This window comes from Peribacillus sp. R9-11 (genome assembly GCF_031345095.1).
GTDB classification, from domain to species: domain Bacteria; phylum Bacillota; class Bacilli; order Bacillales; family DSM-1321; genus Peribacillus; species Peribacillus butanolivorans.
In genome coordinates this window covers 4,472,438-4,530,108 of record NZ_CP133763.1, presented here as the reverse complement: position 1 = coordinate 4,530,108, position 57,671 = coordinate 4,472,438, and the positions used below count along the sequence as shown (strand labels likewise).

The window sequence follows — 57,671 nt, the reverse complement described above, 5'->3', positions numbered from 1 at the left end:
ATAAAGGCAGAGTGAAGAATAGGATTATAACTAATGCGAACTGAATTCCAGCAATAGTAAGATATCCTTGTCTCCAAGAATTTTGCTCTGAAATAAACTGAGACATAATGATGGGACCAAGTGTAGCCCCAACTCCCCAGAAACAATGTAGCCAACTCATGTGGTGTGCTTTGTAATGTGTAGCAACATAATTGTTTAATCCTGCATCAACAGAACCTGCACCTAATCCAAGTGGTATGGCACAAATAATTAACCAAACAAGCGATGGAGCAAAAGTGAAACCTAGCAAAGCCCCAGCAGTCATTAAGCAACTGACAAATGTAACATTCCCAGTTCCGAACCGTTTAAGTACAGTTCCGCTTGCTAAACTTGAAATAATTGTACCACCTGCTATCGTCATAAAAAGCAAGCCAGCAGTCTCAAGCCGTGCTCCATATTCCAATTGCATCACAGGCCATGCAACCCCCAACAATGAATCAGGTAAACCTAAGCTGATGAAAGCCAAATAGATGATTACTAAAAAGAATGTAGCCATATATATAACCCGCCTTTAATTTTTTTGCGGTGCTCCATTGTACTTCTGATTCGTTTTACCTGCTTGTTCCAGTGATCATGAGATCAAGTCCAAGATTTTGTAATCCATATAGATAGTCTTGTTTCCAATCACTCATTGTTATCTCTGGAAGATGTTCTACTGGGATATATTTTGAGCTCCTTATTACAATTTGGTCTATTATTAATTTGTTCACATCATCATTGCAAAAAATGATCGTATGAGGGTTAATGATTGCTACAAACGTAGCTACTAAACGGCTAATTGCATCAATCTCATATTCCTCACGGATAGTTACTTTCTTAGGTCCACTTCCATTTTCTAAAGCTTGCAGAAAATTTCGGTCATCATACTGCGGGACGAATGAAACCTCACCCGAGAAAAAAGTACTTCCTCGCACCACGTCTCCATTTATCATAATTCCTGCACCTGGACCATTTTGACCGGAATACAAATATATAAGAGATTGATTGTCATTATTCCCCTTATTATTGTGATATCCAAGAACTGCAGCATTCATATCGTTCTCTACTACCACAGGTATAGAAAAACGATCCTCATAGTATCCTTTTAAATCAAAATTTTGAAAATGCTCGTAGCCTGGTATATAAAAAATCCGACCATTATCAACCGAACCAGGGACACCAATTGCCATTGAACTAATCTTTGAGTATTTAGCTATAATGTCTTCAATATACTTGGTTAATAATTTTAGATTATCATCTATTAATACACTTGACGTTTTTCCCTGTTCCTTCACTTCACCCAAACAATTAAAAATTGCATAATTTGTCTCTGTTCTCTCTAAAAATAGTGCTAAACCTAACATATGTTCAGGATTGTATGCATATCGTTTTGCTCTTCTTCCACCTCTAGAATCATCGAGGCCGACTAAAATAAGTTCCCCATCCTTCTCCATCTGCGATAGGAATTTACTTATTGTCGGGAAACTAATTCCTAATTTATCGCTGAGTTCAACTTTTGTTGCACTTCCAAGTTCTAAAAGAGTTGTACGAATACCATTAAGGATAACCTTCTTCATAGATTTTGGAGTAACGAATAACTCATTCATAATGTTCACCACCTAATATAAAAAACTTATTAAAGATCTTTAATAAGTTACGATGATACTATATCACATACAAGTTTGGGAAACAATGGAAATCAAAATCGGATATTTATTATTTATACAACTTACAAATACTAGCATTGGTCTTTCTAAGTCTGGCCCAAAACACGAGTAACAATGCCGTTATATTGCCCAATTGTGGAGGAGGATTGTACATTTGTTACCTATAAATCATCCTGTTTGGCTACTCTATTTTTCATCCCAGGTAACCTCAGTGGCTTATTGATTATGCTTTCACTATCAACTATTTTTTTATTTTCATTTATAATGAAACGAAATGTCCATTCAAACGTATAAAAAAAGAATATATTTAGAGAATGGTATATTGAAAGTAAAATGGTTGCCGGAAAAATTAAATGAGGATAATCATAACGGAGGTTATTTAATTGGATAAAGAAGGTAAGGAAGTAACGAAATCGAAGTTTTACAAAATAGGAATGGGTTTTCTAATAGTGTCTCTTCTCACTTGGATTATTCCTGTAATAGCTCCTTTTACGCCATTTCCAACTGCGGTAAAAGCGGGGGTCATAACAGGTGCAATTGTCTTTGCAGAAGTAATGTTCTGGGTAGGTGCACTTTTAGTCGGAAAAGAAGTAGCTGCTAAATTTAAAAGTTACTTAAACCCGAAAAATTGGAAAAAAGAAAAAGCAGGAAAATGAAAAATAAAAGTTTAGAAGGTAGTGTAAAAAAGAGTGAGGGCATGGAACCACATTAAATCTTGGCTCTTTTTCACCACCTATATCTAACCTGCATCCCATATTGTCCTCTATGTCGCAGTTTCTTTTTAATGTTTGGAGACGAAAAGTAAAAAATAAAACGTAGGGAGAAGCGAAATATGGAAAATGAGATGTTGAAAGTATTTAATGCGGATCGTAAACAAATCGGCGTGGCTACGCGTGAAGAAGTACATAGAATGGGACATTGGCATGAGGTTTTCCATTGTTGGTTCGTTAGTAGAGAAGCGGGGGTGGATTATCTTTATCTTCAACATCGTTGTGAGATGAAAAAAGATTATCCGAACCTATTGGACATTACGGCTGCCGGACATTTGCTGGCTCATCAAACGATATACGACGGTGTAAGGGAGATTAAAGAAGAAATAGGCATCGAGGTTTCTTTTGATAAGTTGGTCTCATTAGGTGTTATCGAATATCATGTAACAAAAGAAAATTTCATCGACAAAGAATTAGCTAACGTATTTCTATATGAAAGTACTCAGTGTTTCGATGACTTCACCTTACAAAAAGAAGAAGTTTCTGGGATGGTAAAAGTTGAATTGGATGATTTTGAAGACCTGTGGGACGGAACAAAAGAAGAAGTGAATATCCAAGGCTTTGAAATCAATCAAGATGGCCATAGAATGATGATAGATCAATATGTTGGCAGAGATAAATTTGTGCCGCATGAAGTTTCCTATTATAAAAGTATTATTAGGTTGATCAGAGAAAACTTATCATAGCATTCAGGTTCTGACCAAAGCTAACTAAAACTTAAGCCCCAACAAAACAATTCGAGTTTTGTTGGGGCTTAAGTTGTGTTCAAAAAGCTGAAAATCTCATTGTTATCGTGTTGTACCGTTACTTTGCATCATGAAAAATGATTCCCATCCCGTAGCGTATTCCAGATTGAAGAGTGCTTACGCCATGACGCATCGTATTCTTGTAATATCCTTTTTTACCTTCTACTGGCCGGTGGTTCGTAGGGAAGAGGAGTGCTTCTCCTTGTTCTAGCGTGATGACATGCCCTCGGCTTTGGGCTCGGGGACGCTGTTCCACAAGAATGGATTCGCCTCCGGTATAATCAACCCCCCGCTGATTTAGTGTAAATACAACTTGGAATGGGAAATAAACATCTCCATATAGATCCTGATGCATACAATTATAGCCGCCTGCTTCATATTTAAGAATAAGAGGGGTTGAACGGGTTTGTTCTTTTTCATGGCACTCTTCTAAAAAAACATCTAACGAATCAGGATAAATGGCTTCTTTCCCTAACTGGTGCAACCATCGATTAGCAGCTATTGCGAGTTCAGGGTAAAATGCCGTACGTAGCTCCTGCAGTAGAGCTGGCAATGGATAATCGAAATATTTATACTCGCCTTCACCGAAGCAATAACGTCCCATGTTGATTGTGTTTCGATATAGTTCTTCTTGGTCATACAAATTGATAAAGTTTTGACATTGTTCAGGAGTAAGCAGGACAGGCAATTTTGCAAAGCCTTGGTCGTCCAATGTTTGATGAATTTGGCCCCAGTCAAGTGTGTAGATTGGTGAATTCTTCAAATCCCTATTCATTTATCTCCCTCCATTTTGTGCTTCTAATTGAAGCAGATATTGTTTCATCTCCGTTCCTCCGCGGTACCCAGTTATGGCTCCATTTTTTCCAATTACCCGATGACAGGGCACAGTAATCAGAACTGGATTAGCACCGATAGCCGTTCCGACCGCGCGAACAGCTTTAGGTCTTTGAATGTGCTCGGCAATATCGGAATAGGAATAGGTTTTTCCATAGGGTATTTGATTCAATGCTGCCCAAATTTCTTGTTGAAATGGCGTTCCTTTAACATCTACGGGTAATGAGAAAGTTTGCCGATTTCCCTCGAAATATTCATACAGTTCTTTTAGATAGGGCTTTAAGGCTTCTTCATTTTCAACAAGGTTCGCCAAGGGGAAGCGTTTTTGTATCCAAGTTTTCAGCTCATCATACGATTGACCAGGTGAACCTACATAACAAAGTCCCTTTTCAGACTTGGCTACATATAATTGCCACTTATCGTATTTTAAAATGGCCCAATCTATTGTTTGTTCTTTAACATTCATCATGTTGTTCACGCTCCTTTTTCAAGTTTTGATGGTAAGCTTTTCGATATCCTGATGGTGTATATCCCGTTTTCTTTTTGAATAACGTTATAAAATAGGGGGTGCTTGAAAATCCTACAGCCAATCCTATTTCGGTTACCGGCTGTTCGGAGCTTTCAAGCATTCTAATTGCTTTTTCAAGGCGGAGTTGTTGAATATATTCAGTAGGCGATAGACCTTTCACACGCTTAAACAATCTTTGTAAGTGGTAGGGACTGCCATGAGAAATATCCGCCAATGTGTTCAATGTGAGGGGCTCGCTGTAATGTTGATCAATCCATTCAGTTATTTGCTCAATCCACTCATCTGTTGGCAGATTCAAGCCTTCGGGTTTACAGCGTTTACAAGGCCTGAAATTTTCTTCTAAAGCCATATTGGCATTTTTGAAAATCTGCACGTTTTCTTTGTTGGGCACCCTGGATTTACAGGAGGGCCGACAAAAGATGCCTGTTGTTTTTACGCCATATAAAAAATGATCATCATACGCTGCATCACACTCTACAATAGCTTTCCAGTAATCATTAGGAATGTCTGTTTTTTTCAAATTCATCACATTCACCTCTCCATTTAGTATACAAGAAAGTATTGATATACAAACATTTCGATAATATAAAAGCAAGATAACGTAATTTCTTTCAAATAGGAATAGGAAAAGGCAGCCGAAGATGGCTGCCCGGACAAATAAGAAAAAAAGCCTTTCACTATATTAGTGATCGGCTTTTTTCTTGTGTGACTATAAATAGTTTGAATCTGTTAAGGAAGGTAGATAAAGCTCCAGGAGTATTTGCGACAAATAGAATTAATTTATGGCAGAGTGAGAACTTGGCTGTTTCGCAAACATAGTTTGGTTGTGAATCACAAAAGGGTCTATTTGTTGATGAAAGAGTTAGTTCACTTTTTTTAAATGAAATAACAAAGCAGTTCTAAATGATCTACGATTTAGACTGCTTTGTTATTAAAAGATATCCCTTAATTTAAATTAATGTGCGGTATAGCCCCCATCAACAAGAAGGGTTGTACCATTAACAAAACTAGCATCATCACTTGCTAAAAATAAGACAGCCTTTGCTATTTCTTCTGGTTTTCCAAGTCTGCCTTGTGGATGAAGAGAAACTAAATATTCTTTCGTTTGAGGATCAACACTAGCAAGTAAAGGAGTGTCAATATAACCAGGGCAGACCGCATTAATACGAATACCATCTTTTGCATAAGCAGTACATAAGTTTTGAGTTAGTAGCTTCACGCCACCTTTTGCAGAGGAATAGGCTGTTGGATTTGGTAATGAAACAAAACTATGAATAGAACCAGCGTTAACAATGACACCGCCTGTACCTTGTTTAAGAAACTGTTCAATCGAATATTTATCAGAAAGGAATACTCCTGACAAATTAATATCGATGGTTCGTTTCCATTTTTCATAGGACAATTCATGTGCTGGTGCATCATCAGCAACTCCAGCATTTGCATACATAATATCTAGCTTGCCGTATTTATTCACGGTTTCATTGATCATCTGTTTAATATCTTCTTCATTTGTTACATCTGTTTTAACAAATAATGTATTATATCCATTCGTATTCAATTCTACTGATATGTCTTTACCACGTTCTGAAAAGTCAGCAATGACCACTTTTGCTCCTTCTTCAGCAAAAAGGCGAACAGTCGCTTCACCAATTCCACTTGCGCCACCTGTTACGATTGCTACTTTGTCTTTTAATTTCATATCAATCTCTCCATTCTGCAATTAATTCAAGTCGATATCCTATTGTTAACATTGCTAAATCTTTTTATCTTGCTGTTGCTCCACCGTCAATCACAAATTCTGCACCTGTCGTGTAAGCTGATTCATCAGAAGCAAGAAATAGCACTGTATTTGCAACATCTTTTACAGATCCTAGATGTCCTAAAGGAAATAAATTTGCACCTAATTGTTCTTTTGAATTTCCAGTTACCTCAGAAGCATAGTCTGCCATTCCAGTATCGATGTATCCAGGATGGATAGAGTTCACTCTAACCCCCGCAGAAGCATATTCCATCGCCGCATCTTTTGTCATAATACGTACTGCTCCTTTACTAGCACCATATAGAACATGTCCTGGAGATCCCATCAAACCTGCTATGGAGGAAGCATTAATCACTGAACCTTTATTTTGTTTGGCCATCAAAGGCATGATATGTTTCATTCCAAGGAATACGCCAGTCACATTAATAGACATTAGACGATTCCATTCCTCCAGTTCAATCTCTGCAACAGGTTTTATAATATAAATTCCTGCATTGTTGAAAAGAACATCAACTTTGCCAAAAGTCTTGATGGTTTCCTCTGCAACCATTTTCCAGTCTTCTTCTTTGCTAACATCGTGTTGGACGAAAAGTGCTTCTCCACCATTTGTTTGAATGTCTTTTACTGCTTGGCTTCCAGATTCTTGATTTATGTCAGTGATAACAACTTTTGCTCCTTCTTTAGCAAATAATAAGGCTGTTTCTTTACCGATTCCTGTACCTCCACCGGTTATGATGGCTACTTTATTTTCAAGTCTCATTACAAGTACGCATCCTTTCAATATTTATTAAAATCATGGATAAAATTGTGTACAAAGAACCTTTTTACTATTCGAAATCGGATTCAAAAAGATTTACTAACTTGCTACACATTCATCTTACTACGTTCATTTTGAAATACTATCCTATAAGATGATGTATAATAATAGAGTGAATATCCTCCATTTATAGGGTTATTTTGTTTGAAGGAGAAGAATTTCTTATGACTCAGCCATTTCATCCATATGAAGAAATTACGTTTCAACAATTCGTATTGTTCATCAAAACTCATAGCAAACAGATTGAAGAAAATATAAATATCTACCTCAGTCTAGAACCTTCCATTTCCGAGTCAAATCGAAAAATAACTGATACGTTGCTGCATTCATTTTTTCAACTATTAACCCAATCGAACATTGAAGGTACCGATGAAGATTTAGCTAGCCACTTTGACAATTGGCTTCAATCTCAGTTATCGATTTTAAATATGAAAAGTTTTAACCTGTTTCAATTGATTTTCCAAAAATCTTTGATTACACTCATGATCCAAATAAAACATAACCGAATCATTCCTATATTAATGTTTTCATTATCTATTTTTACTTACCTTGTCCATAGTTATAACAATTGGGTAGATGCAGATACTACAGATCTTACCAAGAAAAATCCCCATGAAAATAGGGAACTTAAAAGGCTACAATTATTAGACAAATTAAACAAACTCCTGATTCGCTCTTCAGGAGTTCATGATTTAGCCTATATATTAAAAAAATGTGAAGAGTATTTTCACTATAAACGATGTGTTTTTTACGCTTATATCCCATGGTCGAATCAATTCTATGGTGTAATTGGTGCAGAGCTTCCAAAGGTACAGAGCATGAAAGGACAGCTTACTGAGCAGACTTCAGTTCTTACTTCCAAAAAACCGATATATTTAAAAAATCCAAGAAATTATGTAAAAGAGGAACATATTAAATTATTTAATCTGTCTTCCATTATTTTTATACCGATCACCCATCAAGATCAATTGTTTGGATGGCTTACTTTTGATCAGTTAGGGGAAGACTTTGATTGTTCGAAAGATGAGTTAGATTTACTTGAACAAGTGGGGAAACGTCTTGGATTATTTTTATCAAGGAAAGGTGAAAAAGTAGCAAAAACTTCCGATCTTCACTTAACAGAAAGAGAAACCACGATTCTTGATTTGCTTTCGGAAGGGTACGACAATAAAAAAATAGGTGAATTATTGTTCTTAAGCGAGCATACGGTGAGAGATTATGTAAGCAGTTTAATGACTAAACTAAAAGCAAAAAATAGGACGCAAGTCGTTGCCCTTGCTTTTCGATTAGGTTTATTACATTAATTCCCCCCCTTTTGCAAATCCGTCAACAATGAGAGGGTCTTAGGAAAACCTAAAATATGGACGATGTACACTAAGAAGGACCAAAAATAATGGTCTTTTTTCTTTTGGTTTACTTATGATTTCTTCATACACCGTCCAAATTTAGAAGGAAAGTGCAAGATAACGTAATTAATTTTTTGGAAATAGGATTAGAATAAAGAGAGCGTGAAGAAGGAGGGGCAAAATGAAAGAGCCATATAAAATGAACAAAGAATTACTTGATAAAGAGAAGGATGAATTGATCATCCACGCCCCCAGAGAGTTTAGCTTTTCGGAAAACTTGAGATACCTGTCACGATCCTCCAATGAATGTCTATTTGAAATTGTTGATCAAAAAATTTATCGTGCCTTATTCGTAGAAAACGAGACAATATTAGTGGAAATCCGAGCTGAGAACGACACGATGATTTTTGTTCGATTTTTAAGAAGTACTACTTCAGTAGAAAAACATGTTCAAGAAGCCGTTTCCCAATACGTTCGACAATGGTTTGATCTGGACACGAATTTGCTTCCTTTTTATGAGTTAGCAAAAAATGATCCTTTATTGCAAAGGCCAGTAAGTCAATTTTATGGTCTGCGAAATATCGGTATCCCGGATTTATTTGAAGCTATTGCCTGGGGAATTCTTGGGCAGCAAATCAACTTGACGTATGCTTATACATTGAAACGCAGACTTGTTGAGAGATTCGGTAAATCTGTTGAATATGAAGGAGAGAAATATTGGCTGTTCCCAACGCCTGAAGTGATCGCGAATTTAACCGTAGAAGATTTTGTAGAAATGAAGATGACCGTGAAGAAATGCGAATATTTAATTGGCGTGGCCCAACTGATGGTTCGAGGAGATCTCACAAAAGAAGAGTTGTTAAATGCTAAGGATGTTAAAGCGGCTGAAAAAATGCTGACCAAAATTCGTGGAATCGGTCCGTGGACAGCGAACTATGTATTGATGCGCTGTTTACGTTTTCCAGCAGCTTTTCCAATTGATGATGTCGGGTTGCATAATTCAATGAAATTGGTTATGGAAACTGAAGCAAAACCTACGAAAGAAGAAATTCTCAAATTATCAGGAGCGTGGGCCAATTGGGAGTCTTATGCGACGTTCTATTTATGGAGATTGCTATATTAAAAAGCCATGGTAAAGCCCTCTTGAATTGGTTTCAAGCGGGCTTTTGAATGTTCATTTTTCAATGTGGGAGGCTAGTGTGCTCACAAGGTAATATACCAAAATTCACGGTCCGCTAAAACTAGATTATAAGGTGTTTTAATGTCAGTCCAACTAACGCTTCGATTAATTCCTATGGGCAAGTCTTCGTGGCCACTCAAACTAGTGAAATACTCGATAACTCCGCTAGCGTGCAGTTCTTCCTCTATATACGAATACAATATATCTAAACACTTTTCTTGTATCGCATTGCTTTTGGATAGGTATTTTAGCGGTAAAAGGTTATGGTTAATGGCAACCTGATGTTTGAATGAAAAGTGGGAACTATATGAAAATCTTGTTTTTGATGCCCTATCGTAATTATCTTCAAAATGTAAATGTGTGAAATCCAATTCATCTTTGAAAACATTTGGTTGTTCAGGTGAGACTGGCTTATGTCCAAGCGAACCTTCAGGAAGTTTCATTGGAGAAGCCATATAGATATATTGAGTCAAAAATGTATTCCCCTTTCTCTTACAATAATGTTTTACAGAGCGTACTAAGTGAGAATCCCCCTAATAATTACAAAGTAGCCCAACCATCTCAAGCCTATTCACCATATCTTATTACATTCAATCATGTAGAGGTGAATGACTATGTATATGTACCCAATGTATCATTATGAAAATCAAGATTATCTTATACGACAGTTTCCAGGTCTACCCAGCTTTCCAAGTATACCTGGTTTACCAGGGCTTCCTAGTCAACCGGGATTTCCAGGTGCACCAGGATTTCCGGGCCAACCAGGATTTCCAGGTGCACCAGGATCTCCGGGCCAACCAGGATCACCACCAAGTTCACAAGCGCCAACGGCCCCTCCGCCATCGTTTATCCCTCTCCAACAATCGGCTTCAACATTTGCTGTAGACCCAGGAGCCATTTCATTTTGCTTATTCCGGAATACTTTTATATGGCTAAATAATGGTGCAAGTTTCTGGTATTATCCCATTTTTGTCGGTCCGCGATCTGTTGCAGGCTTCAGATGGAATGGCAGGTTCTGGACGGTTTTTGGCATTGATACAAGACAAATTAATTCATTTACATGTTTTTGAAAATAAAGTATTCAAAGGGGATGTTAGTCATAATATCCCCCTTGAACATTGGAGAAATTTGATAACCTAAGCTTTAAACTGCTTTGCTTTCTTCTAATAAGAAAGGGCTTCAAAGCAAGATAGAATCAGGACAAGCCAAAGAAAACCATTATTCAACAAAATGCCTACTGTTGATTGTCCTCCTCTCTGGTTAAATTATCCCGTAGAAAAGGCTGATTTTAGTAAAACTCAACAAGTAGTTCCACAAGCTTTATAAGAAATAAATCAAGTAAAAGGAACATTGAATAATAAAAATACCGTTTATTATTGAACAGGTTTTGGGCTTGGTTTGGTTAATCTTTTTCAAAACAAGCTCTCTCTTTTTTATCAGGGTTCATGTTCATTATTTATTAGAAATGGTAAAATCACTATATTCCTATAAAATTTAAAAAGTGGAAATGAAAATAGAGGATGCTGTTGAATATGAAGAAAGTATCGCTAGAAACCAAGATTCTTGGGTTAGTCTTATCATTGAGCTTATTTTTGATTCTCCTATTAACGACCTCCTTTTCCTATATGGAAGGAAGACAAATAGCGAAGGATAAAGGTCAGTTAGCATTGGAGTTATCAAGAACCATTAGTTTTATGCCTACCGTCACGGAGGCATTTGAATCCGAAAATCCTGCTAGAACGATCCAGCCGATTGCCGAAAAGATTCGCAAGGAAACGGGGGCTGAATTCATCGTTGTAGGAAATAAAGAGGGAATTCGTTATTCTCATCCGTTAGCCTCTGAAATAGGGAAGCGAATGAAAGGCGGGGATAACAACCGAGCTATAAAAAATGGTGAATATTACGTTTCTGAAGCGGCTGGTTCGCTTGGTCTTTCTATTCGAGGAAAGTCACCGATATTTGATAAGGATGGAAAAATAATTGGAATCGTTTCGGTCGGTTTTTTAGTGAACGATGTTCGTGCCCAAATTTTTAAGGATTTATCTAAAGAGATGATTGTGTCTTTAGTAGCCATTATGATATCAATCGTCGGGAGCTATATGCTGGCAAGAAGCATACGTAAAGATACATTAGGGTTAGAGCCATTTGAAATTGCTAATTTATATAAAGAGAAAAATGCTGTACTTCACTCGGTGAAAGAAGGTATTTTAGCCATTGATCAAAATGGTTTGATTACATCCATGAATCAGCCGGCAAAAAAGTTGCTGGATATAAAGGAACCTGTTCGCCATTTGAATGTAGATGGGTTGTTTCCTTCAACATATTTATATGAAGTGTTGAAATCAGGGGAACCGCAAGTGGATAAAGAAATTTCATGGAAAGATAAATCTGTTATTGTGAATTGCACGCCGATCTTCGATAGTGAAGGTGTAAGCGGTGTTGTCGCTTCGTTCCGTGATCGAACAGAAATAGAGGAAATGGTTAACACACTATCGGAAGTGAAGATGCATTCAGAGGATTTAAGAGCACAGACCCATGAATTTACTAATAAATTATATGTTCTATCCGGATTGATACAGTTAGGGGAATATGATGAAGCAATAGATATGATTCAAAGCGAAACATCCGAATTGTACTCTCTGAACCGTGTTGTTTTCGAACAGATTAAAGATACAAAGGTACAAGCTCTGTTACTTGGGAAGATAGGAAAAGCATCAGAAAAGAAGATTCCCTTTGAAATAGACTCACAAAGTTACTTAGAGAAACTCCCGGACCATATAAAATTGTCCCAACTTACCTTGATTCTTGGCAATATAATCGATAATGCGCTGGAAGCGGTTTCTGGCATGGATGAGCCACTAGTGAAATTTTTCGCTACCGATATCGGAAATGATATGGTATTTGAAGTAAGTGACAATGGAAAGGGAATACCCGAGAATGATATCGCGTTTATTTTCGACCGGGGTTTCACTTCGAAAACAAGTGGAAATCCAAGTGGATATGGACTATCAAATGCTGATCATGTTGTAAAAGAGTTGGGTGGCATCATCGAAGTTCAAAGCGAGGAAGAAAACACCGTATTCACCGTGTATCTTCCTAAAGAGCAGACAGGAGGGAAAGAATGCTAAAAATAAGAGCGGTCATTGCAGAAGATGATTTTCGTGTAGCGGATATCCATGAGAAATTTTTAAAAAACTTTGAAGAAATAGAAGTGGTCGGGAAAGCAGTAAATGCAAAAAAAACTCTTCGGATCTTGGAACAAAAAAGCCCTGATCTGCTTCTGCTTGATGTCTATATGCCGGATCAGCTTGGTACAGACTTACTTCCAAGCATTCGTCAGAAATTCCCGAATGTGGATATTATCATGATTACGGCAGCCACAGAAAAAGAACAACTTGAAAAGGCCCTTCACTATGGTGTAGAGAATTATTTAATTAAACCGGTAGAAATGAAGCGCTTCAACCAAGTCATAGTGGAGTATCTTAAGAAAGCCCACCTTATGCAATCTAAACAAGATATAGACCAGGATTTTGTTGATCTTATTTTAAAAAAGGGATCGTCTACGCCGGAAATCAATGATGGACCTGCATTACCAAAGGGAGTCGACGAAATCACATTAACGAAAGTAATGGAAGTTCTTGAAATAAGCGACATTGGTTTGTCAGCTGAGCAAGTGAGCTCTCAAATCGGCGCTTCTAGAACAACAGCAAGGCGTTATCTGGAATACCTGATATCCGTAAAGAAATGTAAGGCAGAAGTAATATATGGAGTAGTAGGGAGACCAGAACGTAGATATTATAAGATTTGATTCAGAGAAAGATAACCTAGGAAATATAAAAACACCTTCGTAAATGGAGGTGTTTTTTGTATGGGAAAATCGGTGGGGAGAAAAGTGCTTTAGAGATTACCAATATTGTTAAAATCATTTAAAAACCGACCATTCAAACCCCGGGCATGGCATCCGGTATAGTCTGAAAATTGAAGATGAAAAGTACCTCCGTGAACACAATGAACACAATTAACAAAATAGTTTTAAAACACAATAAATTGAAAACGCTTACAGATTAAGCGTTTTCATATACAATTTACTTTATTAGAAGATAGGAGTGATAGATATGCTCGCTTTATTAGGATATTTGATGATTTTAGTGTTTATGATTTTAATTATGACAGGGCGACTTTCAGCCATGATAGCTTTGATCGTAGTACCTAGTGCCTTCGCACTTATTGGTGGTTTCGGTAGTCAAATGGGTGAAATGGCGCTAGAAGGAATCAAAAGTGTGGCGCCAACAGGAATCATGATTTTATTTGCAATCCTTTTCTTTGGTATTTTGATTGATGCTGGAGTTTTTGATCCAATCATTAATACGATCCTTAGACTTGTAAAAGGAGATCCTGTAAAAATTGCCATCGGTACGGCAGTTTTGGCTTTACTTATTTCGTTAGATGGAGATGGTACAACCACATATATGATCACGATTTCTGCCATGCTTCCGCTATATAAACGGATTGGAATGAAACCGCTTATATTAGCTGGTATCGCTGTTTCGTCATCTGGAGTCATGAATCTTCTTCCTTGGGGAGGCCCGACAGCAAGGGTGATGACTGCTTTGAAATTAGAAATGTCCGATGTATTCACGCCTGTTATTCCTGCTATGATTGGCGGCGTGCTATTCGTTCTATTCATGGCATATTGTATGGGTAAAAAAGAAAGAAAAAGAATCGGGATAATAGAAGTAGATTATCATGCTGTAGCTCAACATGCGGCTGCAACTGAAGATGCTTACATTAAGCGTCCTAAATTAATTGTCTTTAATTATGCGTTAACACTTACCCTGCTAGTCGCGCTGATTATGGAACTTATGCCTTCAGCGGTCCTATTTATGATAGGTTTTGCCATTGCTATTACGATTAATTATCCGAAAGTAAGTGATCAAAAAGATCGTGTAGCCAATTATGCTGACAATGCTTTATCAGTTGTTTCGATGATATTTGCAGCAGGTGTCTTTACCGGAATTCTTTCCGGAACGGAAATGGTAGATGCTATGGCAAACTCTATGATTCAGCACATTCCTGACCAAATGGGTGCACACTTTGCCGTTATCACAGCTATCATTAGCGCACCTTTTACTTTCTTCATGTCTAATGACGCCTTCTATTATGGCGTACTTCCATTACTTGCTAAGGCAGGTGCTGCTTATGGAATTGATCCTGCCATGATAGGAAGAGCTTCTCTTTTAGGGTTACCAGTTCATCTATTAAGTCCGCTTGTTCCATCAACCTATCTATTGATTGGGATGGTAGGAGAAGATTTTGGAGCCCTGCAGCGTACTTTCTTGAAGTGGGCTTGCGGATCGACACTTGTCATGATTCTGGTATCTCTTGTATTAGGAATAATCCCACTATAAGAGATATAGCAAGTAGTTCCTCGATCTTTTAAAGTACCCTTTTATTGTAAAGAGCCCCATTCGTACTAGTACTAGTACGAATGGGGCTCTTTAATTTCGATTGAAAGGTGGCTCTCTATCCTACTGCTCGCTTTCCTCACTAACACTCTATCTATCAAAGCTCATAATGATATTTATTACTGGCTGATTGAACTACCCACCACTTATCGACCTTACTGTCTGATTGAAGTGGGGGATTCCTAAGAACATTAGCCTATCGGCCAATTTTTAATTAGGCTACTCCCGTAGTTCCTACGGTTAGAAGCCTTAAGGCTTCATTCATTAGATTGAGTCCTGCGTTAATATCTCGATCGTGGTGACTTGTTTTGCTTTTTATAATATCGACTATAGGAATCTGCTAAATTTTCCACCGATTTCTGTAAGGCAATACTGTCTACTTCTTTCAGGAAAGAATACTCTTTCTTTAAAGCTGGAAGTTCTTTGATTGTTGCGTATTTATTCAGAAAAGAACCTTTCCATTCATTAGAGGGTAATTGGCCGTTCTGCTTCATTTCTTCACAGATATACCAGTAGGCATCTTTCTCCTTTTGTTTGCCTAAAAAGAAGTTATAGACAAAACGGGAGCAGCCGATCGTTTTATTGATTAGAACTAGTTGTTCTTTAGTTGGATAGATTCGAAATTTATAAGCTTTGTTTACGACCATTGGTTTCACCCCCTTATAGTTATTATTAAACACCGAACGTATGTTTGTCAAAAGATTACTTTGGCTTATGCCAACCGCCATTCATCTCCCCTTACCGTTGGGCTCTCGCCCTTCACACGTTTGAAGAGGGAATATTCTGGCGGGAAATGATAAAACTAGAATTAAGAGAAACATTATGTTTGTCTTCTCTCTCGCGACAAAGTTAGCTTTTTCTTTTATTGAATGTGGATGTACCGTAACTTAACATTAGGTGAAACTATATTAAGAAGGGAAGAGAGCAAAATGGCTCACTTTAATATAAAGGTTGCTGTTCAAAAGTTCGGTAACTTTCTAAGTTCAATGGTCATGCCGAATATATCAGCTTTCATAGCTTGGGGGTTAATCACTGCACTATTCATTCCTTCTGGTTTCCTCCCAAATGAAAGCCTTGCCAAAATGGTTGGCCCAATGGTTACTTTCTTGCTTCCGCTTTTAATTGGGTATACAGGTGGTAAGTTAGTTCATGATCACCGAGGGGGCGTAGTTGGTGCTATTGCGACTATGGGTGTTATTGTTGGATCTGATATTCCAATGTTCCTTGGTGCAATGATCATGGGGCCGTTTGGCGGATATGTTATCAAGAAATTCGATCAATTTATTGAAGGAAAAATAAAAGCCGGTTTTGAAATGCTTGTTAACAATTTCTCAGCTGGGATTCTTGGCGGCTTGCTGTCCATTCTATCTTTCTTAGCGATAGGTCCTGCTGTTGACGTGTTTACAGGATGGCTTGTAGCAGGTGTTGATTGGCTTGTAGGTACAGGTTTACTGCCATTAACAAGTATTCTAATCGAACCTGCCAAAGTATTGTTCTTAAACAATGCAATTAATCATGGCGTCCTTTCACCAATCGGTGTAGAGCAAGTTAAACAAACTGGATCTTCCATTCTGTTTCTGCTTGAAGCAAATCCTGGACCCGGTATTGGTATTCTGCTTGCTTATTGCTTCTTCGGAAAAGGTACTGCGAAGAGATCGGCGCCTGGAGCTGCCATCATTCATTTCTTCGGTGGTATCCATGAAATATATTTCCCTTATATTCTAATGAAACCGATGTTATTTTTAGCGGTCATTCTTGGAGGCATGAGCGGAGTTTTCACTTTAGTTCTTTTAGGCGGCGGATTGTTCGCTCCCGCTTCGCCAGGCAGTATTCTTGCCATTACAGCGGTAACTCCGCATAATATGGGCGCATATATTGCTAACTTTGCAGGTGTGATCGTAGCTGCAATTGTATCATTCATCGTAGCTGCATTCGTCTTGAAAACAGGCAAACAGACGGAGGAAAATATCGAAGATGCTGCGAAAAAAATGCAAGAAATGAAAGGGAAGAAAAGTTCTGTTGCTGATGTATTTGCTTCAGATCCGGGCACTATGCCAACAAACGTCAGTAAAATTATTTTTGCTTGCGATGCTGGTATGGGTTCAAGTGCAATGGGTGCTTCCCTCCTGCGCAAAAAGGTAAAGGAAGCTGGTTTGAATATTGATGTTACAAATACAGCAATCAGCAACATTCCTTCTGACGCACAAATTGTTATTACACAGGAAGAGTTAACTCCAAGAGCACAAAATAAAGTGCCGAATGCTTTTCATGTATCTGTCGATAACTTCTTATCAAGTCCTGAATACGATTCATTGCTAGCGCGGCTTCAGGATGATGGTACTGACGAGCTTCATGAGATTGTCGAAGATGCTGAAGAGGAAGTTCCAGGTGTTCGTGAACATTCAATTGAACCTGGCATCGATGCAGGTGAAGAAGATGCACCGGATGATAATGATCTGCTTCGCGAAGAAAATGTCTTCCTTAATCAGCATTTTGACAATAAGGAAGAAGCGATCCGCTTTGCGGGAAGAGCTTTGGTAAATGCAGGATACGTTAAGGAAAGCTACATTGAAGCGATGATTGCACGTGATGAAATGACTTCAACCTATATGGGAAATGATGTAGCCATTCCACACGGAACTGAGGAAGCTAAGAAAGATGTCCTTAAATCTGGATTTACCGTTTTACAGATACCAAACGGTGTCGATTTTGACGGTCAAAAGGCTCGGTTAATATTCGGAATAGCCGGCAAGGATGGCACGCATCTTGAAATTCTATCTGGCATTGCGGTTACTTGCTCGGAGATGGAGAATATTGAAAAGATGGTTAAAGCCACATCAGCCAGGGAATTGATGGATATTATAAACGTTAAAAATAATTAAATACTCTTAACCAAGAATAGAAAAGCGTTTTACGCTTTTCTATTCAGTATTTTCTCGTGTTACTCCACCTGAAATGAGTTGGTAGCATGTATATTACTTCAAGGGAAAAATCAATCATAGAATTGATCATAAAAACTTCAGGAAAACATACGGCCATATCCATTGCAACACAACTGAATGTAAGTGTCCGGACGGTTCAACGTGATCTGAAGGCCATAGAAAAAATCCTGCAATCTTTTGAGTTGCATTTAACACGCAATACACATGAAGGGCTGTCCATCGATGGGAAGAATGAACAAGTCTTTAGGCTTGTACAGCATCTGATGGGTAATCATCCGATTGATCAAACGCCACAAGAAAGAAAGTTGCATCTTCTTTTAGCTTTACTGCAGGAAGAATCATATAAAACTCAAGCTCTAGCGGGGGATCTCGGTATAAGCATAACCACTCTTTCAACCTATTTAGACGAACTGACTGAGTGGATAAGAAATTTTAATATCGTGATTACCAGAAAAAGGGGAGTCGGAATAGAGCTTACCGGCACTGAAGAAAATAAACGGAAAGCTCAGGCTGCCTATTTCTTGCACTTCTTTAATGAAGAGCTGATTGAAAGTTTATTTTTGTTGCAAGAAGGAAAATTCCCAGAAGGGAAAATCCTCGACTATTTCGATCCCGATTATCTTCTGGCTATTGATGGGGTGCTGAACTCGACCTTTAACAGTGTCCATTCGCGTTTGGCTGATAGCGGGTATATAGGGTTAATTGTGCATATTTATGTAACCCTGCAAAGGAATGAAAGCCAATTTTTTTTGGAGAAGGACTTCAAGAAAATAAGAGAACTTTCGGATGAGAATAATCTTATGAATAAAATAGGCAAGGAACTCAGCACCATGCTGGAAGTCTCTTTTACTATCGATGATATAAGCTACCTGGCCGCCATCCTTAAAGGTTCCAAGCTTCATGCGGCGGATGCAGTTCCATATGACAGTGTGGTGCTAGGCCAGCTGATAAGGAATTTGATAAAAGATGTTTCTGCTCAATTGCAAATCGATTTGACCAAGGATTTCCCATTGTATCAAGGGCTCCTTGCTCACATGGAACCATCGCTTTTCCGGATCAAACAGGAAATGGGATTATATAATCCCTTAACGGAAGATATTAAACGAAAGTATCCGGTTCTCTTTTTAGCAGTAAAGACCAGTCTGGAAAAGGGGTTCAAAGAAATTAAAGATTTTCCTGAAGATGAAATAGCCTTCATTGTCCTTCATTTCGGATCTGCATTAGTGATGCGGGAGGAAGAAATATCAATAAGGGCACTCATTGTTTGTCCGACAGGTATAGGTACGTCGAAGATGCTTGCAAGCCGGATCAAAAAAGAAATCATAGAAATCCAGACTGTAGAAATCAAGACGATCAAAGATATCCAGCAGCAGGGCAGCCTGAAAAACTATGATGTAATCATTTCTACGGTTCGGCTTCCGTATATCGATATGGATTATATCGTCGTATCCCCTCTTTTGAGTGAAGAGAATATATTGAACATCAGGAATTATTTAAGGAAGAATATTGAAAACTTCACTAAGAATAAGCGTTATAGCAGTCATTCAGCCCAAAAGGATTCCCTGCCAAAAAAAGAGAATGGCGAATTGAAAGAAGTATTGCAGGAACTGAAAGACGTCCAACAAGCAATAGACGCTGTTATCAATAATTTCCGGTTTTATCGGCTGCCGCATCTGAAAGGACATCCGCGAATCATCGAAGAAATGGTTCGGATGGCTGAAAAGGAAGATCTGCTAAAGGATGCGGATGATGTGATTGGATCTCTTAACGAACGGGAAAAAAAAGGTGGTTTAGGTATTCCAGGCACTGGAATGGGCCTTTTTCATACCAGACATAAGAATGTGAAAGAGCTGATTTTCCAGGTGGCCCACTTAGATGAACTCTGTATGGTAAGAGGAATGGACGGAAAAGACGTGTATATGAAAAACCTGTTGCTGATGCTTGCACCTGAAGAATTAAGTGCGAAGCAGCAGGAAATCGTCAGCTTAATCAGTTCAAGTTTAATTGAAAGCAATGAATCTATAATGATTTTTTCATCATCAGAGGAAGAAGTAATTCGCAGTAGAATGGAAGCCATATTTTTGGATTATTTATATACTAACTTGATAAAGGGATGATAGAAATGAAACAAGTAGTACATTTCGGTGCAGGGAATATTGGAAGAGGATTTATTGGGGCACTCTTTTCACAATCTGGATATCATGTAACATTTGTAGATATAGCTGATCAAATCATCGACCAGTTAAATGATAAAAAGCAATACCAAGTCAAATTGGCGACTGATCAGCAAGAATCGGTCACAGTAGAGAATGTATCAGGTTTAAACAGCTTAAAGCAGGAAGAGGAAATCATCAAGGCAATTAAAGAAGCAACATACCTTACGACTGCAATCGGTCCGAATATTTTGCCTCACATCGCACCTTTAATTGCAAAAGGGTTAACTTCAAGAGTGAAGGAAACCGATGATAAACTGTATGTGATTGCTTGCGAAAACCAAATATCAGCAACAGATCTTTTAGAAGGATACATTCTAGAAAACTTAGATCAAGATACAAAGGCAAACTTAGCTGATAAAGTATCCTTCTTTAATTCAGCTGTTGATCGAATTGTTCCGATTCAAAATAACGAGGGTTCCCTCGATGTTTTAGTAGAACCTTATTATGAATGGGTCGTTGAAACGAATGAAAACATTCCTGCCGTTGAGGGGATGACCATTGTAAAAGAACTCGCTCCATTCATTGAAAGAAAACTTTTTACCGTTAATACAGGACATGCTGTCATTGCTTACTTGGGTTATCTTAAGGATAACAAATTGACGATTGACCAGTCATTGGAAGACGAAGGCATTGTAAAGCAAGTCAAGAAAACATTAGATGAAACTGGAGCCTATTTAATAAAGGAATACCAGTTGAACCCAGACGAGCATCAGCAATATATTAACAAGATTATTAACCGATTTAAAAATTCTTACTTAAATGACTCAGTAAATAGAGTAGGCCGTTCACCTCTGCGTAAGCTTGGACCAAACGACCGTCTTGTACGCCCTGCAGTAGAAGCGAAGAAAGCTGGACTTTCCTATACACATCTAGCGAAGGCAATAGCAGCAGCTTTACTCTTTAACTATAACGAGGATGAAGAAGCACTAAGGCTGCAAGCGATGGTGAAAGAAAACGGTGTACCTTCTGTTCTTAAAGAAGTTAGTGGTTTAGACGAAAATAGCGAAATTACCAAAGAAGTTGTCAGTCATTACAATGAGTTAAAGAAATAAATAGTTTATACCAGAGCTCCTGAAATGAATTTTCAGGAGCTCTTTAACTTAGGAATATTGCTGAAGGGATGCAAAGTACTTACGTGATCAATTGCTTTACGCTATACAATGCTCAAAAGGATAAAATAAATTTCTCTCAATACCGACTAAACCACTAAAGATAATTGACTACAGAACAGTAATTTTATATGATAATACTGACTGACTAATCAATCGGGAGGTGAGAAAGAATTTCTACAGAAAAGGTGGATAGAAGAGAGCAAATATTAGAGATTTCGCAACAACTTTTTGCTTCACTTGGTTATCATAAAACGAAGATCTCTGACATCGTTCGAGAAGCGGGTATTGCGCAGGGAACTTTTTATTGGCATTTTAAAAGTAAAGAAGCTATTGCTTTAGAAATTATTCAAGAAGGGCGGAACGGACTTCTGGAAGTTGTAGCGCACGGACATCGAAAATTTCCTGGAACTGTTAAGGATGTTGTGAGTTCCTCTGAAAAGTTATTTGAAGAGTTGTTTGATTTTTCCGCATCTAATCGATATATGATGGAAATGATATTCAAAGGAATTGACGGTGAAGAGTCACTTAAACAGGTGATTATTGAAACTCGATTGAAGGTGGAAGAAGCTTTTCAAAATAATATTAAAAGAGCGATGGAGCTAAACATTCTACCGGAAAGGGATCCTGGTTTACAAGCTGCATTATTAATGAGTTTATTTGAAGGAATCCTATCTAGGTGGTTATTCGGACCGGTCTCAGAGGGTTCGCATATACGAAACAAAACAACGGCGGAACTGGCTAAAGAAATGGTCAGATTCGAATTTTTTGGATTATTAGGAACATAAAAAGGAGACAGATTATTATGAAGAAAAAATATTCATACCTTACATTGGTATTATTATTAGCATTTACTTTGATTTTAAGTGCTTGTGGTTCGAAAGATGATAAGGCAAGCGAAAATAAAGAAAGCAGTGCAGATTTATTACAACAAATCAAAGATCGCGGAACACTTAAAGTAGGGCTTATGGGTACATATCAGCCATACAATTTCTTGAATGATAAGAAAGAGATGGATGGATTTGATGCTGATATCGCGAAAGAAATGGCCAAGCGTCTTGGAGTGGATGTTGAATTTGTTTCTCAAGAATTTTCAGGTATGGTGGCAGGATTACAAACAAAAAAATTTGATGCAGTTATTAGTCAAATGACCATTACTGATGAACGTAAAAAACAAATGGACTTTACGGAACCGTATATCACTAACCATGTGAAGGTAATCGTTCAAGAAGATAATAACTCGATTAAGTCTGTAAAAGATTTCAAAGGCAAGAACATTGGAGTGGGGCTAGGTACTAATGACGAAACATATCTTCGTACAGAGCTGCTTCCAGAGGTGGGGGATTTTACAATTAAAACATATGATGATGTTATTACATCATTAAAGGATTTGGACTCTGGAAGAATCGATGCAACCATTAATAATATGTATGCGTTGAAACCAGTTGTAGAGAGTAATGGATTTAAGATCAAAGCAGTTGGTGAACCGGTTAAATCTGATAAAGCAGGAATCGCGATTCGTAAAGGCAATGAATCATTATTGAAAGAATTGAATAAACATCTAGCTGATATGAAAGAAGACGGCACATATAATGAGATTTTTGTGAAATGGTTTGGGGAAGAGCCAAAAGAATAAACCTTTAGTAGTAGAAAGGATACAAGCAAAGTTATGGATGTTATTTGGGTTAACCTACCATTTTTATTGAAGGGAGCGTATTATACGCTCCTTATCACCATTATTTCAATGTTTTTTGGATCGATTATTGCTGTGGTTGTGGCGGTAGCAAGACTAAAAGGTAATAAGTTTATTAGGTGGATGGCTCGTGCATATGTTTCCATCATAAGAGGTACTCCCACTTTGGTCCAAATTATTATTGTGTATTATGGACTGGCTGATTACGGATTAAATCTTCAACCACTAACAGCGGCTTATATTGCGTTAAGTATTAGTATCGGGGCTTACCTGTCTGAAACATTACGCGGGGCGATTCAATCTATCCCTAAAGGGCAATATGAAGCGGCATATGCTTCTGGAATGACGCCATATCAAACGATGCGCAGGATTATTTTCCCGCAAGCGATTCGGGTGGCCATCCCGCCAGCAGGCAATACATTTATTGGGATGTTAAAAGAGACATCACTTGTCTCCGTTATAACGGTTACCGAATTATTGCGTTCAGCTCAATTATTAATCGCTCAATACTATGTGTACATGCCATTTTATTTAGCAATTGCGCTAATGTATTGGATTATGAGTACAGGATTTTCCTTTGTCTTGGAAAGAATTGAAAAACGGTTATCAATATATGACTAAGTATGGTGAAGTAGAATGATAAACATCAACAACCTATCGAAGAGTTTTTCAACATTAGAAGTGTTGAAGGATATTAATTTACAAGTGAACAGCGGCGAAGTTGTTGTGATTCTTGGACCGAGTGGTTCAGGTAAAAGTACATTGCTTCGATGTATAAATGGTCTCGAAGAATTAACGAGTGGAACTATTGAAGTGAGCAACATTGTCGTTGATGCGAAAAAAAGTCATAAAGAGCGCAATAAACAAATTAAAAAAGTCCGTCTTCATACGGGAATGGTTTTTCAACAATTTAATTTATATCCGCATAAAACGGTATTGGAAAATGTTATCGAAGCACTGTTAATTGTGAAAAAATGGTCGAAAAATGATGCAGAGATAAAAGGGGAAACGCTGTTAAAAAGAGTAGGTTTGATTGATAAAAAAGATGTGTATCCTTCCCGATTATCTGGAGGTCAGCAACAAAGGGTTGCGATTGCAAGAGCACTTGCCATGGAACCGGATATCTTATTGTTCGATGAACCAACGTCTGCATTAGATCCAGAGTTGGTAGATGAGGTGTTGGCTGTAATTAAAGAACTTGCTCAAGATGGAATGACCATGGCTATCGTTACACATGAGATGACTTTTGCTCAGGAAGTTGCTGATCGAATCGTCTTCATGTCAGATGGTGTCATTGTTGAAGAAGGTCCCCCAGAGGAATTCTTTTCACAACCACAAACCGATCGAGCCAAGAAATTTTTGAAGAAAATGTAGTTAATATAAGGAGAGCTGGAGGAATTATTATGAAAGTAGTAACTAAATGGAATGGCCAGCGTGCTTTCACAGCTGTTGGAGATTCAGGTTATGAAGTAAGTATGGACGCAACTCCTGCATATGGAGGCGAAGGTAAAGGATGTACACCAACTGAAATGCTGCTGGCTTCTCTAGCTGGTTGCATTGGAATTGATGTCACGATGATACTGAAACCTTATTTGTCATCTGTGGACAAGCTTGAAATTGAAACAGATGGCACGAGAAAAGAAGAATTGCCAAAAGGATTCACATCCATTGTTGTGACTTTCATCATTGATGGGCAAGTGGACAGTAAACGAATCTGGAGGGCAATTAATCTGGGCAAAGAAAAATACTGTGCGGTATCAGATTCTTTGAAAGCCGATATCTCATTCCGGCTAATTTTAAATGGGGAAGAACAAGCAAAAATAGTTACTGATCAGAACCAAGGAGAATAAATACTTTTAACTTTTCAAAGGCACTGTGGAGAAATCTCTACGGTGCTTTTGTTGTTTTTAAGGAAAAAGAAAAAGGATATTTCTTAGGAATATAAATTTAACGCTTGTAAATAGTAATCATTACGTTTTATAATAAGAGACAGTCAAGACATCTATAGTGATAATTCTTGAACAAAAAGGATTTTTTTATAATATAAATCGTAATTATTTTGATTTGTGTGATGAAGGGGTCTTTTTATGTTGAGAATATAGCTCGTACTTGAATTTGGTACTTTTACTCGTGAATTTGGTGCAGTTACTCGTGAATTTGGTGCAGTTACTCGTGAGTTTGGCGCATTTACTCGTGAGTTTGGCGCATTTACTCGTGAGTTTGGCGCATTTACTCGTGAGTTTAGCGCAGTTACTCGTGAATTTAGCGCAGTTACTCGTGAGTTTGGCACTTTTACTCGTGAATTTGGCACTTTTACTCGTGAATTTAGCGCAGTTACTCGTGAGTTTAGCGCAGTTACTCGTGAATTTGGTACTTTTACTCGTGAATTGAGTGCATTTACTCATGGGTTCGTTCTTTAACTCGAGTTTAGTCCTCTTACGAGTAAGTTTGGAGAAGGGAGAAGCAGAAGGAAGGTAGAAGATTATCCAATCCATACATAGTAAGAAACCTATAAACAAGGGACAATTTGAATGATTTCTGATTGGAGAAATCTCTCACCAGTAATATCAGGCAATTATTGCCTGGCAAATCATGATAGTAAAACTGTGATTTAAATCGTAATCAATACGATTTTCGACAACTGATATAAAACTAAAAAAATTTATGGAGGATTATCTTATGTTCAGGAAATACAAATCATTATTTATTCTATTTCTAACAGTCTTTCTTTTGGTAGCATGTTCTTCCGAGACTACAAAAGAACAAGAGAAAAAGAAAAAAGAAGTGAATTTACTTTTTAATTTTGCCACTAGCTCGCTTGATCCAAATGTTGATACAAGTTATGTGTCACTGCGTGCAGGAATTACTGAAACTTTGGTACACCTCAATGATAAGGACTTGACTATTGAGCCTTGGCTTGCCAAGAGCTGGGATAGTGAAGATGGACAATTATGGGAGTTCAAGCTAAGGGAGGGAGTGACGTTTCAGAATGGAAAACCTATGGATGGCGAGGCGGTAAAGGCATCTTTAGAGAGGGCGATGAAAGATAGTCTAGCGATTAAAAATGCCTTGCGCATTGATTCGATAGAAGCAAAAGGAAATACCTTAATGATTAAAACAGAAGGTCCCTTTCCGGAGTTCCCATCTGAATTAGTTCATCCAAACACATCGATTATTGACGTAAAGGAAAGTGACTATATAAACAAACCAGTTGGGACAGGCCCATTTGCCGTGTCGAAATTCACACCAGGAACTGCAGTGGATCTTAAGCGGTACGATTCTTACTGGGGTGGAGCCGCGAAACTGGAGAAAGCCAGATTTTCGTTTAATGAAGATGCCAACGCGCGCTCTCTTGCACTTGAATCAGGAGATGCTGATATTGTCTTCCGTCCAGAAGTTGAAAGCCTAGCAAATTTAGAAGCTATAGATGGGGTAACTGTGGAGTCCACATCTACTTTCCGTGTACATCAAATGACGATGAACTTAGAACGGAAAGCGCTGCAAGATATACACGTTCGTAAGGCTATAGATGCTTTGATAGATCGTTCATCCATTGCGAATACGATTTTACAAGGTCATGCAGAAGTTGCCACAGGACCTTTTCCATCTACGTTCTCATTTGCTCCAGACTATCCAAAAAAAGAGAACGGAATGGAAGCGGCTAGAGAATATCTTGAAAAAGCAGGATATAAGAAAGTACATGATGTTATGCAAAAAGACGGCAAACCGCTTTCGTTTACGCTTCTTACTTACAGTTCACGTGCCGATTTACCGTTAATCGCTCAAGTATTTCAATCGGATGCTGCGCAGTTAGGAATTGATGTGAAAATCAAACAGATTGAAATCCCGGAAGAGTATATGGCTGCCAATCGGGATTGGGATTTAACAACGTACAGTAATTTAACGGCACCGCGCGGAGATGCCGGTTACTATTTAAATGCAACGTATCATCCAAATGGCGCCTTAAACTTCAGTGGTGCGGATGACGATCACTTGACGGCACTTATTGACAAGTTAAACGTAACGGTTGGGCAGAAAAAACGTTCAGATTTAGCTGAAGAAATTGCGATGTATGTGGATGAACAAGTATATAACTCATTTATTTTACATCCCAACACACTTGTTGCATATAACTCCAATAAAGTTGAAAACTGGATCACTTCGCGAAGTGAATACTACATGCTGACGAATAAACTGGATGTGAAGTAAATGATCCGCATTCTAGGCCGGCGATTTATCGAGGTTGTGATTTTTATCCTTGTTATTACATTTATCAGCTTTCTTTTTGTGCGGCTCGCTCCAGGTGATCCGGTACTATCAATTCTTCAAGTGGATGATGTATCGATCACAAACGAGCAAGTCTATGAGCTTCGTGAAGAATTGGGATTCAACGATCCGTTGCTTGTACAGTATGGTCATTGGTTTGCGGACTTTGTTCAATTAGATTTCGGAAATTCCTATATTACGAATCAGCCTGTGATGAAAATGATTATAAGCGGTCTGCCAGCGACACTTGAACTGTCAATGGGTGCTTTACTTGTCATGCTTAGTATAGCTATTCCTTTAGGATCGCTTGCTGCTTTATATAGAGGCAGTTGGATTGACCAGATAAGTCGTGGAGTCTCATTATTAGGCGCAGCTATCCCTAGCTTTTGGCTGGGACTACTTTTGATTGATTTATTCGCGGTGAGATGGGGGGTATTTCCAACAATGGGGAGGGACGGATTCATTTCAATGGTCTTGCCGTCGGTTACTTTGGGCCTTGCCATTACAAGTGTATACGTCCGCTTGCTGCGTTCGAGTTTGATTGACTCGCTTAGTCATGAATTTATCAGAGCCGCCCGGTCAAGGGGGATTTCAGAAATACGTATCTTCTTTGCCCACGCATTTCGCTATAGTTTACCGCCGGTCATTACCGTATTCGGTGTTAGCCTTGGCAGCTTGATCGGCGGGGTCGTCGTGGTTGAAGTGATTTTTGCTTATCCTGGTATTGGGAAGATGGTCGTTGACTCTATTCGATCTCGTGATTATCCAGTCATCCAAGGATACATTTTAATTATGGCTATTATTGTATTTATGGTAAATAGCGCAGTGGATTTAACTTACCGATATTTGAATCCTGAGCTAAGACTAAAGGAAAGGAATAATAGTTGATGGAATTAGTGTTCAGAAAACAAATCAAAAGACGATGGAAAGCTGCCGCTATTTATACAACGATGGCTTTTGTGTTTGCTGTTGCAGCGTACACCTTTCTTGGCCTGAAGCATGATCCGCTACTAGTCAATCTGGCTGAAAGATTATTGCCAGCAAGCTTAGAACATCCGCTCGGCACGGACCACTTAGGGCGTGACGTATTAACGCGTCTGCTGCTTGGTACAAAGCTGACGGTTGGCTATGGGCTCTTATCCTTGTTAGTTGCTGTTATAATCGGCGTCCCGTTTGGGGTAATTTCTGGATTCAAAGGAGGTCTGATCGATCGAATTTTCATGCGTATTGCAGATGCTTTTTTATCATTTCCAGATACGATCGTAGCTATTGTGTTGAGTGGTCTATTAGGTCCGGGAATTGAGAACCTGCTGTTGGCCATTGTTGTAGTGAAATGGGTGAACTATGCTCGGCTTGTGCGCAGTACGGTGATTACTGAGCGTCAGAAAGATTATGTGACGGTAGCTAAAATTAATGGAGTTAGTTCCTTCCGAATTATGCGAAAACATCTATTTCCGCACCTTATTGGGAATGTACTCGTACTGGCAAGTCTCGATTTAGGGAAAATCATCTTACTCATATCTTCCCTGTCTTATATTGGACTCGGTGCGCAGCCTCCAGCACCAGAATGGGGAGCGATGCTCAATGACGCCCGTCCTTACTTTCAATCCAATCTGTTTCTGATGATTTATCCCGGACTTGCTATTGGATTTGTCGTTTTTTTATCAAACTTACTCGGTGATTATTTGCGTGATAAATTTGATGTGAAAAAGGAGGTGGAATCGTGAGTATTTTAACCGTTAATCATCTATCTGTTATAGGAAAACAAAATAGGATTGTCAAAGATATTTCGTTAGACATCCATAAAGGAGAGTGGTTCGCACTTGTTGGTCAAAGTGGTAGCGGCAAAAGCATGACAGCCATGGCAATCGGACAGTTGCTAGCGCCAAATCTCCAAGCAAAGGGAGAAATATGGTATCAAGAAAAGAATTTATTAACGCTGTCTTCCTCTGAAATGCGGAAAATTCGCGGAAAGCACCTAGCTTATATTTTTCAAGATTACCAAGGGTCATTTACTCCGTTTCTTACTATTGGACAACACTTCGAGGAGTATCAGCGGACGCACCTTAAACTGTCTAAAAAAGCAAGACGGCAGCAAGCTGTGGAAGCGCTTATTTCCGTTGGCCTTTATGAAGATATCTATAGAAGATATCCGTTTCAATTAAGCGGGGGGCAGCTTCAACGTGTGTCCATTTCGATAGCCCTGCTGCTTAAACCAGATATATTGATAGCAGATGAACCGACTACTGCTTTGGACAGTGTATCTTCTTTTAAGGTTTTGCAATTGTTATCCCGGCTGCAAGTAGAGACCGGCTGTGCAATTTTGTTCATTACCCATGATTTGCGTCATGTGAAGAAATATGCGAACCGAATTGCTGTTATGAAAGAAGGAGTAATCATAGAAACCGGTGATAAAAATCAGGTGCTGAATCATCCGCAGCACGCTTATACAGATAAACTGATTCAATCATCGCCATCACTTAGAAGCAGAAGTCCATTAACACTTGAAGGAGTGTCAGGATGAGTTTATTAGAAGTGAAAAATGTCCATAAAACGTACGATAACGGTGTGGAAGTTCTTAAGAACGTGAATTTTAGCATGGAGAGGAAAGAGTGCCTAGGTTTAGTAGGAGAGAGTGGGTGCGGGAAGAGCACGCTTGCTCGCTGCATTTTACAGATTGAATCTATTAATAAAGGTATGATCATGTTCGAGGGGACGCCTCTGCAAAACAAAAGCGAGCGCAATTTAAAGCCGTACCGAAAAAACATCCAAGCGGTTTTACAAAATCCTGCTTCAGCGTTGAATCCAAAACTAAGGATAAAAGATTCGCTAATAGATCCTTACCTGCAATACAGCAGTCAAGCTAAGATGAAACAATTTCAGTATACAAGTGAAGAAAACTTTGTCGCACAGCTATTAGAAGCTGTAGAACTTCCAACGGGGCTTGCTGAACGATTTCCGCATGAACTAAGTGGAGGACAGAAGCAGCGGGTGACCATTGCACGCGCTATTAGTATTGAACCAGCGCTTATAATTTTAGACGAACCGGCTTCAAGTCTTGATGTGCTATCACAAGCAGCCGTATTGCGTTTGTTAGATGAACTACGAGTTACGTTGGATATTTCATATCTTTTTATTTCTCATGACCTGTCGGCTGTGCATGAGATGAGTCAAAAAATCATGGTGATGAAAGAGGGTGTCATTGTTGATTCATTCGAGAAGGAAAACCTCTTTTCTATGGACCGTCATTCATACACACAAGAATTATTAACAATGTTTGAATGATGAAGAACATCAGGAGAACCGCTCTATCTGTTTAAAATATAAATCGTAATGATTTCGATTAATGGCAGATAAGGTTTTGAACCATAAGGGGGGAAATGCGGTGAATCACCGATCATATCTAGCCTTAGCCATTCCTCTGACCATTTCGACGATAACGACACCTCTAATAGGTGCGGTGGACACGGCAGTAGTGGGTCAGTTACCCAATCCGGCTTATTTGGGAGGTGTAGCTGTAGGTACGATTATTTTTAACACCATGTATTGGCTGTTCGGCTTTTTGCGAGTGAGTACATCTGGATTTGCTGCACAAGCACTTGGTGCAAAGAATGAACAGCAAGGAATGTTAGCCTTTATCAGGCCGTTATTAATAGCGATTGCTGTAGGAATAATTTTTATTTTGCTTCAAGGTCCGATAGAACATGTTTCATTAACCTTGATAAACCCGGACACTGACGTTCACTTATATGCCTCTGAATACTTCAGGATTCGAATCTGGGGAATTCCATTTACTTTAATGAATTACGTCATCTTAGGATGGCTAATGGGGATGTCCAAAATCAAGGTTTCGTTAGTGCTACAAGTGTTTATGAACCTCATGAACATTGTTCTTGATTTGTTGTTTGTCCATGTTTTCGCATGGGGTGTATCTGGAGTAGCTATAGCGACTCTTCTATCAGAGGTAACAGCCTTTTTCATTGGGCTATTTATTATTTGGAAAGCGACGCCCTATCGAATTAAAATGCCTCCCTTTAAAGAGATGATTGACCCTTTATCTTTTAAAAAAATGATGGCGGTGAATCGAGACTTATTTATCAGAACGCTCTGTTTGCTAACTGTTTTTAATATCTTTGCGGCAAAGGGCGCGTCATATGGAACGGAGATATTGGCAGCCAATGCCGTCCTTATTCAAATTCACTATATAATGGCTTATTTCTTTGATGGGTTCGCAAATGCCTCTAGCATTCTTGTTGGAAAAGCCATTGGTTCGAAGGATAAGCACTTGTATAAGAAGACCCTTATGTTGTCCTGGCAGTGGGGGGGCCTATCCTCTCTAATGATTGCTGCCAGTTACTTTCTATTTAGTGATTACATCATTTCACTATTTACACGCATACCTAGTGTCATTGATTTGGCAAATGATTATGGAATCTGGCTTATTTTGTTTCCTCTTTCGGCAAGTGTAGGCATCGTTTTCTATGGTGTTTTTACAGGGGCTACAGAAGCTGCGCCTATTCGGAACTCAATGATTTACTCCTTAATTGTTTTTTTAATAACCTTATATATCTTTGTGCCTTCGTTTCAAAACCATGCGTTATGGTTGGCCTTTACTGTATTTAGCTTAGGGCGTTCAGTATTTTTAGCACTGTATATACCACAGTTAAGTCATAAATTATTTCCTAAGAGGAGTGTTAGACATGAAGACAATCGAATTAGCTAGAAAACAAGAAAAAATCATTAATACATATACAGAAACATATAAAATCTTACTAGCAGAACAAGATTTAACACCAAATAATGAGATAATTAATCACGTTTTATCTGAACTAGTTGCCACTCTTTCTAAACCAATAGATCAATCCGTAGCAGAAGATATTCTTAACGATAAGGAGATTAAATCAATTAGGGGAACCATGCTTGAAAAGCTGACGATTGCAGAAACCTTAATGGAGGATTACTATGCCAAATTATTTATTGGCAAGGTGAATTCCTTAGATGACTTTCGTTCATTTATTTATTGGGATAACTACAAAGAACTGATCAAAACAGAAATACATGAACTGAAAAAAGTAAAAAATGATTTTCATTCGTTCGCATTTATAGGAGCGGGTCCTTTACCTTTAAGCCCTTTACTGCTTAAACAAGAATTGGGTTCAAAAATGACCTGTCTCGATATTGATAAGCAGGCTTATACATATGGCCAGGGTTTCATACAAGATTTAGATATTGATAGGAACTCAAGCTATATTTTAAAAGATGGTGCTCTACATGATTATAGTGGATATGATCTTATCTGGATTGCCAGCCTTGTTCCTAATAAAGAGGATATTTTAAAACAAATATTTGAGACGAATCCAAAGGCTATAGTGGCCATTCGATCGGTGGATGGCATACATCAATTATTATATGAACAAGTCGATGCAACAAAGTTTCACAAAGTGGCATGTGAAGAAGTCGGCAGAACTATTGCAGATTCTTTCATCATTAATTCAACAATATTATACACATACAAACAGTAAACCCATCAAACGAGTTGCTTCGGCAATTCGTTTTTTATATGAGTAAGTTATTAAACTAAAAGGTTCGGGAGGGAGCATTTACCCCCAGCAGGTGTGAACAGGCAATTAGAATAAGAATAAGGCACGCCTGCATGACTAGTTTATTTTGATTTGCGATATTTACAAGTAATACTTGAATTGAGAGTCTATTATATATCGATGTGAAAATCGCCTTTGCATTTCCATGAATTCATTATCATTGGCCTAATCTGTAGCAAGAAGAGGAAAGGAATTTTTTCTTAAGATTCATAGAAAAAAAAGGGAAGTGTCAAAAGGTTGTCTATGCGGCAGTCGTTTGGGGCTAAATATTGGAACTTTATTTATGGATATTTGCATATAATTACAAACGGTATGGTGGCGGAGAGATGTTCTTGCTCCTCAAGGGTGGTTGTAATTGGAAAAGTTTTCTATTAATATGGAATATGAATAATGTGATAGGAGGTTGTACATTGGCTTTACAAATCAAAGAAATCACAAAGAAATTTGGAGATTTCACAGCTGTTAATAATCTAAATTTCACTATCCCCGAGAAAGAAATGTTTGGTTTTTTAGGAGGGAATGGTGCAGGGAAAACAACCACGTTTCGTATGATACTTGGCTTGCTTGACCCAACCGAAGGAGAAATAGTTTGGGATGGTAAGAAAATCGATTATACGACCAGTTCATTAATTGGTTACCTTCCTGAGGAACGCGGACTATATCCAAAGCTGAAGGTACGTGATCAGATTGTATATTTAGCTAGATTAAGAGGCATGAGAAAAGGAGATGCATTGAAAGAGTTAGAATATTGGCTTGACCGTTTTATGGTGCCAGAGTACATCGATAAGCGTGTTGAAGAGCTTTCAAAGGGAAATCAGCAAAAAATTCAGTTGATCGCTTCCATGATTCATAAACCGGAATTGCTTATTCTTGACGAACCCTTTAGCGGACTAGATCCTGTTAATGTGGAAATGCTGAAGAAGGCGGTCATCGACTTGAGGGACAGCGGCACGACGATTGTTTTCTCAAGTCATCGTATGGAGCATGTTGAAGAGATGTGTGAGCATCTTTGCATTATGCATAAAGGATCCCCCGTAGTGGCTGGGAAATTGAAAGAAATTAAGCGTTCTTTTGGCAAAAAGAATGTGTCAATTAAAGCTGATTTTGATTTATCTTTCTTGGATACTTATCCTGGTGTAACAAAAGTTAAGAACACGATGGAAGGGAAAATTCTTCAAGTCACTGGTGAAGATGTAGCTGAGAGCATGATTCGTGATCTTGTTCCAAAAGGGTTCGTTCGAAAATTTGAATTGGAAGAACCATCGCTGACGGATATTTTCATTGAAAAAGTAGGTGCAGTCTATGAATAAATTTTGGATTGTTCTTTCCCATACATATCTATCAAAATTAAAAACGAAATCCTTTATCATTTCTACAGTCATTATGATGGCATTGATTCTTGTTCTTACAAATATTTCGAAGCTTATTGATACATTCGATAGTGAGGATCAGGAAAAGGTTGCCGTTATCGATCTGACTGAAGATAGCTTATTTGATTCTTATAAGACTGCGGTAGCAGGTGTGAACGATGAGCTCTCGATAATATCCGCCCAAGATGAAAAGGAAGCGGATGAAATGGTTAACGCAGAAGAAATCGTTGGGTATCTTTTGATCGAAAAGGATGACAGACTAGGTTTTAAGGGAACGTATAAAGCGAATCAAATTTCAGATTCAATGGTAAGTAATGATTTGCTTCTCGCACTTACCCAATTGAAAAGCCAAATCACAGCGAATGAATTGAAATTGACAGAGCAGCAAATCACTAAATTGAAGACGCCACCAGCCTTTGAAACGATTGCACTTCAGGAGAATGCAAAAACAGAAGAAGACCTCAATCAAGCCCGTGGTCTCGTGTATGTGCTTTTATTCGTCATTTACTTCGGTGTGTTGATGTATGCAACGATGATTGCAATGGAAGTAGCCACTGAAAAAACATCAAGGGTCATGGAAATCCTGATTTCAAGTGTCCCGCCAGTCACGCAGATGTTTGCCAAAATAATGGGGGTAGCTTTGCTTAGTCTTACACAAATGATTTTATTTTTTGGATTGGGTTATTTATCAATTAAGCAAAACTTGACAGGTATGAATGAAGGATTTTTCGCATTTTTTGGTTTCGGCAGCATCAATATCTCAACGATCATTTATGCGATCATCTTCGCATTGCTTGGTTATCTTCTGTACGCGACACTTGCGGCTTGTCTTGGGTCAGTTGTCAGCAAAATTGAAGATGTCCAGCAAATGATTTCACCGATGACCATGCTTGTTGTCATTGCCTTTATGATTGCGATGTTTGGACTAGGGAATCCTTCAGCTAGTTATATCACCATTACATCATTCATTCCATTTTTCACTCCAATGATTATGTTTTTGCGCGTAGGAATGCTTGATGTCCCTTTCTGGGAAATCGCAATAAGCATTGCTGTATTGATTTTAACAATTATTTTACTTGGTATTATCGGAGCGAAAATCTATCGTGGTGGAGTCCTGATGTATGGAAGCTCAAAATCACTAAAAAGCATCAAAAATGCATTACAATTATCAAAGAAAAATTAACCTTAAAACCTGAATCCCTCACTTTTTTTTGAGGTATTCAGGTTTTTTTATTTTTTTCATGATTTATGAGTTCAGCTCCTAAAAACCCTTATGACTTTTTCTAAGGAATAAGTTTATTTACTTCTACTATTCCTTCCTTCATATGTACTGACACTTATTATCTCCAATAAGATCCCAACTAATTCAGCTGTTCTAGACAAGATAGTCCTTCGAAATATTGAAAGATACATAGGGGGATTTGTTAAGTTTAATGTAAGTCTATAAAACTTACTTGACAATATAAGCTTATGAAAATATAATTACTTACATAAAGTAACCAACAAAAAAGGAGAATAAATAACATGAATAGAAATGAAGCTGGTCAAGTTTTTTTACGGATAATTTTAGGTCTTACTTTTTTCATTCACGGAGTTTCAAAGTTTCAAGGTGGAATAGGTAACACGGCAGGCTTCTTTGATAGCCTCGGAATTCCTGGGTTCATGGCTTATGTGGTAGCATTTATCGAATTAGTCGGAGGTCTTGCAGTAATAGTTGGCTTTGGAACACGAGTCGTTTCTATCTTGTTTGTCGTTATTATGCTGGGTGCCATTTTCACGGCTAAATTACCTGCTGGATTTCTTGGCAATGGACAAATGGCAGGATACGAGCTGGACTTAGCACTGCTTGCTATGTCCGTTTATCTTGCATGTGCAAATCGCTCGCTTTTTTCTTTAGATAATAAACTCTTAAATAAAGAAGGGAAGTAACAATATGATGGGGGAATTTCATCAAAAGCCCGTTACGTTTGTTAGGGAAGTTAGTATTAATGTCATGCATCTGGATAATGCCATCAGGTTTTATCAAGATATCATAGGTCTCCAATTATTGAAAAAAACGGATCGCAAAGCTGTTTTAACAACAGATGGTAAAACCCCGTTGCTTACGCTTGAGCAGCCCGCTGATGTAATTCCAAAAGAAGGAAGAACAACAGGCTTATATCACTTTGCTCTTTTGCTACCAACCCGTGCTGACTTGTCGATCTTTTTACGCCATTTACTTCAAACAGAATACCGGTTTGGAGCTTCGGATCATGATGTAAGTGAAGCGCTGTACATTACTGATCCGGATGGAAATGGCATTGAAGTCTACTGGGACCGTCCATCTTCTGACTGGAAATGGTCAAATGGAGAAGTTGCGATGGGAACGGACCCGTTAGATGGAAACAGCCTCCTGGCAGAAAGTGACGCCGAGTGGAACGGACTGCCTGCTGGTACGTTAATGGGACACATTCATTTACATGTAGCGGATCTACGAAAAACAGAAGAGTTTTACATGTTGGGTCTTGGGTTTACTATTGTGAATCGATTCGGAGGGGCTCTCTTTACTTCAACCGGCGGATATCATCATCATATCGGATTAAACACATGGAATGGCGTTGGCGCTCCTGCTCCAAAGAAAAACAGTGTAGGGCTCAACTGGTATTCACTTGTTTTTGCAGATGAAGAAGCGAGAAACAAAGTGATTGAAAAACTAAACAAAATTGGTGCTGAAGCTACAAAAGAAGACGGTTTTTATGTCATCACAGATCCGTCAGGAAATGAGATTCATTTAGTTATCTAAAGCCTTTAGGGTTGGAACTATAGTATATTCAGAAAGCATTGGTGAGAAAAAATGGGATTTTTCAGTAAGTTATTTGGAAATAAAGATACAAGTGCAGAGGAGAATAAAAAAATGACAAAAGTATTATTTATCAAAGCAAACGATCGTCCAGCAGACCAGGCAATAAGCTCAAAAATGTATGATACATTTGTAAAAACTTATAAAGAAGCGAATGGTACGGATGAAGTGATTGAGTTAGATTTATTTAAAGAAGAGCTACCGTACTATGGTAATACAGCGATAACTGGGATGTATAAACGAAACCAAGGTTTTGAACTGACACCTGAAGAAGAAAAAGCAGCTAGTTTAGTTGATCAATATTTAAATCAATTCCTTGCTGTGGATAAAGTAGTATTTGCTTTCCCTTTATGGAATTCAACGGTACCTGCTCCGCTAATCACGTACCTTTCTTATTTGGCTCAAGCTGGTAAAATGTTTAATTATACAGCGGAAGGTCCTGTTGGATATGCTGGTGATAAAAAAGTCATGCTTTTAAACGCTCGTGGCTCAGATTATTCCTTAGAAGGAATGGCTTCTGCTGAAATGGCTGTAAACTTAGTAAAAACCATCATTAGCCTATGGGGCATCAAAAATCCAGAAGAAGTGGTTATTGAAGGACATAATCAGTATCCTGATCGCACGCAAAAAATCATTGCGGATGGTTTGGAAAACGTTGCAAAAGCAGCTGAAACATTCTGATTGTGAAGTGAAAAGAATAGCAGGCAATGGAAGGCCCTCACTATCAATCGGGGCCTTCAGACTGTAGACAAATTCGTAGAAAGCGAGTTTGCCTGCAGTTTTTTTATTGAAAAACGTTTCAGTTGATTTCAGAAATCCGCACCCTTTCCGCCGACTGTCTGCCAAGCCTCCTCGCCGCAAGCGTCTGGGGGTCTCGGCTAGCCAGTTATTCGGCAGGAGTGCCGCAAATTTCTTCCATCCATTGAGGATTCCATAAAGCAGAATTAAACCATTTTTTAAAATCACGGTTCGGGATGTGACTATTCCAAACTCCCTTTTGTCGATAAACAAAAGGCCCTCCATATCTGAACTATACCCCGGATAACGGACACACATAAAAAAGTGTCCCTTATCCGGGGTTTTTTATGTTTCAATAGGTGTAATGAGTATGGACGGAGGGTTTCTATGAGTAAGAATATATATACTGAATTTCAGATTAAAGAACTTGAAAAGAATCCAAATATCATAAGTGCTTCAGAGCGTTCTATTTCCTATAATCCTGAATTTAAAACAAAAGCTGTTAAGGAATATAAAAAGGGGAAATCCCCCTCTCAAATTTTCATAGAACATGGATTTAATCTCGAAATAATTGGTAAGGAAAAACCTAAGCGTTGTCTACAGCGCTGGCGTGATACCTTTGAAAGGTTTGGTGAGGAAGGCTTCCTTACGGAACGCCGTGGAAAAGGAAGTACAGGACGCCCCACTTCCAAGCCACAGTCTGTAGAGGATCAACTTAGGAAGGCCGAGGCGAGAATCAAATTCCTTGAAGCAGAAAATGACTTCCTAAAAAAGCTGGAAGAGCTAGAAAGGCAGGCTCTGAAAAAGAAATGATTCTAACTGCTGTTGAGAAGTTCTATCTGATTGAAAGGACGATCAGAATACACCAATTAAAAAAGGCTGTTTCTTATCTATGCAAATTGGCTGGTGTAAGTCGAAGTGGCTACTATGATTGGTTAAAGGCAGCTCCTTACCGTGAGCTTCGTGAAGAACAGGATGAATTGGACATAGAATTAATCAGAAATATTTTCATCAGTAAAAAGGAAAAAGTAGGCGCCCTCCAAATCAAAATGATTATGGAGAATGACTACTCGGCCGTAATGAATCATAAGAAAATCAGACGGTTGATGACAAAATATAATCTCCTAGCGAAAATCAGAAGGGCCAACCCGTATCGGAAGATGGCCAAGGCAACCAAGGAGCACCTTACTTGTCCAAACCTCCTTAATCGTGAATTCAATCAGGAGGTGCCAGGGAAGGTCCTGCTTACTGACATTACCTATCTTTATTATGGGAAAGGCCAAAAAGCGTATTTATCCTGCGTAAAAGATGCCGCAACAAAAGAAATCGTTACGTACCATTTATCTACTTCATTAGAAATGGATATCGTTTACGAGACATTAAATAAGCTAAAGCAGGCTGTGTGTCACGAGTTCCATCCGAGTGCAATCCTTCATTCTGACCAGGGGTTCCATTTCACCCATCCGCTATTTCAACGCAAAGTGAAAGAACTTGGGATAACCCAATCCATGTCCCGCAAGGGAAACTGTTGGGATAATGCGCCAATGGAAAGTTTCTTTGGCCACTTTAAGGATTTGGCAGAATATAAAACATGTACTAATTTAACGGATGTGAAGGAAGAAATTGATCGAGTTATTGAAGAATATAATGAACATCGTTATCAATGGGGGCTAAAGAAAATGGCCCCGGTACAATACCGGGACCACTTATTAGCCGCTTAGGCACTTTTTTATACTGTCCCTAAAATGGGGCACAGTTCAATCAATGGGGGCCTTCTTTGTGCGGGAATGATGTTATTTAACCTGATGCTTTTTCAAGCGGTATTGAAGACTTTGGCGACTTATATTCAAGGCTTTAGCTGCTTGAGAGATATTCATGCCATGCTCTTTTAATATCTTCTCTAAATAAATCTTTTCTGTATTAGCAATATAATCATCAAGAGATAGGATTGTGTCTTGTAATTCTTCATTTTGAATAAGGTCATTTTTTATATCCAGCTGAGTTTCTTCCATATGAGCTTTCTTTTTAAATAAAGTTGGAAGATGCGGGATCTCAATTTTTGTATCCCCGGGTTCTAGTAAATTCATAGCCCCTTCAATAATATGCTCAAGTTCTCTTACATTTCCTGGCCATTCGTAATCATAAAAAAGAGAGTAGACCTCATCGCTGATTCCTTCAATATCCAATTCAAACAACGCATTGAACTTTTCAATAAAGGATTGAGCCAGCAATGGTATATCTTCTTTCCGCTCACGAAGTGGAGGGATAAATAAGGATACAACGCTTAATCGATAATATAAATCCTTTCGTAAATGATCATTTGAAATCGCATCTATTGGATCTTCATTTATCGTTGCAATGACTCGAACATCAATTTTTTTGTCTTTTGTATCTCCTACTCGGCGAATCGTTCTTTCTTGAAGGGCCCGTAATAATTTTGCTTGCAAATTCGGGTTTAAAGAATTGATTTCATCAAGAAGGATGGTTCCGCCTTGAGCTTGTTCAAATAACCCAGGCCTTTCAATGGATCCTGTGAAAGCCCCTTTCTTCGTTCCAAAGAGAATTCCCTCAATTAAACTATCTGGCAGTGCAGCACAGTTTTGACTAATAAAAGGATGTGTCGAACGGTTACTTCCATTATGGATACTTTGGGCAAAGAGTTCTTTTCCGGTACCTGTTTCCCCGACTATCAAGATGGAGGATGTGGTTCTTGTGGAGCGCTTGCTCTTTTCAATGACGTCTAAGAAATTCTCACTAGTTCCAATGATGCTGTCAAACGTATATTTGGTATCGCCCTTATTTAAAATATTGTCTTTAATAATTCTTTCAAGATTTGTTATATCCTTTGCTACTTCAATAGCACCGATAATATTTTGCTTCTGATCTAAAATTGGAAACGTATTATTGATTGTTGTAATTTCCTGTCCGAGATTATTAAAGTAGGTCTGTTTTGAGTTTTCAGTTGCTTTTCCGGAATGAAGAGCCCGTATTAGCGTACTCTCAGTTTCCTCTTGGAACTTAAAAATATCAGGGATCTTTTTCCCTAATACATCTTCTGAATCCATTCCTTCAATTTCAGCCATTTTCTTGTTATAAACAATGGTTAGACCTTCTGTATCTATTATATGTATCCCGATATCAATTACATCTACGAGTGAATACAGGATAGATTGAAAACCTTCTATTTTTATGATCTGATCTAAATTCATTAATGCCTCCTACTTTTATTCATTTCTTAGAGATTATTGTAGAGGATTTGCAGAAAAGGCGCAATAAAAATTTGCACAGCAAGATTATTTTGCATTAAAGTGCAAATTTTTTTTGCACAAAAGATAAAAATTCCTTGTTTTTCGTGAAAAAACAAGTTGGCACAAATCTTGCATTAATAAAAACTATAGTGTTCAAGGCACAAATATAAGAATTAAAGCAAAAAATAATGGCACACTATGCTATTTTTCACCAAAAGTGCTGAATTTCTTTGCATTTCCTTTAGAAAAATCTATATTTTTCAAAAAAGTTGAAAAGTTGGCACGGAACTTGCTAGTTATAAAGGGAGAAGCAAAAACATAAATCTTAGGGAGATGAGACATAATGGTCCAACCATACAAACACGAACCATTTACTGATTTTAATAATGAGGCAAACAATAAAGCATTTCAGGTAGCTTTGAATGATGTAGCTAAAGAATTAGGAAATAAATATCCATTAGTTATTAACGGTGAAAAAATCTTTACAGATGAAGTCATTACCTCTGTAAACCCAGCAGACAAAAAAGAAGTAATCGGGATTGTATCAAAAGCAAACAAAGACCTTGCAGAGCAAGCAATGCAAGCGGCAGATAAGACATTCCAAACTTGGAGAAAAACAAAAGCAGAAATGCGTGCAAATATTTTATTCAGAGCAGCAGCCATTGTTCGGAGAAGAAAACACTACTTCTCAGCTCTATTGGTTAAAGAGGCAGGGAAGCCCTGGAATGAAGCGGATGCTGATACAGCGGAAGCAATCGACTTTATGGAATACTACGCACGTCAAATGTTGAAGCTTAAAGACGGTATGCCAGTGGAAAGCCGCCCAATTGAACTAAATACATTTAGTTATGTGCCACTTGGTGTAGGTGTCATTATCTCACCTTGGAATTTCCCTTTTGCGATTATGGCAGGCATGACGACAGCAGCTCTTGTTTCAGGAAATACCGTTTTATTGAAACCAGCAAGTACAACACCGGTCATTGCGGCTAAATTTATCGAAGTATTGGAAGAAGCCGGCTTACCTGCAGGAGTTGTGAACTTCATTCCAGGAAGCGGTGCTGAAGTAGGCGATTATTTAGTGGATCATCCTCGTACGCGGTTCATCAGCTTTACTGGATCTCGTGATGTTGGAATTCGTATTTATGAGCGTGCGTCAAAAGTTCACGAAGGTCAAATTTGGTTGAAACGTGTCATCGCTGAAATGGGCGGTAAAGATACGATCGTTGTTGATAAAGAGGCGGATTTGGAACTTGCAGCACAATCCATCGTTGCTTCTGCATTCGGATTCTCAGGTCAAAAATGTTCTGCATGTTCACGTACAGTCATTGTGGAAGATGTGTATGATCAAGTATTAAATCGTGTTATTGAATTAACAAAAGAAAAAACAGTTGGAGAACCAACAGATGTAAATAACTTTATGGGTCCAGTTATCGATCAAGCTGCTTACGACAAAGTCATGAGCTACGTAGAGATCGGTAAAACAGAAGGGAAGTTAGTTGCAGGAGGAGAAGGAGACAATTCAAAAGGTTTCTTTATCCAACCAACAATTATTGCAGATGTGGATGAAAATGCTCGTGTCATGAAGGAAGAAATTTTTGGACCAGTAGTAGCGTTCTGTAAAGCAAAAGATTTCAATCATGCGATTGAGATTGCTAATAACACAGATTATGGGTTAACAGGTGCAGTTATCACAACTAACAGTGAACATATCGAGCAAGCACGTGAGGATTTCCATGTTGGGAACTTGTATTTCAATCGTGGCTGTACAGGAGCTATCGTTGGATACCAACCATTTGGCGGATTCAATATGTCAGGTACAGATTCAAAAGCAGGTGGACCAGATTATTTAGTTCTTCATCTACAAGGAAAAACAACAGCAGAAACGTTATAAATCATAGGGGGGAATCAACATGACAACAGTAACAGAAAAATTAATTGAACAAACAGAGCAATATGGTGCAAACAATTACAATCCACTTCCAATTGTCATTTCAAAGGCAGAAGGAGTTTGGGTGGAAGATCCTGAAGGAAACAAATATATGGATATGCTAAGTGCCTATTCTGCAGTGAATCAAGGCCACAGACATCCAAAAATTATCGATGAACTAAAAAAACAAGCAGATCGTGTAACGTTAACTTCTCGTGCATTTCATAGTGATAAATTAGGCCCTTGGTATGAAAAGGTTGCTCGTCTTACACAAAAAGATATGGCGCTGCCTATGAATACTGGTGCTGAAGCAGTTGAAACAGCTATCAAGGCTGTTAGACGCTGGGGCTACGACGTGAAAGGAATCGCTGAAAATCAAGCGGAGATTATTGCTTGTATAGGCAATTTCCATGGCCGTACAATGGCAGCCGTATCATTGTCTTCAGATGAAGAATACAGAAGAGGCTTTGGACCAATGCTACCAGGAGTCAAGCTTATTCCTTATGGAGATCTTGCAGCATTGAAAGAAGCGATTACTCCTCAAACAGCTGGATTTTTAATTGAACCGATCCAAGGTGAAGCGGGAATTATCATTCCTCCACAAGGATTCTTAAAAGAAGCTTACGAACTATGTAAAGAAAATAATGTACTATTCGTTTCGGATGAAATTCAATCAGGACTTGGCCGTTCAGGAAAAATGTTTGCCTCCGATTGGGATGAAGTGATTCCTGATATGTATATTTTAGGAAAAGCACTTGGTGGCGGAGTATTTCCAATCTCATGTGTCGCAGCAAACCGTGAAATTCTTGGCGTATTTAATCCTGGTTCACATGGTTCTACATTCGGTGGTAATCCATTAGCATGTGCAGTTTCTATCGCTTCATTAGAAGTTCTTGAAGATGAAAAACTGGCAGAACGTTCATTAGAGCTAGGGAAATATTTCATGGATAGTTTAAAAGAAATCAATAATCCTATGATTAAAGATATTCGTGGAAGAGGCTTATTTATTGGATTGGAATTAACTGAAGCGGCAAGACCTTATTGTGAAAAACTAAAAGAAGAAAAATTACTGTGTAAAGAAACACATGATACAGTTATCCGCTTTGCTCCGCCGCTAGTGATCACTAAAGAAGAGCTAGATTGGGCAATTGAACGTATTAAAAGAGTTTTATCCTAATATCCCTATGAGGTGAATTCCATTGAGTACAACGATCAAAGAAGAAAAAGAAACTGCCAGCTTGCTTGAATCCACACAGGTCGTAATCAAGGAGGCGCTGGGTAAGCTTGGTTATTCGGAAGAAGTGTTTGAGCTTTTAAAGGAGCCTCTTCGTATGCTGACCGTCCGAATTCCAATTAAGATGGATGACAATTCAACAAAGATATTCACTGGATACCGTGCCCAGCACAACGATGCTGTTGGTCCTACAAAAGGTGGAATCCGTTTTCATCCTGAAGTTGATGAGGAAGAAGTAAAGGCACTTTCGATGTGGATGAGTTTAAAATGCGGGATTGTGAATCTGCCATACGGCGGAGGAAAAGGTGGCATTATCTGTGACCCGCGCCAAATGTCTATGGGTGAATTAGAAAGGCTTAGCCGCGGGTATGTTCGAGCGATTAGCCAAATAGTGGGGCCGACTAAAGATATTCCGGCCCCGGATGTTTATACAAATTCTCAAATCATGGCATGGATGATGGATGAATACAGTAGAATAAGAGAACACGATTCTCCTGGATTCATTACAGGTAAACCACTAGTGCTGGGCGGTTCACACGGTAGGGAAAAGGCAACTGCACAAGGTGTCACGATTTGTATCGAGGAAGCAGCAAAGCGTAAGGGCATAGAACTGAAAGGTGCACGCATTATTGTCCAAGGATTTGGGAATGCGGGAAGCTTTTTAGCAAAATTCATGCATGATGCAGGTGCGAAAGTGATTGGTATTTCTGACGCATATGGTGCCATATATAACCCAGATGGCCTCGATATCGATTACTTACTTGATAAAAGGGATAGCTTTGGAACGGTAACAACATTATTCGAAAATAAAATTACCAATCAAGAGCTTCTAGAACAAGATTGTGATATTTTAGTGCCAGCTGCTATTTCTAATCAAATCACGAATGAAAATGCACATCTTATAAAAGCGCAAATTGTCGTAGAGGCAGCGAATGGTCCAACCACTTTGGAGGCCACTAAAATCTTAACAGAACGCAATGTGCTTCTTGTACCTGATGTATTAGCAAGTTCAGGCGGTGTAACTGTTTCTTACTTTGAATGGGTTCAAAATAATCAGGGTTACTACTGGGAAGATGAAGAAGTTCAAAAAAAATTAAAAGAGTTATTGGTCAACTCATTTAATCAAATATATGATATGGCTGAGACAAGAAAAGTGAATATGAGATTAGCTGCATATATGGTGGGTGTCAGAAAAATGGCAGAAGCCTCGATATTCCGGGGTTGGGTATAAGCTGAATATTATGATAGATAGTGGAGGGGTGATTCCTTGTTAAAACCGATTTACACAATTGAGTGTGCTCAGAATGGGACCATCGAACAAGTTTATGTTCAAAAGAATTCCTATGTTTATGAATGGGAAAGGCTCTTTTTAGTGAAAACAGAAGATGGGAAATTGATTGATGTTTCAATAGGTGCCAGTGGTCACATTACTGAAATTAATGTCACGGCAGGGGATCCTATTAATAGAAAGCTTCCTTTAGCTTTGCTCCAAGACGATTTTGTTATAACAGGCTCTGATTAATTATAGAAAAGAGAGTGTTCCAAAGGTGTAGGCAATTCGACTTTTGGGATGCTCTTTTTTGTTGTTGTTCAAACAGATATCATAGTTAAATATAGAGAATTCCTAAAGCACTGAGGATTCCTTGCATTATAAATAAAAACACCTTTGCTGCATGTACTTTTCTTCATTGTACATTCAACGAAGGTGTTTTTCATTTGAAAGGAATCCGACTTAGTTTATAGCACGTTTATCCGCGGAGTTCACATTATGTGAGCAATTGTTCTATTAAACACCATATGGCTTGCTGAAGTTCGAGGCTTTCATTGTGCCTGAAGTAATAGATGGAATATTGTTATATTCCCTTTCATAAACATAAAAGACAAGGCAGGAAATTTTAAAAAGATTTGTACTATACTTTTTGAGTGCAATTTGGGAGGTGATAAAGGATTATTCGAAACAGATTCTCTCTCTCTTTTTTCTAGAAAAGTCGGGTTATTATCGTAGGGATATTTTTCTGAGAGAAGTTTATAGGAATTTAAGCCTATAGTTAGAAATATTATGTTAGAAAACAACAGGAGATTTAAACATCAAATAAATAGTAGTTTTTCTGAATTTACCCATACTTGCTAAGTGAGTGTATTTTCAGATTTCTTCTATTTAAAAAAGGAGAGGTTAATTAACGTATGAGAATCTCAGAATTAAAAAGAGAAGCCCTACTTTCTTTGAAAGGTAAATGGGGAGTAGCCGTTTCACTTATGTTGCTCTTGTTCTTGATCAATGTCATTTTACCTATAATTGTTGAAGTGATCGGAAGCGGTGGGTTTACACAGTGGTTCGCGCAAGAAGAAACACCGGTATGGTCGGATATCTTCGGAACCGTACTATCTATAGCCTTAATCCCGCTGACTATAGCAACAACTTGGTTTTACCTGAATATAGTCAGGAAAGGAAACCCTGATATTCCAGAGGTATTCGCTATCTATAAAGAAGGAAAAACCTCTTTTAAGATTATCGGTGCATCAATTTTACAAGGTATTTTCATATTTTTATGGTCATTATTATTTATTATTCCAGGAATCATCAAAAGTCTGTCATATTCCCAACTATTTTTCTTATTAAAAGATCACCCTCAATTAACAGTGCTTGAAGCATTTTCAGAAAGTAAGAAACGAATGAAAGGGTTGAAATGGAAGTATTTTCTAATGCACTTAAGCTTCATAGGATGGGGAATACTATGTATATTCACCTTAGGGATTGGACTTTTATGGTTGGCCCCTTATGCGGGAACAACAATGGCAGCATTCTATAATGAATTAATTGTACCTCAAGATGATTCTGACAACGATCAAATAGAAGCATAAACGCTTGGCCGATAGCAAAATTGCTATCGGTTTTTTTATTGTTAGTATCTCGTATTAGTCAAATAGGAGAATGACAGTATTGTAGACTATTGCTTTGTTTTGATAAAGGATGGAACGAATCCAAGGGAGGCCTTTGGCTTTTACTCATAACCTGCCGCATATCTTATTTTATGGTCATTCATAACCATTTGGTTATGAAATGATGATTGAATTTCTATTATTTTCCTCACGAGAGCGGGAGTATAATGAGATTGAATCGAAAAATAATGGCTCTATGCGCTCAGGAGAGAAACGGAAAAATGAGAAAAACCATAGGAATCAAAGACAATAAAGCAAAGATCAGCATCATTTGGGTAATCGGAATTCTGTTCATAGCGGCCAATCTTCGTGCACCTATTACGTCAATAGGTCCATTAATTAGCCTGATTCGTGATGATACAGGAATCAATAATGCAGTCGCAGGGATGGTGACGACGATTCCGCTGATAGCCTTTACCTTGGTTTCCCCTGCGGCCCCATTGATTGCTAAGCGAATTGGAATGGAATGGACTTTACTATACTCATTACTGCTACTCATAGTGGGATTATTCCTTCGATCGATTTCATCAGTTACGGCTTTAATGACCGGAATGGCTTTTATGGGAATTGCCATTGCAGTTGGGAATGTTCTACTTCCAGGTATCATCAAACAGAAACATCCAGAGAAAGCAGGCATCTTGACTGGTGCCTATATAGCGAGCATGAACCTTTCATCAGCCATCGGTTTTGGAATCAGTATTCCATTAGCCAAAGAAGCAGGCTTAGGATGGCAAGGGTCTTTATTATGTTGGGCAATTCTGGCTATTGCCACATTGATTCTTTGGTTGCCCCAAGTGAAGGGCAAGCGGGGAGAAAGAATGAATCGCGCTTCAAAATCAACAACATCGATTTTTTCTTTTGAAATGTGGAAATCGCCGACAGCTTGGAACATCACACTCTTCATGGGCTTACAATCATTACCGTTTTATATTTTGTCAGCATGGCTTCCTGATATGTTGATGGCTCAAGGCATGGATCAGGCTAAAAGCGGCTGGATGCTAAGTATTAATCAATTCACTTCGCTGCCGGCGACCATCATTACCCCGATTGTCGCGATGCGTATCTCAAACAGGAGTATTCTTGGAATCATATCAGGGATATTAATGACCATCGGTATGGTGGGTATGGGTTTCGGTCAGCTTTCGCTGATACCAATTTGTATGGTTTTGATAGGTTTAGGGAACGGTATGGCCATCAGCTTTGCCATGATCACATTCGGATTACGTACGGAAAGTGCACAACAAGCAGCTGTTCTTTCAGGAATGGCACAATCTATTGGATACTTACTTGCCGCGATCGGACCAATCTTGATTGGCTTGATTCATGATCTTACTCATAGTTGGGCATTACCAAAACTGATCCTGATTTTCATTACTGTATTATTAATTATATCCGGTGCCTTTGTTGGTCAAAGGAAACCTGTTTTGAAGAAAATCCAAAAAAGTGATGAAAAGTCTTATAGTATATAATGGGTTTTTAAAATACGTAGAAAGAGGGCGTCCCCGATCGATCTTTTACAAATGAGATACTTTCAAATCGTTGCAAAACATCAACATTTAACAAAAGCAGCGGAAGCATTGAACATCACTCAGCCAGCCCTTAGTAAAATGATTGGTAAATTGGAAAATAGTCTTGGTTATGAATTATTTGATTGAAGAGGCAGGCAAATCCAATTAAATAAACTCGGTGAATCCTATTTGCGAACTGTCGAACAGGTCTTTTTACAATTAAAAGAAGGGGAAAAGGAATTAGCCTACCTGGCAGATAAGCAGGATAAATTAATCTCCATAGCTGTTACCATTCCGAGTATTCTGCCAGAGTTATTAGGCGGTTTTCTAAAGAAACATCCCAATGCCCGATTTAGACAACATCAGGCTTCCTTCGAACGAATCAAAAAACAGATTGAAATAGGGGAAATAGACGTCGGTATCTCAACAGTACCTGTGATAGGGGAACATATTGAGTGGGTTCCCATCCTAGAAGAAGAAATACTTCTAGCCGTGCCTCTTTCCCACCCTTTGGCCAATAGAAAGAGCATCTATCTAAAAGAAGTGGAGAATGCTCCTTTCATCGTAATGCCATTAGGTTATGATTTTCGCGATATGACGGAACGCTTTTGCAGAGAAGCAGGTTTCTATCTTGATTTTGCTTTTGAAGGAGACGAAACGGGAATCACTCATGAGCTCGTAGAAAAAGGCCTCGGCGTTGCCTTATTTCCATCATTGCTATCAAATGAAAGATTACATGATTTACAAACGGCAAAATTGAAGATCATTGAGCCTCCCTGCTCCAGAACAGTTGGGTTGGTTTGGCATAAAAGCCGGCCATGTAATGATATTGTAAAGAGCTTCATTCAATATACGATGGAGTTTTTGGAACATAAAAAAGATCAGGAAAGAAAAAATGGATTTTAATTCTTAATTCCCCTTTAAAGGTTAAATTGTTAATTTTAAGGTGTATAATAGAAAACTTAGAATGCTATTTAGGGGGATTACATAGTGAGTAGTTTTAATATGGCGGATATGATATACCAATTGTTTTGCTTTGTATTTCTAATCCTGATCATAGTAGGTATCGTATCGCTTTTCCGTTCCGTCAAGCAACGCAAAACTAGACTGGATATCATGGAAAAGAAAATGGATGATTTATATGAACTAATTAAAAGGGACAGCGATTGACGGCTACATTCTGTGGCCGTTTTTTCTATGCAAAAGAGTCATTTGGTACAGTCTAATTACCGCTTTGATGGTTGTGAAGGTTAGTCAGGGAATCATCTATTAAAATAGCTAATGAAAAACCCCTGTCTCAGAATCTGAAAAGAAGATAGGTTTTTTTCATCTTTTGAAAGACATAACGAATCATAAAAAGAAATAGGATTTGTTAAAAATAAGCAGTTTTACATGGCGAGATGGTGGAATGCATGACATTTGTTGGGCAAACTGCATGTTAAGGAGTTGGTATAGATGATGCATGGTTTGTGATGGCTTCTTATCTTATAATGGAGTGGGTTAGATATTTAAGGGAAATAAAGAAAATACAAACAAACCATCAAAAATTTACGTGCATGAATGATGACCCTATAACTAAGTGTCGGAGATGAAGAATGCTAAACATTCAATCCTTTTGTTAGGTATCTTTGAGAAGTAGGAGGAGTCGGTATCATGAAAGAAATTATTGCAATTAAAGAATTCACTCAGTTTAAGTCCCGTGCAGAGGAATTTAGTCCATACGCCTGGTGTAAACAGATGTTAGAAAATGACCCTGTGAGCTATCACGAAGGAACAAATACATGGAATGTTTTTAAATATGAAGATGTTAAGCGTGTTCTTAGTGATTATAAATATTTTACGAGTGAACGCCAAAGAACCACTATATCTGTTGGAACGGATAGTAAGGAAGGTTCAGCACCTGAGAAAATCAAAATCACTGAAGCGGATCCACCTGTTCATAGAAAACGCCGTTCACTGTTGGCCGCAGCATTCACACCTAGAAGTCTCCAAAACTGGGAACCTCGCATTCAGGAAATTGCAGATGAATTAGTCGAACAGATGGGGACAGACAAGGAAATTGATATTGTGCAATCATTGGCAAGTCCGCTTCCGATTATTGTCATGTCAGACTTAATGGGCGTTCCCTCAAAAGATCGTTTACTGTTTAAAAAATGGGTAGATATCTTATTCCTTCCCTTTGACAAAGAAAAACAAGAAAAAGTAAATGAAATGAAGCAAGTGGCAGCAAGAGAATATTATGAGTATTTATATCCAATTGTTGTACAGAAACGGTTACATCCAGCGGATGATATCATATCCGATCTATTGAAGGCCGAAGTAGATGGTGAAACCTTTACAGATGATGAAGTTGTGCGTACGACCATGTTGATTTTAGGAGCGGGAGTCGAGACAACCAGTCATTTACTTGCCAATACATTTTATTCACTATTATATGATGACAATAAAGTCTATGAAGAGTTACGTAATAACCTGGATTTAGTTCCACAAGCCGTTGAGGAAATGCTGCGTTACCGATTCAATTTAACCAAATTAGATCGTACAGTAAAGGAAGATAACGATTTATTAGGAGTAGATTTGAAGAAAGGGGATGTCGTGGTTGCCTGGATGAGTGCAGCAAACATGGATGAGGAGATGTTTGAAGACGCATTCACTCTTAATATACACCGTCCTAATAATAAGAAACATCTAGCCTTTGGAAATGGGCCGCATTTCTGCTTAGGTGCTCCGCTAGCACGACTGGAAGCAAAAATTGCCCTTACCACATTTCTAGAGAAATACTCACATATTGAATCAGTGGATTCGTTTCAGTTGGAAGAGAATCTGACCGATTCAGCGACCGGGCAAACTCTAACTAGCTTACCACTTAAGGCATTCAGTAAACATTAAAAAGAAAAACCTTATGCCATTAACCTGCATAAGGTTTTTTTCGTTTTAAAATTACTACATTGCATACATGTTGAATGGTATGCTGAATGTTCCCAAACTCTTTTACCAAATGTGAGTGGATTTCATCGAGGATTTGTACCCGCTTATCTTCGGAAAAACTTGAAAGCCAGGATAATGACCCCACTCTTCCACACCATTCTTCGTTTTTAAATGTCACATCGTAATAGAATTTATATGTATCTGTTAAATCAAATTGATGTTCCTGCCATTCTTTAAACCACTCAACCGGAAAGCCGTTAATAAATTGTTGGACATTCGCTTTAGATCCTGCAGAGGTTAGTTTGCCATCCGGCATATGACCTTTAATGATTTGAAGCGTTTCTTTTATTACGTTACTTTTAGAAACGAATCCTGAATCCATCACTATTAACGTGCCATTTTCTTTAATAATCCGCTTTATTTCATTCAAGGCTGCTTCTCGATCAAACCAGTGCCAAGCCCTTAAAACGGTTACAAAGTCAAAAGTATCACTTTCTAAAGTTGTATCCTCTGAATATCGATTAACATATTTTATTCTACTATTTTCTTGTCTATCAATATTATGCGCTTCTTCTATCAATTCCTTTGATGGTTCAACGCCAACCACCTTAGCTCTCTCCTTAAATAAAGCTCTACTCAAAACGCCAGTCCCAGAACCTAAGTCTGCAACCGGAACATTAGCAAAGTTTATTCCTCTGATTTTTAAGCTCTCTATTAATTCACCAGGTAAATCATTTCTCCATTTAGCATAATCTTTAGCTACTTTTCCGAAATTCACTTTCATTCATTTTCCACCTTCTATTTTTTTTTTTTGCTCAGACTCAGGTGATCTAAAATGATAGGATTGAGCTATAAAGAAACAAGCAATTATGTGTTTATCAAGCTTTATTAACCATATAAAAAGTCACATTAACAAATATTTCCAACCAGTAATAAGTAGAAAGCTAGAAAGAAAATCCCCCATAATAATTACCTTTCAAATACGGATGACAGAATATGTATATCTTTGATTGTACCATAATGGGTAATTATGTAAATGTAATAGGGGTATTTTAGATAGCACCAAAGTTAAGAAGGAGTTTAAGTTGAAAAAAATACTTGAGGTTTTATTTATAATAATGGCTGTTACTACTTGTTTATTTGGGGAGTCAATTAGTAAATTTGATGTTATCGATATAGAAGGAAAGGTAGATAATCTCCAAATGAGCAATAACTTTTAGGAGAAAGGTATTTGTTTAAGTTAAGTGTCCCTAATTTTCACAAGACAAAAAGAGGCGTTGCTGCCTTATCGTACCTGAAATTTAGGAACCTTTTTAATTTGAAATACCTATATATAAAAATTCTTTACCAAAATATATTCTTAACACATAAGGGTTATTCGATATAGATATTACTTTCATCATTAAGGTTAAGACCATGTTGGTGTAGAATCCAGCAAGTTGAAGTTGGATAAGGAGATATATTTACCGTAACCTTAAGTTGAGTTGGTTAAGCTGTATAGAGTAGTATTAAAAGATAGAATGATTTTAAATTATTTAGCGGGAGCAAGGATTTTCATTCATGAGTGGTTCTTTACCTATTATTTGAATAAATTGTGGAGTTAATTGAGGAAGATAACCGACCTGTTTATTTTTTTGTAGAAAGATTAGCAAATTTTAATGAAAATCTAATCAAAATCTAATCAAAATCTTATTTCTTCTTCATTCAGTTTGTATATTCTAATAATGGATACGCTGAAGATGCCTCATATGTCCTTCCGATTCCACTTCTTATTATTCATAGAAATCTTTCTCTATTAAATAGATGGGGGGAAATCAAAAAGACGTTTTATAAAGCTCGATACATACAATCATAAATGAAACAGATAGAATAAATGGGTTAACTAATGAATTATTAGTATATACACTGGATAAACAGAAAGAAATGCAAGTTCCTTTCATTCCTTGTTATGGTTTAGATCATATAGGATGAAGTTAAAACTCTATAATGAGATCTTACTTCAATCATGGAACACCGGTTTTAAAAAGTGAAAGGATGTTATTATGAAATTAAAGTTTCAGTTGTCTATTGCCTTTGTATTAAGTGTAATTTTTTTAATTGGATTTAGTATAATGGCATTCACAATAAGTGCATATGAATTATTGAATTTTGATAGAGCGGTGATTTCCTTCGTTCAAGGCTTAGAGTCTCCGTTTTTAACAACCATCATGAAGGTCTTTACGTTTATTGGTTCATCTAGTTCCATAATTATACTTTCCTTACTTGTTTTATTTTACTTGTATAAGGTATTGAAACATCGTTTGGAGCTAGTCTTATTTAGTGCTGTCGTGGTTGGCTCAACTCTCCTCAATTTGATATTGAAACTTTTCTTTCAACGAGCCCGACCTGATTTACATCGACTCATTGAGATAGGGGGATACAGTTTTCCAAGTGGACATGCGATGAATGCATTCACTTTATATGGTATTCTCACATTTCTACTATGGCGGCATATTTCGACTATGTGGGGGAGAACTCTGTTGATTTTGTTCAGCGTAATGATGATCCTTACAATAGGAATAAGTAGAATATACTTGGGAGTCCATTATCCTAGTGATATTATTGGAGGATATTTAGCGAGTGGCTGTTGGCTTGCCATTTCTATTTGGGTTTTCCAAAAGTATAAAGAAAGCCAGAAAAATAAAGAGATTAACTAAAGTTAGGACAGGCAATTCAGTAAGAAAGCAGCTAGGGACTAAACTAGTTAGCTGCTGATTATATCAAATGATTGAAATCGTTAGGAGCTTTTAAATGGAAAACTGGATTACGGAATTTATGAATAATTTTGGGTATATTGGAATCTTTCTATTAATAGCATTGGAAAATATTTTTCCGCCGATTCCGTCAGAGGTCATTCTAACCTTTGGAGGTTTTATGACCACGGTATCAACAAATTTGACTATATTCGGAGTCGTGATTGCATCAACTCTTGGATCAGTGGCAGGGGCTGTGGTACTTTACGGGATTGGTTTACTGATTGATGTGAAAAGGATAGAGAAGTTTGTGGGTAGATGGGGGCATATTTTTCGGTTAACAGTAACTGACGTCCATAAGGCAAATTCTTGGTTTGATAAATATGGAGCGTGGACTGTTTTTTTCTGTAGACTCGTTCCGTTGATTAGAAGCTTAATTTCCATTCCCGCAGGCATGTCTCATATGAGTTTTTGGCTTTTTTTACTATACACAACAACCGGAACATTGATTTGGAACGTGATTCTGGTGAATGTTGGAGCCGCTGTAGGATCTTCATGGGAAGACATCGTAGGGTATATGGACATCTATTCAAACATCGTTTATGCAATACTTGTATTACTGTTTATTCTTTTCGTTGTTTTAATTTTTAGAAGAAATAAGGGAAAAAGAAAGTGATTATAGTAGATATAAAAAATGATAAAAGGGCCGTTCAAGTCCGAACTGCTATTACATAATCTTATATAAACATCAGAGGCTGTCATTATGACAGCCTTTTTCTTATGTCATCTCAAACGGGAAAGTGGAGAGGATGAGCTTTGAACGTAGAATAAAGGGAATGTGCTTTGGACAAAATGAGTGAAACGAAAAAGGAATGAGGTTCGGCGCGATGGTTTCTTTTTTCAAAAAAATGAAGAAACGTGAGAAGCAAAAGATAGATGATAAAGACCAATCTAAAAGTAAAGCACTTGAATATATAGATAGCTCTATTTCAGCCAATCTAGACCATATGAAAAAGAAAACGGGTAACAGCCCGGACATTATTATTCGAACGTTGAAAATCAGTCAAAATCCTGAGATGAAAACGACTATTTTGTATGTGCAGGGTTTGATTGATAATCCAAGCGTTACGGACTTTTTAATTGAATCAATCATGAAAAACCCTCATCTAAAAGAAAAACTACTTCCACAAGAAGCGCTGGACGTGATCTCTGAAGACGTGGTTTCTCTCGGTGGTGTAGAAACTGTTACGGACTGGGAAAAATTATTATTGTCATTATTATCAGGGGATAGCATCATTTTTGTTGACGGCGTAAACAAAGCCCTGGTTGCCAGTACAAGAGGGGGAGAACGGCGTTCCATTCAGGAACCAAGCACACATTTGACGGTCCGCGGTTCAAGAGAAGGATTTACTGAATCGAATGCAACAAACATTGCCATGTTACGCCGCATTATTAACAGTCCGGATTTATGGATAGAGTCTATGAAAATAGGCACTGTGACAAAGACGGATGTTTCCATTATGTATATAAATGGGATTGCCAAGGAAGGGATCGTCGAAGAGGTCAAGAAGCGCTTAAACCGAATCAACATCGATAGCATTCTTGAATCAGGATATATTGAGCAATTGATAGAAGACCAGGTCATGACGCCGTTCCCCACCCTTAATAATACAGAAAGACCTGATATGGTTGCGGGTAATCTTCTTGAAGGAAGAGTGGCGATATTTGTTAACGGAACGCCTTTTGTCTTGGTGGCCCCGGCCTTATTCGTACAGTTTTTCCAATCTGTCGAAGACTACTATAATCGCTTCGATATTGCTTCAGCCACACGCTTTTTACGGATCATCGTTTTTATAATCTCTATAATCGGGCCAGCTGTCTATGTCGCAGCCACGACTTTTCATCAGGAAATGATCCCAACGAAGTTGCTGGTCATCGTTGCGGCCCAAAGGGAAACGGTTCCTTTGCCGGCCGTCATTGAAGCGCTTCTCATGGAAATGACTTTTGAAATTTTAAGGGAAGCAAGCCTTCGGATGCCAAAGGCGGTTGGTTCGACCATGTCCATTGTTGGAGCATTGGTGATTGGGCAGGCGGCAGTCCAGGCTGGCATCGTATCGCCGGCAATGGTCATCATCGTTTCGATCACGGCGATTGCCAGTTTTGCTACCCCATCTTATGCAATAGCCATTTCTGCCCGTTTAGTGCGGTTCTTATTTATCATTTGTGCTGGGGTATTAGGTTTTTATGGTATGATTTTAGCCTTTATCGTCCTCATCGTCCATTTATGCAGCCTCCGTTCATTCGGTGTTCCTTATATGTCACCGCTCGCCCCTCTGAACCCGGAAGGATTAGGTGACACATTCTTCAGAAGACCTATGTGGGCGTTCAAAGAAAGACCAAAGTTATTAAGCTCCAATAATAATCTGATACGAGAAGGCGATAATCAAAGACCCCTTCCTCCTGCATCGCGGGGAATGAAAACTTCTGACAAGAAAAAAGGTGAAGGCAATGAATCGTAAATGGCTAGTTCTGTTATTGATGATGATCGGTACCACGTTCACCTCTGGCTGCTGGGATAAAAAAGAGTTAAACGAGATAGCCATCGTCTCGGCAATGGGAATCGATAAAGATAAAGAAGGAAAGTTAGTGGGAACGTTTCAAATCATTAACCCAGGCAATGTTGCGGGGGCTCTTCAGGGCGGCGGCGGGACAAATCCCGCTATATCCGTTTATAGGGCCACTGGAAATAATGTGCTTGGACTAGATAGTATTGCTTCAACTAAAATTTCAAGAGATATGTATTTCGCTCATGCAAACCTGATCGTCATAGGTGAGGAAATAGCAAAAGAAGAGGGCATTTACGCTATTTTCGATGCCTTTGAGCGCTCCCCTGAATTTAGGGCAACTTCGAGGATCGTGATAGCCCGAGGTGTAAAAGCCAGGGATATAGTCGAAACATTAACGGCAATCGATAAAGTATCAGCTGAAAAAGTCATTAGGACGATTGAATCTTCGGAAAAACAGCAGGGGAGAAGTATCAGTGTCAATCTTCAAGAAGTGATTAAAAACCTTGTGAGTACCGGAAAAGAACCGCTAATTAGTGGTTTTACCGTGAAGGGTAACACAGATAAAGAGGATAAAATGGAGAATACTCAGACCTCTGATATTGAGGCTAACCCAACTACCGCTGGAATAGGTGTTTTTAAAGATGGTAAATTGATTGACTGGCTGGATGGTAATAAGGCAATAG

General features: G+C 38.3%; 51 protein-coding genes and 2 pseudogenes (2 of these 53 running past the window's edge). 42 read left to right on the top strand and 11 right to left on the bottom strand.

Annotated features, from left to right (window positions below):
* Together RE409_RS22020 and RE409_RS22015 are read right to left on the bottom strand one after the other, a co-directional pair.
* On the bottom strand, positions 1 to 535 hold the start of the coding sequence (locus RE409_RS22020) for an MFS transporter (protein ID WP_309558059.1). Its footprint begins 698 nt before the window's first position; the window shows 535 of its 1,233 coding nt (coding positions 1-535); the start codon lies at positions 533 to 535; its stop codon lies beyond the left edge, outside the window.
* Between the two features lie 55 nt (positions 536 to 590).
* On the bottom strand, positions 591 to 1,625 hold the full coding sequence (locus RE409_RS22015) for an ROK family transcriptional regulator (protein ID WP_309558058.1): 1,035 nt from the start codon (positions 1,623 to 1,625) through the stop codon (positions 591 to 593).
* 443 nt (positions 1,626 to 2,068) lie between these two features.
* Here RE409_RS22015 and RE409_RS22010 point away from each other — a divergent pair, with 443 nt between their 5' ends.
* Both RE409_RS22010 and RE409_RS22005 read left to right on the top strand, forming a co-directional pair.
* Entirely contained in the window at positions 2,069 to 2,341 is a 273-nt protein-coding gene (locus tag RE409_RS22010; RefSeq protein WP_242485385.1) for a transporter suffix domain-containing protein, read from the top strand.
* Between the two features lie 176 nt (positions 2,342 to 2,517).
* Entirely contained in the window at positions 2,518 to 3,141 is a 624-nt protein-coding gene (locus tag RE409_RS22005) for an NUDIX hydrolase (protein ID WP_309558057.1), read from the top strand.
* Positions 3,142 to 3,259: 118 nt separating this feature from the next.
* Here RE409_RS22005 and RE409_RS22000 read toward each other — a convergent pair whose 3' ends face one another.
* The 5 genes from RE409_RS22000 to RE409_RS21980 form a co-directional block, all read right to left on the bottom strand.
* Positions 3,260 to 3,976: a 2OG-Fe(II) oxygenase gene (locus RE409_RS22000; RefSeq protein ID WP_309558056.1), complete on the bottom strand. Its 717-nt coding sequence runs from the start codon at positions 3,974 to 3,976 to the stop codon at positions 3,260 to 3,262.
* The gene (locus RE409_RS21995) at positions 3,977 to 4,504 is read right to left on the bottom strand and encodes a methylated-DNA--[protein]-cysteine S-methyltransferase (RefSeq protein ID WP_057219880.1); all 528 of its coding nucleotides are present in this window, start codon (positions 4,502 to 4,504) and stop codon (positions 3,977 to 3,979) included.
* Positions 4,491 to 5,090 (bottom strand): bifunctional transcriptional activator/DNA repair enzyme AdaA, encoded by a 600-nt coding sequence (locus RE409_RS21990; protein ID WP_201186413.1) that lies wholly within the window; start codon positions 5,088 to 5,090, stop codon positions 4,491 to 4,493. Before RE409_RS21990 ends, RE409_RS21995 begins: the two co-directional genes overlap by 14 nt.
* Before the next feature lie 429 nt (positions 5,091 to 5,519).
* Complete coding sequence (locus RE409_RS21985; RefSeq protein ID WP_053347495.1) at positions 5,520 to 6,263, bottom strand: SDR family NAD(P)-dependent oxidoreductase; 744 nt, start codon at positions 6,261 to 6,263, stop codon at positions 5,520 to 5,522.
* A gap of 64 nt (positions 6,264 to 6,327) precedes the next feature.
* Positions 6,328 to 7,083: an SDR family NAD(P)-dependent oxidoreductase gene (locus RE409_RS21980; protein ID WP_201223275.1), complete on the bottom strand. Its 756-nt coding sequence runs from the start codon at positions 7,081 to 7,083 to the stop codon at positions 6,328 to 6,330.
* Positions 7,084 to 7,304: 221 nt separating this feature from the next.
* Here RE409_RS21980 and RE409_RS21975 point away from each other — a divergent pair, with 221 nt between their 5' ends.
* Positions 7,305 to 8,444: a LuxR C-terminal-related transcriptional regulator gene (locus tag RE409_RS21975; protein WP_309558055.1), complete on the top strand. Its 1,140-nt coding sequence runs from the start codon at positions 7,305 to 7,307 to the stop codon at positions 8,442 to 8,444.
* A gap of 223 nt (positions 8,445 to 8,667) precedes the next feature.
* The gene (locus tag RE409_RS21970) at positions 8,668 to 9,609 is read left to right on the top strand and encodes a DNA-3-methyladenine glycosylase family protein (protein ID WP_397444136.1); all 942 of its coding nucleotides are present in this window, start codon (positions 8,668 to 8,670) and stop codon (positions 9,607 to 9,609) included.
* A gap of 80 nt (positions 9,610 to 9,689) precedes the next feature.
* Here the strand turns inward: RE409_RS21970 and RE409_RS21965 are convergent, their stop codons facing one another.
* Positions 9,690 to 10,139 carry a hypothetical protein gene (locus tag RE409_RS21965; RefSeq protein ID WP_201223277.1) on the bottom strand — a complete coding sequence of 150 codons (450 nt, stop codon included), beginning with the start codon at positions 10,137 to 10,139 and terminating at the stop codon, positions 9,690 to 9,692.
* Positions 10,140 to 10,280: 141 nt separating this feature from the next.
* Here RE409_RS21965 and RE409_RS21960 point away from each other — a divergent pair, with 141 nt between their 5' ends.
* The 4 genes from RE409_RS21960 (at position 10,281) to RE409_RS21945 (ending at position 15,074) form a co-directional block, all read left to right on the top strand.
* A complete protein-coding gene (locus tag RE409_RS21960) occupies positions 10,281 to 10,736 on the top strand; it encodes a collagen-like protein (protein ID WP_201223278.1) in 456 nt (151 codons plus the stop codon).
* A gap of 462 nt (positions 10,737 to 11,198) precedes the next feature.
* Positions 11,199 to 12,794, top strand: a complete 1,596-nt coding sequence (locus tag RE409_RS21955) for an ATP-binding protein (RefSeq protein ID WP_201250504.1) — start codon at positions 11,199 to 11,201, stop codon at positions 12,792 to 12,794.
* A complete protein-coding gene (locus tag RE409_RS21950; protein ID WP_056529765.1) occupies positions 12,788 to 13,474 on the top strand; it encodes a response regulator in 687 nt (228 codons plus the stop codon). The genes RE409_RS21955 and RE409_RS21950 overlap by 7 nt, the downstream gene beginning before the upstream one ends.
* A 307-nt stretch (positions 13,475 to 13,781) precedes the next feature.
* Positions 13,782 to 15,074, top strand: coding sequence for a CitMHS family transporter (locus RE409_RS21945; RefSeq protein WP_201250505.1), 1,293 nt, complete (start codon positions 13,782 to 13,784; stop codon positions 15,072 to 15,074).
* A 350-nt stretch (positions 15,075 to 15,424) separates the two neighbouring features.
* Here RE409_RS21945 and RE409_RS21940 read toward each other — a convergent pair.
* A pseudogene (locus RE409_RS21940) lies at positions 15,425 to 15,778 on the bottom strand (helix-turn-helix domain-containing protein); the annotation flags it as partial.
* 282 nt (positions 15,779 to 16,060) lie between these two features.
* Here RE409_RS21940 and RE409_RS21935 point away from each other — a divergent pair.
* The 21 genes from RE409_RS21935 (at position 16,061) to RE409_RS21835 (ending at position 39,625) form a co-directional block, all read left to right on the top strand.
* A complete protein-coding gene (locus RE409_RS21935; RefSeq protein WP_201186401.1) occupies positions 16,061 to 18,013 on the top strand; it encodes a PTS mannitol transporter subunit IICBA in 1,953 nt (650 codons plus the stop codon).
* A gap of 86 nt (positions 18,014 to 18,099) precedes the next feature.
* Positions 18,100 to 20,190: a BglG family transcription antiterminator gene (locus RE409_RS21930; protein WP_201223283.1), complete on the top strand. Its 2,091-nt coding sequence runs from the start codon at positions 18,100 to 18,102 to the stop codon at positions 20,188 to 20,190.
* A gap of 5 nt (positions 20,191 to 20,195) precedes the next feature.
* On the top strand, positions 20,196 to 21,341 hold the full coding sequence (locus RE409_RS21925) for a mannitol-1-phosphate 5-dehydrogenase (RefSeq protein ID WP_201223284.1): 1,146 nt from the start codon (positions 20,196 to 20,198) through the stop codon (positions 21,339 to 21,341).
* A 245-nt stretch (positions 21,342 to 21,586) separates the two neighbouring features.
* The gene (locus RE409_RS21920) at positions 21,587 to 22,186 is read left to right on the top strand and encodes a TetR/AcrR family transcriptional regulator (RefSeq protein WP_309558054.1); all 600 of its coding nucleotides are present in this window, start codon (positions 21,587 to 21,589) and stop codon (positions 22,184 to 22,186) included.
* A gap of 17 nt (positions 22,187 to 22,203) precedes the next feature.
* The gene (locus RE409_RS21915) at positions 22,204 to 23,034 is read left to right on the top strand and encodes a transporter substrate-binding domain-containing protein (protein ID WP_201223285.1); all 831 of its coding nucleotides are present in this window, start codon (positions 22,204 to 22,206) and stop codon (positions 23,032 to 23,034) included.
* Between the two features lie 33 nt (positions 23,035 to 23,067).
* A complete protein-coding gene (locus RE409_RS21910) occupies positions 23,068 to 23,712 on the top strand; it encodes an amino acid ABC transporter permease (RefSeq protein ID WP_201186391.1) in 645 nt (214 codons plus the stop codon).
* A 15-nt stretch (positions 23,713 to 23,727) separates the two neighbouring features.
* Complete coding sequence (locus RE409_RS21905) at positions 23,728 to 24,465, top strand: amino acid ABC transporter ATP-binding protein (protein WP_053347481.1); 738 nt, start codon at positions 23,728 to 23,730, stop codon at positions 24,463 to 24,465.
* 29 nt (positions 24,466 to 24,494) lie between these two features.
* Positions 24,495 to 24,941 carry an OsmC family protein gene (locus tag RE409_RS21900; RefSeq protein WP_053347480.1) on the top strand — a complete coding sequence of 149 codons (447 nt, stop codon included), beginning with the start codon at positions 24,495 to 24,497 and terminating at the stop codon, positions 24,939 to 24,941.
* Between the two features lie 829 nt (positions 24,942 to 25,770).
* Positions 25,771 to 27,300, top strand: a complete 1,530-nt coding sequence (gene nikA / locus RE409_RS21895; protein WP_309558053.1) for a nickel ABC transporter substrate-binding protein — start codon at positions 25,771 to 25,773, stop codon at positions 27,298 to 27,300.
* Positions 27,301 to 28,245, top strand: a complete 945-nt coding sequence (gene nikB, locus RE409_RS21890) for a nickel ABC transporter permease (protein ID WP_309558052.1) — start codon at positions 27,301 to 27,303, stop codon at positions 28,243 to 28,245.
* Positions 28,245 to 29,084: a nickel transporter permease gene (nikC, locus tag RE409_RS21885; protein ID WP_201250512.1), complete on the top strand. Its 840-nt coding sequence runs from the start codon at positions 28,245 to 28,247 to the stop codon at positions 29,082 to 29,084. The genes nikB and nikC overlap by 1 nt, the downstream gene beginning before the upstream one ends.
* Positions 29,081 to 29,881 carry an ABC transporter ATP-binding protein gene (locus RE409_RS21880; protein WP_309558050.1) on the top strand — a complete coding sequence of 267 codons (801 nt, stop codon included), beginning with the start codon at positions 29,081 to 29,083 and terminating at the stop codon, positions 29,879 to 29,881. Before nikC ends, RE409_RS21880 begins: the two co-directional genes overlap by 4 nt.
* Positions 29,878 to 30,642 carry an ABC transporter ATP-binding protein gene (locus tag RE409_RS21875; RefSeq protein WP_116820900.1) on the top strand — a complete coding sequence of 255 codons (765 nt, stop codon included), beginning with the start codon at positions 29,878 to 29,880 and terminating at the stop codon, positions 30,640 to 30,642. Before RE409_RS21880 ends, RE409_RS21875 begins: the two co-directional genes overlap by 4 nt.
* A gap of 100 nt (positions 30,643 to 30,742) precedes the next feature.
* Positions 30,743 to 32,080 (top strand): MATE family efflux transporter, encoded by a 1,338-nt coding sequence (locus RE409_RS21870; RefSeq protein ID WP_201250513.1) that lies wholly within the window; start codon positions 30,743 to 30,745, stop codon positions 32,078 to 32,080.
* The gene (locus RE409_RS21865) at positions 32,058 to 32,879 is read left to right on the top strand and encodes a nicotianamine synthase family protein (protein WP_201223291.1); all 822 of its coding nucleotides are present in this window, start codon (positions 32,058 to 32,060) and stop codon (positions 32,877 to 32,879) included. Before RE409_RS21870 ends, RE409_RS21865 begins: the two co-directional genes overlap by 23 nt.
* A 488-nt stretch (positions 32,880 to 33,367) precedes the next feature.
* Positions 33,368 to 34,267 (top strand): ABC transporter ATP-binding protein, encoded by a 900-nt coding sequence (locus RE409_RS21860; protein ID WP_201186376.1) that lies wholly within the window; start codon positions 33,368 to 33,370, stop codon positions 34,265 to 34,267.
* Entirely contained in the window at positions 34,260 to 35,510 is a 1,251-nt protein-coding gene (locus RE409_RS21855) for an ABC transporter permease (protein ID WP_201250514.1), read from the top strand. The genes RE409_RS21860 and RE409_RS21855 overlap by 8 nt, the downstream gene beginning before the upstream one ends.
* 341 nt (positions 35,511 to 35,851) lie before the next feature.
* Entirely contained in the window at positions 35,852 to 36,256 is a 405-nt protein-coding gene (locus RE409_RS21850; RefSeq protein WP_201223293.1) for a DoxX family protein, read from the top strand.
* Positions 36,257 to 36,263: 7 nt separating this feature from the next.
* Positions 36,264 to 37,109, top strand: coding sequence for a VOC family protein (locus tag RE409_RS21845; RefSeq protein WP_116822248.1), 846 nt, complete (start codon positions 36,264 to 36,266; stop codon positions 37,107 to 37,109).
* 51 nt (positions 37,110 to 37,160) lie between these two features.
* Positions 37,161 to 37,847, top strand: a complete 687-nt coding sequence (locus tag RE409_RS21840; RefSeq protein ID WP_057214588.1) for an FMN-dependent NADH-azoreductase — start codon at positions 37,161 to 37,163, stop codon at positions 37,845 to 37,847.
* A gap of 444 nt (positions 37,848 to 38,291) precedes the next feature.
* Positions 38,292 to 39,625 (top strand): IS3 family transposase gene (locus tag RE409_RS21835; RefSeq protein ID WP_201250516.1). Its coding sequence is split into 2 segments (ribosomal slippage): positions 38,292 to 38,664 and positions 38,664 to 39,625, totalling 1,335 coding nucleotides; the frame shifts between segments, so codons are not numbered across the junction.
* Positions 39,626 to 39,697: 72 nt separating this feature from the next.
* Here the strand turns inward: RE409_RS21835 and RE409_RS21830 are convergent.
* Positions 39,698 to 41,113, bottom strand: coding sequence for a sigma-54 interaction domain-containing protein (locus tag RE409_RS21830; RefSeq protein WP_201250517.1), 1,416 nt, complete (start codon positions 41,111 to 41,113; stop codon positions 39,698 to 39,700).
* 382 nt (positions 41,114 to 41,495) lie between these two features.
* On the opposite strand from RE409_RS21830, the gene pruA reads away from it, so the two are divergent.
* From pruA to RE409_RS21785, 9 genes and pseudogenes are all read left to right on the top strand, one after another.
* Positions 41,496 to 43,043 (top strand): L-glutamate gamma-semialdehyde dehydrogenase, encoded by a 1,548-nt coding sequence (pruA, locus tag RE409_RS21825; protein ID WP_201186371.1) that lies wholly within the window; start codon positions 41,496 to 41,498, stop codon positions 43,041 to 43,043.
* A gap of 19 nt (positions 43,044 to 43,062) precedes the next feature.
* Positions 43,063 to 44,256, top strand: a complete 1,194-nt coding sequence (locus RE409_RS21820; protein WP_083450848.1) for an ornithine--oxo-acid transaminase — start codon at positions 43,063 to 43,065, stop codon at positions 44,254 to 44,256.
* Positions 44,257 to 44,278: 22 nt separating this feature from the next.
* Positions 44,279 to 45,544, top strand: coding sequence for a Glu/Leu/Phe/Val family dehydrogenase (locus RE409_RS21815; protein WP_207196172.1), 1,266 nt, complete (start codon positions 44,279 to 44,281; stop codon positions 45,542 to 45,544).
* Between the two features lie 36 nt (positions 45,545 to 45,580).
* Positions 45,581 to 45,835, top strand: a complete 255-nt coding sequence (locus RE409_RS21810) for a biotin/lipoyl attachment domain-containing protein (RefSeq protein WP_056521602.1) — start codon at positions 45,581 to 45,583, stop codon at positions 45,833 to 45,835.
* A 662-nt stretch (positions 45,836 to 46,497) separates the two neighbouring features.
* A complete protein-coding gene (locus RE409_RS21805; RefSeq protein WP_201186369.1) occupies positions 46,498 to 47,175 on the top strand; it encodes a DUF975 family protein in 678 nt (225 codons plus the stop codon).
* A 299-nt stretch (positions 47,176 to 47,474) separates the two neighbouring features.
* Positions 47,475 to 48,722 carry a CynX/NimT family MFS transporter gene (locus RE409_RS21800; protein WP_201223295.1) on the top strand — a complete coding sequence of 416 codons (1,248 nt, stop codon included), beginning with the start codon at positions 47,475 to 47,477 and terminating at the stop codon, positions 48,720 to 48,722.
* A 36-nt stretch (positions 48,723 to 48,758) separates the two neighbouring features.
* Positions 48,759 to 49,667: pseudogene (locus RE409_RS21795) on the top strand (LysR substrate-binding domain-containing protein).
* An 84-nt stretch (positions 49,668 to 49,751) separates the two neighbouring features.
* Complete coding sequence (locus tag RE409_RS21790; RefSeq protein ID WP_309558047.1) at positions 49,752 to 49,931, top strand: DUF4083 family protein; 180 nt, start codon at positions 49,752 to 49,754, stop codon at positions 49,929 to 49,931.
* Positions 49,932 to 50,411: 480 nt separating this feature from the next.
* Positions 50,412 to 51,650 carry a cytochrome P450 gene (locus RE409_RS21785; protein WP_309559302.1) on the top strand — a complete coding sequence of 413 codons (1,239 nt, stop codon included), beginning with the start codon at positions 50,412 to 50,414 and terminating at the stop codon, positions 51,648 to 51,650.
* Between the two features lie 19 nt (positions 51,651 to 51,669).
* On the opposite strand, the gene RE409_RS21780 is transcribed toward RE409_RS21785, so the two are convergent.
* Entirely contained in the window at positions 51,670 to 52,473 is an 804-nt protein-coding gene (locus RE409_RS21780; protein ID WP_201223296.1) for a class I SAM-dependent methyltransferase, read from the bottom strand.
* A gap of 1,258 nt (positions 52,474 to 53,731) precedes the next feature.
* Here RE409_RS21780 and RE409_RS21775 point away from each other — a divergent pair.
* The 4 genes from RE409_RS21775 to RE409_RS21760 form a co-directional block, all read left to right on the top strand.
* On the top strand, positions 53,732 to 54,385 hold the full coding sequence (locus tag RE409_RS21775; RefSeq protein ID WP_309558046.1) for a phosphatase PAP2 family protein: 654 nt from the start codon (positions 53,732 to 53,734) through the stop codon (positions 54,383 to 54,385).
* 94 nt (positions 54,386 to 54,479) lie between these two features.
* Positions 54,480 to 55,097, top strand: coding sequence for a DedA family protein (locus tag RE409_RS21770; RefSeq protein WP_201186363.1), 618 nt, complete (start codon positions 54,480 to 54,482; stop codon positions 55,095 to 55,097).
* Positions 55,098 to 55,308: 211 nt separating this feature from the next.
* A complete protein-coding gene (locus RE409_RS21765) occupies positions 55,309 to 56,940 on the top strand; it encodes a spore germination protein (RefSeq protein WP_309558045.1) in 1,632 nt (543 codons plus the stop codon).
* Positions 56,930 to 57,671 carry the 5' portion of a Ger(x)C family spore germination protein gene (locus RE409_RS21760; protein ID WP_309558044.1) on the top strand. 482 nt of this gene lie beyond the right edge of the window, so the window shows 742 of its 1,224 coding nt (coding positions 1-742); its start codon is at positions 56,930 to 56,932; its stop codon lies off the right edge, out of view. Before RE409_RS21765 ends, RE409_RS21760 begins: the two co-directional genes overlap by 11 nt.

Coding starts and splice junctions, on each gene's coding strand:
- RE409_RS22015 (WP_309558058.1), bottom strand. CDS start 1,625: ATGAATGAGTTATTCGTTACTCCAAAATCTATGAAGAAGGTTATCCTT.
- RE409_RS22005 (WP_309558057.1), top strand. CDS start 2,518: ATGGAAAATGAGATGTTGAAAGTATTTAATGCGGATCGTAAACAAATC.
- RE409_RS22000 (WP_309558056.1), bottom strand. CDS start 3,976: ATGAATAGGGATTTGAAGAATTCACCAATCTACACACTTGACTGGGGC.
- RE409_RS21995 (WP_057219880.1), bottom strand. CDS start 4,504: ATGATGAATGTTAAAGAACAAACAATAGATTGGGCCATTTTAAAATAC.
- RE409_RS21990 (WP_201186413.1), bottom strand. CDS start 5,090: ATGAATTTGAAAAAAACAGACATTCCTAATGATTACTGGAAAGCTATT.
- RE409_RS21985 (WP_053347495.1), bottom strand. CDS start 6,263: ATGAAATTAAAAGACAAAGTAGCAATCGTAACAGGTGGCGCAAGTGGA.
- RE409_RS21980 (WP_201223275.1), bottom strand. CDS start 7,083: ATGAGACTTGAAAATAAAGTAGCCATCATAACCGGTGGAGGTACAGGA.
- RE409_RS21975 (WP_309558055.1), top strand. CDS start 7,305: ATGACTCAGCCATTTCATCCATATGAAGAAATTACGTTTCAACAATTC.
- RE409_RS21970 (WP_397444136.1), top strand. CDS start 8,668: ATGAAAGAGCCATATAAAATGAACAAAGAATTACTTGATAAAGAGAAG.
- RE409_RS21960 (WP_201223278.1), top strand. CDS start 10,281: ATGTATATGTACCCAATGTATCATTATGAAAATCAAGATTATCTTATA.
- RE409_RS21955 (WP_201250504.1), top strand. CDS start 11,199: ATGAAGAAAGTATCGCTAGAAACCAAGATTCTTGGGTTAGTCTTATCA.
- RE409_RS21950 (WP_056529765.1), top strand. CDS start 12,788: ATGCTAAAAATAAGAGCGGTCATTGCAGAAGATGATTTTCGTGTAGCG.
- RE409_RS21945 (WP_201250505.1), top strand. CDS start 13,782: ATGCTCGCTTTATTAGGATATTTGATGATTTTAGTGTTTATGATTTTA.
- RE409_RS21935 (WP_201186401.1), top strand. CDS start 16,061: ATGGCTCACTTTAATATAAAGGTTGCTGTTCAAAAGTTCGGTAACTTT.
- RE409_RS21930 (WP_201223283.1), top strand. CDS start 18,100: ATGTATATTACTTCAAGGGAAAAATCAATCATAGAATTGATCATAAAA.
- RE409_RS21925 (WP_201223284.1), top strand. CDS start 20,196: ATGAAACAAGTAGTACATTTCGGTGCAGGGAATATTGGAAGAGGATTT.
- RE409_RS21915 (WP_201223285.1), top strand. CDS start 22,204: ATGAAGAAAAAATATTCATACCTTACATTGGTATTATTATTAGCATTT.
- RE409_RS21910 (WP_201186391.1), top strand. CDS start 23,068: ATGGATGTTATTTGGGTTAACCTACCATTTTTATTGAAGGGAGCGTAT.
- RE409_RS21905 (WP_053347481.1), top strand. CDS start 23,728: ATGATAAACATCAACAACCTATCGAAGAGTTTTTCAACATTAGAAGTG.
- RE409_RS21900 (WP_053347480.1), top strand. CDS start 24,495: ATGAAAGTAGTAACTAAATGGAATGGCCAGCGTGCTTTCACAGCTGTT.
- nikA (WP_309558053.1), top strand. CDS start 25,771: ATGTTCAGGAAATACAAATCATTATTTATTCTATTTCTAACAGTCTTT.
- nikB (WP_309558052.1), top strand. CDS start 27,301: ATGATCCGCATTCTAGGCCGGCGATTTATCGAGGTTGTGATTTTTATC.
- nikC (WP_201250512.1), top strand. CDS start 28,245: ATGGAATTAGTGTTCAGAAAACAAATCAAAAGACGATGGAAAGCTGCC.
- RE409_RS21875 (WP_116820900.1), top strand. CDS start 29,878: ATGAGTTTATTAGAAGTGAAAAATGTCCATAAAACGTACGATAACGGT.
- RE409_RS21865 (WP_201223291.1), top strand. CDS start 32,058: ATGAAGACAATCGAATTAGCTAGAAAACAAGAAAAAATCATTAATACA.
- RE409_RS21855 (WP_201250514.1), top strand. CDS start 34,260: ATGAATAAATTTTGGATTGTTCTTTCCCATACATATCTATCAAAATTA.
- RE409_RS21850 (WP_201223293.1), top strand. CDS start 35,852: ATGAATAGAAATGAAGCTGGTCAAGTTTTTTTACGGATAATTTTAGGT.
- RE409_RS21845 (WP_116822248.1), top strand. CDS start 36,264: ATGGGGGAATTTCATCAAAAGCCCGTTACGTTTGTTAGGGAAGTTAGT.
- RE409_RS21840 (WP_057214588.1), top strand. CDS start 37,161: ATGGGATTTTTCAGTAAGTTATTTGGAAATAAAGATACAAGTGCAGAG.
- RE409_RS21830 (WP_201250517.1), bottom strand. CDS start 41,113: ATGAATTTAGATCAGATCATAAAAATAGAAGGTTTTCAATCTATCCTG.
- pruA (WP_201186371.1), top strand. CDS start 41,496: ATGGTCCAACCATACAAACACGAACCATTTACTGATTTTAATAATGAG.
- RE409_RS21820 (WP_083450848.1), top strand. CDS start 43,063: ATGACAACAGTAACAGAAAAATTAATTGAACAAACAGAGCAATATGGT.
- RE409_RS21805 (WP_201186369.1), top strand. CDS start 46,498: ATGAGAATCTCAGAATTAAAAAGAGAAGCCCTACTTTCTTTGAAAGGT.
- RE409_RS21800 (WP_201223295.1), top strand. CDS start 47,475: ATGAGAAAAACCATAGGAATCAAAGACAATAAAGCAAAGATCAGCATC.
- RE409_RS21780 (WP_201223296.1), bottom strand. CDS start 52,473: ATGAAAGTGAATTTCGGAAAAGTAGCTAAAGATTATGCTAAATGGAGA.
- RE409_RS21775 (WP_309558046.1), top strand. CDS start 53,732: ATGAAATTAAAGTTTCAGTTGTCTATTGCCTTTGTATTAAGTGTAATT.
- RE409_RS21770 (WP_201186363.1), top strand. CDS start 54,480: ATGGAAAACTGGATTACGGAATTTATGAATAATTTTGGGTATATTGGA.
- RE409_RS21765 (WP_309558045.1), top strand. CDS start 55,309: ATGGTTTCTTTTTTCAAAAAAATGAAGAAACGTGAGAAGCAAAAGATA.